This window comes from Sinomonas sp. B1-1, assembly GCF_050474465.1.
Classification (GTDB): domain Bacteria; phylum Actinomycetota; class Actinomycetes; order Actinomycetales; family Micrococcaceae; genus Sinomonas; species Sinomonas flava.
In genome coordinates, this window is sequence record NZ_JBCHVF010000004.1 from 1 (window position 1) to 55,738 (window position 55,738).

Consider the following 55,738-nt stretch of genomic DNA (forward strand, 5'->3'; position numbering starts at 1 on the left):
GCTGGTACAACAACGAACGCACCTCCCAACGACTCCAGGGCCTGAGCCCGGTCCAATACCGCGCCCAGGCCCTGGCAGCCTAGGATCTCAATAAGCCAGTCCAACTATCGGGGACCAGTGCACAACGGGTGGGACGGGACCCCGCAACGGGTGGGACGGGACCCCGCAACGGGTGGGCCTACGGGGCGAGGACGCCCCGCACAAAGTCGGCCGCCGGGCCCGCATGGGCCTGTCGGATCCGCAGGAACAGCGCGATGCATTCGGGCCCTGGCCAATCCTGCGGCAGCAGCTCGGACGGCAGGCCCGGATCGAGGTACGGGATGACCCGCCACGCGTCGATGCATCCGACATACGCCGCGAAGCTCTCGGCGGCACTCCGGCTGTGCTCCGGCACGCCCGACTGCCCTTGGACGAACTCCCGGTGCAGCTGCGCGATCCCCTCGAGGTCCCACCACTGCCCCACCTGCCCGGCCGCGACCGGCCCCGCCGGCAGCCCACGCGCGGTGAACAGCACCACGTGCCCCGACAGGCCAAGCCCCTCCACCGCGTCCTCGACCTCGCCGCGCAGGAAGTCGGGGCAGATCCACACCCCGGCCTCCACGGTGCCACAGCCGATCCACTTCAGCTGCCTGCGGAGCTGGTGCCTGGCGTCCCGCATCGCCTCCGGCACCGAGAACACGATCAGGCACCACTCGCCGTCGGCCGCCATGGCCCGCGGCTCGTGGATGCGCCGGTCGCCGCGGGCGAGCATCGCCTCGGCGCCCGCTGCGAGCGCGAAGCCGGGGACGCCGTCGTGCGCCTGAGCCTGCAGGAGGCCGCGCGCCTTGACGCGGCTCAGCGCCGTGCGCGCCTGCGGCACAGGCACCCCGAGGGCGCCGAGCAGGGCCAGGAACGCGTCGGTGGGCATCCAGCCACCGGCCTCGCGCAAATACAGCCCCACCACCGTGCGCAGGAGGGAGACGGCGCTGCCGGGCCGCGAGACCATGTCGTCCGCGACGCGCGGCTCGCGCCCCGCCTGGAGGCTCTGGGTCATGCGAGCTCGGTCAGGGCGGCCCGGATCGCCTCGATCCCGGCCTCCACCTCGGCGAACGACGTGCTCAGCGGCGACAGCCCGATCCGCAGCCCGTGCGGGGGCCGGAAGTCGGGGATGACGCCCCGCTCCCACAGCAGCGCTGTGACCTCGCGGAAGCGCGGGTGGTTGATGGTGATGTGCGAGCCGCGCACCGATGGGTCGCGCGGGCTCGCGAACTGCACCCCGAGCGGGGCCAGGTCGCGGTCCGCGAGGGCGGTGGCGAACTCGGTCAGGAGCACGGACTTGGCGCGCAGGGCGTCGATCCCGCCCGCCTCCGCGATCAGCTCGACCATGGCGGAGAGCGGCTGCATGGCGAGGATCGGCGGCGTGCCCGTGATGAAGCGGCGCATGCCGGCGGCAGGGAGGTAGGACTCGGTCATGCCGAAAGGGTCGGCGGCGCCCATCCAGCCCCAGATCGGCTGCTGCAGCGTCTCCTGCAGGCCGGCGCGCACGTACCCGAACGCGGGCGAGCCCGGGCCGCCGTTGAGGTACTTGTAGGTGCAGCCCACCGCCAGGTCCACGCCCCACGCGTCCAGCTCGAGGGGCACGGACCCCGCCGAATGGCACAGGTCCCACACCACGAGCGCCCCGCCGCGATGCACGGCGTCGGTGATCGCGGGCGCGTCGGCGACGTACCCGGACCGGTAGGCGATGTGGGAGAGGAGCACGACGGCGGTGCGCGGCGAGAGCGCGGCCTCGACGTCTGCGGTGGTCACCCCGGTGGCGGGGTCAGGCGTGATCCAGCGGAGAGTGGCGCCGCGCTCGGCGGCGATGCCCTCGACGAGGAACCTGTCGGTGGGGAAGTTCTCGCGGTCGATCACGATCTCATCCCGGCCCGGCCCGGCGGCGTCGAGCGCCGCGCGGACCAGCTTGTAGATCATGACCGACGTCGAATCGGCCACGACGGTCTGCCCGGCCGCGGCCCCGAGGACCACCTCGCCGAGGCGGTCGCCGAGACGGAACGGCTCGTCCATCCACTCCTCGTCCCAGGCCCGGATGAGGCGCTGGCCCCAGGGCCCGGCCGTGAACGCGGCGAGCCGGTCGCCGATGTCCGCGAGCGGCCGGCCGAGGGAGTTCCCGTCGAGGTACGCGACCACCGGCTGGCCCTCGGGCTCGAGGAACCGGCCGCGGAATGCCGCGAGCGGGTCGGCGGCGTCGAGCGCTGCTGCGTCCAGCGTCGGGAGGCCGACGACGGCGGGTGCGCGGCCGGCGTCGTGCGCGGCCGGGGCGGGGGTGCTGGGGAGGGTCATGATCAGGCTCCGATCGCCGTGCGGACGGCGTACAGCTCGGGGAAGAAGGTCAGGTCGAGGGCGCGCTTGAGGAAGTCGACGCCGGAGGAGCCCCCGGTGCCGCGCTTGAAGCCGATGGTGCGCTGGACCGTGCGCAGGTGCCGGAAGCGCCACGCCTGGAAGTTGTCCTCGAGGTCCACGAGGCTCTCGCAGGCCTCGTAAAGGCCCCACGGCGTGGAGTCCTCCTCGTAGATCCGCTGGAACACCGGCACGAGGTCCTCGCGGAAGGTCCACGGCTCGCGCACGTCGCGGTCGAGGACGTCCTGCGGCACGTCGTAGCCGCTGCGGGCCACGAGCGCGAGGAACGCGTCGTAGACCGTGGGCTCGCCGAGGATCCGGGACAGGAGCGCGTGCGCCTCGGGCTCGGAGCGGAAGACGTCCAGCATCTTCGCGTGCTTGTTGCCGAGCACGAATTCGATGGCCCGGTACTGGTACGACTGGAAGCCCGAGGAGTTGCCGAGCGAGCCGCGGAACTGGGAGTACTCGCGGGGGGTGAGGGTGCCCAGGACGCTCCACTGCTCGGTCAGCGTCCGCTGGATCGCCTTGACGCGGGCGAGGCACTTGAGGGCCTTGCCGAGGTCGTCGGCGTCCATCAGGCGGCGCGCCTCGAGCAGCTCGTGCAAGACGAGCTTGAGCCACAGCTCGCTCGTCTGGTGCTGGACGATGAAGAGCAGCTCGTCGTGGTGCTCGGGCTGGCTCTGCGGGCGCTGGCTGTGGAGGAGCTCGTCGAGGGCGAGGTAGCGACCGTACGTCATGGCGCCGCGGAAGTCGGTGCGGACGCCGTCTTCGATCCGGCGGACGCCGGCGGGCTCGGCGGAGGTGGTCTGGGGCATATTCCCACGATATCAGCTAGGTGACGAACGTCAAGAGAATGAAATCGAGGCTCCTCCGAGGTGCCGTGTGCCGCACGGCTGAGTGGGCCGGTTGGCGGCTGTCTCCTTCTCGGCGTCTTCCCGTTGATGTACCTTGACCCCCACAGACACAAGCGCGAGATCATCCGCTCCGAAGGAACTCGATGCAGCGCCCGCAGGTTGGATGCGTCTCGATGCCGGCAGCAAGGCGGAGATGATGGAACCCCACGCCCTCGACTTCCCCAAGATCGACGCGGTACTGCGCGCCGACGGCACCGGAGAGGTCACGATCGACGGAACGTCCCACCCTCTTCAGGCGGACGACGAACTTGCTGCCCTGCGAGAGGCCCTGAACCTCATCTCCGGAACGGCGATCCGGCTCGGGCGGCCCGTGAAAGTCACCACGAGGGATGGGGAAGGCCAGAGCCTCGTGGTCGTATCACCGGACGGCACGTTCACAGAGGTCCCGGCCCCCGATGCCGCCGGCGTGGGGCCGCAGGGCCGCCTGCCGGAGCCCGGCCGGCCTCCCGCGGAATCCGCCAGGCCGCACTCGTCGCGCACATCCTTCCTCCCTCAGGAACAGGCGGAGGAGCCCGCGACGCAGGGATGGCGAGGGATCCTCACCCGTGCCGGGTTCCGGATGCCGCCCAGCGCTGCAGAGCGCGCCGAGCGCGCGGACGTTCAGGCCGTCAGCCAGCACTGGCCGGGACCCCGCACGATCGCGGTTGTCAATGGAAAAGGCGGCGCGTCCAAGACCCCCAGCACGATCCTCCTGGCCGCCGTGTTCGCACGCGAGGGCGGCGCCGGCGTCCTGGCCTGGGACAACAACCAGACCCGCGGAACGCTCGGCTGGCGCACCGAGCAGGGGCCGCACGAGGCCACCGTGCTCGACCTCCTGCCCCAGGTCGAACCTCTGCTCGGGATCGCCGCCCAGTCCGCTGACCTCGCGCGATTCGTGCACCATCAGACGCGCGACCGCTTTGATGTCCTCCGAAGCAAGCCGATGGCCCTTGCCCACGAGCAGCGTGTGGAGCCGAACGATGTCGACGTGATCCATGCGGTTGCAGCCAAGTACTACCGCCTGATCCTCATGGACAGCGGCAACGACGAGAGCGATCCCATGTGGCTGCGCATGATTGACCGCACCGACCAGCTGGTCGTCGCCACCACCACCCGGGACGACCACGCCGAGGCCGGCGCCCTCCTCCTGGAAGCCCTGGCGGAGCGGGACGAGCACTCTGCCAGCCTCGCCGAGCAGGCGGTCGCCATTGTCAGCCAAGCCGATCCGAGGGCAACAGCGGACCAGGTCCGCCGGATCGCGGACGGGTACCGCCAGCTCGCACGCGAGGTCGTCACCATCCCCCACGACCCTGCCATGGTCGGCGGCCCGCTCCGCTACGGTTCCCTCCGGCCCGCCACCCAGCGGGCCTGGCTTGCCGCGGCCGCCGCGGTCGCCCGCGGGCTCTAGACCTGTCGGCTTCCCCGGGCCGCCGAGGCTCACCCTCGCGTCTGGGCCATCGCAAGGCCCGCGTCCAGGACCATCTCTGCCGTCGCCTCGTAATGGTGCCGAAGGCGCGCGGCCATCGCCTCGACGTCGTGCGCCAGTGCTGCCTCGAGCAGGCCGCGGTGCTCGCCCTCGACGTCCCGCTGCGACGCGGCAGGCGCGGCGGAGGCCCAGCGCCGGTAGAGCTCGGTGGTGCGGCCGAGCTGGCTGGCCTGCCGGAGGACGGGCGCGCACCCGCAGGCCGACAGGAGCGCCTCGTGGAACGCACGGTGGGCTTCCTGCCACGCAGCAGTGGTGACGGAAGGACCCTCCGGGTCGCGCCGCGGCGTGCGCGTCAGGCGGTGGTAGGCGGCCATCACCGCGCTCTCCCAGGCGACGTCCCCACGCTCGAGGCTCAACCGCGCGGCGTACACCTCGGTCAGACACCGCAGCTCCGTCAGGTCGTGCAGCTCCTGCACATCCAGGTCCCGGACCGCGGACCCACGCTGCGGCCGAAGGGTGACGAGGTCCTCAGCCGCGAGCCGGGTGAGGGCCTCGCGGATCACCGTGGTGCTCGTGCCGAGCCTCGCGCCGAGCGCACCGGGTGCGAGGCGCTCCCCCGGGCGCCACACGCCGTCGAGGATCGCGGCGCGCAGCATGCTGTACGCCTGCCGTCCAGCCGTTCCCATGCCCCCTCCTCAGGCTCTCGGCTGGCTGGTCACGGCTCGGCCCTGCGCACCGGCTCGCCGCGGGCGGGATCGGGCACGTGGTCGACGTGCACGACGCCGTCCGCGAACCCGACCGCTTGGACCTCGCCGGGCGCCGTGATGGGCGCTTCGCCCGCCACGGCCCGCGCGAGCGGATCGCGCCAGACGGCGGCGACGGCGTCGAAGGCCTCGTCCGTGAGGTCCGCGAGCATGGGCGAGTCCCGCCACTGGCCGCGGTCCCCGAACAGGAACGGCACGTCGAAGCAGTGGGGGGCGCCGGCACCGCCGGCCGCCTCGACGTCAAGGCGTGAAACGTGGACAGCCACCCCGGCCGAACGCAGGCGCCCCGCCAGTTCGCGGGCGGCACTGGCGAACTGGTGCTCGGTCATGTCGGCGGTCATCTGCCCCCACGCACCCTCAGCGGCAGGGAGCTCGCCGGGCCGCGCGAAGTGGGCCGCCCGGTACGCGTCCGCTGCCGCCGAGGGCAGGCTGCCGGCCGCGTGTGGCGGAATGAAGGCACGGGCCTCATGGGCCGTCGTCGCCAGCAGGACCTGCTCCACGCCGGCCAGACGCCCCACGGCCGCGTCCCAGTCCTGGACGTCGCCCGAAAGCCGACCGCCGGGAAGCGGCTGGACTCCCAGGCCGCGGCCCGCCCAGGCCCGGTTAACCTCCGCCGAGGCGGCCACGAGGACGCCGGGCGTGGCCGCCGACGGGTCCGCTCCGGCGAGCGCCTCGGCGAACACGCGGCGCCGGGCAGCGGCGCCCTCGGGGCCGGGCGGAGGCTGGTACGGCAGGCTGTAGAAGGCCAGCCGCCTGATCCGCCCTGCGAGCGCGGGATGCTGCGCGGCTGCGAACGCGAGCCACGCCCCGGCCGACTGGCCTGCAAGGGTCACGTCGTCCGGGTCTCCGCCGAAGTGCGCCGCGTGGTCGATGGCCCACTGGACCGCCGCGACGGCGTCCGCCACGGCCGGTGCAGTGCCGTCGGGGCCGGGGATGAAGCAGGCGGCCGCCCCGAGCCGGTAGGCGGGCACGGCGATGACCGCGCCGATCGCCTCGGCCAGGGCTGACGCGTCGTGCCAGCGGACCGATGCACCGCCCGAGACGTACCCGCCACCGGGCAGGAACACGACGAGGGGCGCGCCGGGAGCCGCCTCGGCGGGAGCGTACACGCTGATCTGGAAGGCGTCCTCGTCCTGGCGGGGTTCCCCTGCCGCGGGGCCGAGCAGCCAGTCCAGGCCCCCGGGCTGCTGGGGGAAGACCACGGCGTCCTCCACGGTTCCCACCGCGGCGGGTGCGACGGGCACGGCGGGCGGGAGGACGCCGTCGCCCGCTGGACCGCCGAGCCGCGCCCACCGACAGCGGGTGACGACGACGCCACGCGTCGTGCGGCCGTCGCCCGCCTCCTTCGCGTGCCCGCCGAGCGCGACGCTCATCGGATCGGCTCGTACTGCTCAGGGTCGACGGAGCGCGTGAGGTTCCAGTACTCGAGGACCGGCAGGGGCCAGATCTGGGAGACCCGGCCGAAGCGGTTCTTGTACCAGGTGTGCACGCTGGGATGTCCCCAGGCCTTGGTCGCACTGGCGGCGTCGAGCCGCTCGTAGAACTCGTCCAGGGCCTCCTGCTTGAGGTCGAGCGCGGACCAGCCCTCGGAGAGCTCGCGGCGGATGGCGTCGAGCGCGTACTCGAGGCCGTACTCGATCATCGAGAAGAGGCTGCCGTTGACCACGTGGCCGGTGTTGGGCCCCGAGACGATGAAGAGGTTCGGGAAGCCCGGCACGGTCATGCCGAGGTAGGCCTTCGCGTCGCCGCCCCAGTAGGCGTGGAGATCCCATCCCCCGCGGCCCGTGATGGAGAGCGGCTCGAGGAACTCGCTCGCCTGGAACCCCGTGGCGTAGATGACGGCGTCGAGCTCGTGCAGGACCCCGTCTCCGTCCACGACGCCCTCGGGGACGAAGTGGTCCAGTCCGGAGGTGACGAGCTGCGTCTGGGGCTTGCGGAGGGACGCGGCCCAGACGCCGTTGTCACGCAGCATGCGCTTGCCGCCGAGGAGGTAGTCGGGGGTGACCTTCTCGAGCAGGTCGGGGCGGCCGGCGTACTGCTCGGCCAGAAGCGCGCGGAGGGACTCCTGGACACGGTGGTGGACCTCGGAGATGGAGTCCGGGCGGGTCCACTGCGGGTCGATGACAGTGGTGTGCTGGCGGCCCTCGACGCCGAGCCAGTGCTGCCACAGGCGCAGCCACTGGCCGAAGTGGGGCAGGTGCTCGGAGAGCCACAGGACGGCATCCGGCATGCTGTCGTAGTACATGGGCGTAGGCAGCATCCACGGCGAGCTGCGCTGGAAGACAGTGAGCGATTCGACCCGGTCCACGATCGCCGGGACGATCTGGTAGGCGCTTGCGCCGGTTCCGACCACGGCGACCCGTTTGCCGGTGAGGTCCACCCCGTGGTTCCACTCGGCGGAGTGCATCTGCGCGCCGGTGAACGTCTCGCGTCCCGGGGTGTCAGGGATCTTGGGACGGTCGAGCTGGCCGACCGCGGTGAAGACGGCGTTGACCCGGTGGACGGCCGGCACGCCGTCGACCGCGACGCGCACGTCCCACATGCGGGAGCCCTCGTCCCACGTGATGGCCTGGACATCCGCCCCGTACACGATGTCGTCGAGGAAGCCGCCACGCTCGGCGACTTCCCTCGTGTACGCGTGGATCTCGGCGCCCTCGGAGAACTGCTGGGGCCAGTCGTCCCGCTGGGCGAAGGAGAAGGAATAGGCGTAGTTGGGGGTGTCGAGGCGCACGCCGGGGTAGGTGTTCTTCCACCATGTCCCTCCCACGTCATGGCCCTTCTCGAAGACCCGCACGTCGATCCCCGCCTGCTTGAGCCGGTACGCCGAGGCCATCCCGGCGACTCCGGCGCCGATGACGGCGGCGGTGAAGTTGCGTCCCGGGGCCACCTCGTCGACGCGCCACCGGGGGCGCCCGTTCGACTGGGGCGCAAGGGCCATGTCGTGCTTGAGGAGGGGTCGGTAGGCAGCGTCGGCGCCGTTGGTGATCCAGTCGACGACAGCATCGGCTTCGGCGTCGGAGAGCGCGCGGACCCGGGTGATGCGCTCGTCCCGGACCCTCCTGAGCGCGTCGAGGGCGAGGGCGCGGGCCTCGGCCTGCTGCTCGGCGCTCATGGCACCATGCGGCTTTCCGACGGTGTCCACCGGCGGCTGCGGGGGCCGGAGCCGGTCGCGCAGGAGGCTGAAGTCTCCAGTGGCGGCCGCGAGCGCGACCATGAGCGCCGGCAGCTCCACGCTCTGGACAACACGCATCAAGAACGCATCATCCTCGGTGATGGGGGTGTACTCCTCGCGCGTGTAGAGGTCGTCGATCCCGCTCAGGACATCGGCGGGGGCCAGGGATTCGGTCACAGTGCTCTCCTCGGATCACAGGGCCGCCCGGTGAGCGGCATCACGTCTGCATCCATAGTATCAACTGGAATGCAATAAACAATAGAAAATGCATTATCGCTAAGCGCGGCGGGTCAGCGGACGGTTGTCGCCGCGCCGACCTCGCCCTCGGCCTGAGCCGGGGTGCCCGCTTCGCTCGTCCGCGCAGCCCGGAACCGCGCGGGCCAGACCCCCTGCTTGCCGGGGGCGATGATGCCGCGGGGGTCGACCGCGTCCTTGAGCCGCTCCTGGAAGCGCAGGGCGGCGTGGTCGTTGAAGTCGAAGCCAGCGGCAATCCGGTCCATGTAGTCCACATGGCTGCGGTAGGGCGCATAGCCGTGGGAGCGGGCCGCGTCGAGCAGGCGGGCATAGAGCGCGCGTGCCCTGGCGAGCATCTCCTCGTTGCCGCGCTCGAAGAAGATCATGGTCACGTGCACCATGTGCCGCGGGTACAGGTGGTAGCCGATGTAGAGGTCGAAACCGTACTCTGCGTAGAGCGCCTTGGCCTCCTGGTAGAACGCGTACACCTCCTCGCCGCGCGCAGGGATGATGGGCGCGGCGTCGATGTGGCCGCCGTTCTCGGAGGCCCAGGCGACCGTAGAGAGGGGCTTCAGCGTCGGGACACCGGCCATCTGCGTGCGGTCCGCCTCGGCGATGCGCTCGTGGTCGAGCCGGCGGCCTTCCTCGCCCTCGTACACGCGGGCGTCGACCACCGCCCCTGGGACGGCAGCGGCAACCCGGTCCCGCACGATCTCCAGGCGCCTGCGCACCAGGCCCGGGTCGCCGTACAGGCCGAACTTGGCGTTCCACTGTCCGATCCCGAAGTCCCGCCGCATCTCCTCCAGCCGCCAGTCTGGGATGGAGCCCTCGCCGTCCCAGAAGTCCTTCCGGGACCCGCGCATCGTCGCGGCACGGACAACGTTCCCGCACAGCGCGTTGTTCTGGATGATGTCCTCGCGCCGCAGTTGGGTGAGCACGTCGATGAGGGCGGGGAGGTCCTCCTCCCGCTCGACCATGACGTCCCCGTTCGCGAACGCCTGCGGTGCAGGCATGAGCCACAGGCCACCCGAGACCACGACGCCGAGGTTCGACTGCGTGAAGAGCCCGTCGAGGGTGGGACCGAAGCCGCCCTGGAAGATCGGCCCGAGGTCGGTTCCATCCATGGCGCCCATGCCGGTGCGCAGCAGGTCTCCGTCTGGGAGGACGACCTCGACCCCGCACAGGCTCTTGACGTGGTCCCCCATCGGCGTCATGCCGTAGCCGCGGTCGAGCATGTTCCCGAGAATCGACCCCCAGCCGAGCGCCGGAACGCTCATCCAGAGATTGAGGCCGTGCTCGCGGATGTACTCGAAGAGGTCGAAGAACGTCACCCCCGGTTCCACGACGGCATACCCGAGCCTGTCATCCACGGCGAGGATGCGGTTCATGCGGGACAGGTCGAGCACGACCATCCCGTGGTCACGCGGCTCCGGTCCGCCGTAGCCGAGGTTCTTCCCGCAGGAGAACGTCCACAGGGGAGTCCCGGTCTCGCCCGCGAGCCGGACGAGGGCTTGGACCTCCTCGGTGCTGGCGGGCCGGACTCCCGGCCAGGCGGAGCGTCCGTGGTTGAGCGGGTACGGGTCGAGGTAGCCGTCCTGGACGTCGGGGCGGACCACGTGCTCGGCGCCGATGATCTCGGCTGCGCGGCGGAGGAACTCCTCGCGGGAGTCCGTGGCGGAATCTGCGGACAGGACGGAATGTGCGGACATGTTCATTTCCTTCGTTTTTCTCAAGGCTTGTTCAGCAGCTGGGCCGAGGAAGTCTCCTGCGACCGGCTAGGCTCGGCGCATGATCCCCGAGCAGCAGCCCGCGCTCACCCTCCGGCAGGCCTGGCACTTCGTCCTCGCGGCCGAGTCCGGGACCCTGGCCGAGGCGGCGCGCCGGCTGCACATGGCCCCGTCGGCGATCTCCACGTCGATCGGCGAACTCGAGCGGGCGGTAGGCGCCGAACTGCTCGTCAAACGCCGCGCCAAGGGCGTCGCCCTCACCGCGACGGGCCGTCAGGTGCTCGGGATGGCCCGGGAGCTCCTCAGGCTTGCGGACTCCATCGCGGCGCTCTCCCGGGAGGACCGCTCGCAGCTGCGGGGCCCCCTCACCGTGGGCTGCGACATCACGCTCGGGCCGACCATCATCCCGGCCATGCTCACCGACTTCGCCCGCCAGTGCCCGGGGGTCGAGGTGGACTTCGTCGAGGGCTTCCACGAGGACGTGCAGGCGGGGCTCCTCGCCGGAGCGCTCGACGTCGCCTTCGTGTACGACGCCGGCGTGGACCCTGCGCTGACGACGGTCGCCCTGGCGGACGCGGCCCCGCATGTCCTCGTCCCGGCGGACCACCCGCTCGCGGAAGCGGAGGGGGTGCGGCTGACGGACATCGCGCACGAACCGCTCGTCCTCTTCGACTCCCCTCCCCTGGGGAGCCGGGTGCTGCAGCTCCTCCACGATGCCGGCGCGGTTCCTCAGGTGCGGCACCGCTCCCGCTCGTACGCAACGGTGAGGTCCCTCGTCGCGGTGGGGCGCGGCGTCGCGGTCCTGTACCAGCAGACCGCGCTCGAGGCGCCGTACGCCGAGCTCGGCGTACGGCTCCTCCCGCTGCGCGCACGGGCCGAGCTGTCCCGGCCAGTCCAGGTCGCGCTCGCGAGCCCCCGCAGCACACGCCCCTCGGTCAGGGCACGCGCGTGGATCGACGTGGCGCTCGAGCTGTTCACCGAGCGGGGCGGGGACTGACGGGCTCACGGCGGACGCTCAGGCGAGCGACGACTCGCGCACGGCGGACGGGTACGGGAGGCCGAGGTTCTCGCGCAGGGTGGTGCCCTCGTACTCGTGGCGGAAGTAGCCGCGCTCCGCGAGCGCCGGAACGAGCTTGTCGCAGATGAGGGCGAAGCCGCCCGGGTTGAAGGGGGAGTTGAGGTTGAACCCGTCGCAGGCGCGGGCCTCGAACCACTCGATCATGCGGTCGGCAATGGCGCCCGGCGTCCCAGCCATCCACTGGTGGCCGGTCGAACGGGCCAGGTCCACGATGAGCTCGCGCAAGGTCATGCCCTGGTCCACGCTCTTGCGGCGGTAGATGTGGTATCGCGAGCCCCTCGCCGGATCTTCCGTGAACCACTCGACGGGGATCGCCTCGTCGAGGTCGAGGGAGGACAGGTCCAGCTTGAGGTCCGCGCCGACCTGCCGGCGGCCGTTCTCCATATGGATGTTGCGGGCAAGCTCCTCGGCGAGCTCGTCCGCCTCGGCCTGGGTGTCGCCGATGATCGGGAGGATGCCGGGGATGACCTTGATCAGTTCCGGGTCCCGGCCCTTCGCGGCGGCCTTGGCCTTGAAGTCCGCGTAGAACTCGATCGAGGGCTGAAGGAGGGGCTGGGCCGTGTAGATCCCGTCCGCCACCGAGCTCCCGAGCTCGACGCCGGGGCCGGACGACCCGGCCTGGACGAGCACCGGACGCCCCTGCGGCGACCGGGGGCCGGGAAGAGGACCCTGGACGCGGAAGTACTCGCCGACGTGGTCGATCGCGTGGATCTTCGACGTGTCGGTGTACCAGCCCGAGTCGCGGTCGTTGATGACTGCGCCGTCTTCCCAGCTGTCCCAGAGCTTCTGGACGACCTCGACGAATTCGGTGGCGCGCCGGTAGCGGGTGGGCCCGTCGGGGGCTTCCGTCAGCCCGAAGTTCTGGTAGCCGTCGGAGCTCGTGACGATGTTCCAGCCGGCGCGGCCACCCGACATGTGGTCAAGCCCGGCGAGCAGGCGCGCCACGTTGTAGGGCTCGTAGAAGGAGGTCGAGATGGTGCCGATGAGGCCGATGTTCTTCGTCACCGCGGCGAGCGCGGCGAGCGTCGTCATGGGCTCGTAGAAGCCGTTCATCTTGATGTCCCCGCGCATCACCGTGTTGGCGTGCGCAATGTCGCCGAAGAACACGGCGTCGAGCTTGGCTGCCTCGGCCATGCGGGTGAGGTCGGCGACGAAGTCGAAGTTGCCGAGCTCGTCGGCCCGGCTGCCCGCCATGCGCCAGCTGTCCTTGTGGTAGCCCGCCGGCAGCATGAAGGTGGTGAGCACCATGTGGTGTCCGCGCGAGTTGGTCATGAGAGTTCCTTTCAGCGCACCCGGCCGCATCGCCGCGGTGTGCTTCCATCGTGGCGCCGCCGACTTCATCTGGTAAAGCATCGAAATCAGGTGCCCATGTTCTAAAAATCAGTCTTAAGCGATCACGGCGGAGCCCGGTCCCGAAGGTCCGGGCCCCGTGGATCAGCGAACAGCCGCGGGAGGCTTCCGCGTCCCGGCTACCGGCACGGCATCGGCCCCGAGCCGGGTCCCCTCCCGGCTGAGGAAGACCGCCACCAGGCCAGCGGCCAGGATCAGGGCCCAGGCGACGCCGACGAGGGCGAAGCTGCCGTCGACCATCACGAGCAGGGTTGCGAGCATCGGAGTCAGGCCTGCCCCGAGAGTCGATGCCGTCTGGTAGGACAGGGATGCCCCGGTGTACCGGACCTCCGGCGGGAACTGCTCGGAGATGTAGGCGCCGATGGGCCCGGCGAGCAGGCCCTGGACGAGCCCGTTGCCGACGATCACGGCAACTGAGAAGCCCCACAGGGTGCCGTTGTGGAGGAGGACGAGCGCCGGGTAGACCCAGAGGATCCCGAGCACGCCGCCCACGGCAAGGACAGCGCGGCGGCCGAGCCTGTCGCTGGCGCGCGCTGCGGCGAAGCACCCGACGATCGTCACGACCGCGGCAATGCCCTTGACGTTGAGGATGCCCTCCCGGGACACACCCTCTGCATTGGCCACAGAGACGCCCCACGAGGTGAGGAATCCCTGCATGGTGTAGAAGCCGAGCGACGCCACGAGCGTGAGCACCAGTGGGCGCCAGTGCTTGCGGAACACCGCAACAACCGGGAACCTCTTGCGTTCCCGCACCTCTGCGGCCTGTGCGTCCAGCGCTTGGAAGACGGGGGACTCCGCGACCTTGAGGCGGATGACGAGGCCGATGAGGATCAGGACGGCCGAGAGCAGGAACGGGATGCGCCAGCCCCAGTCGAGGAAGGCGGGTCCCGTCAGCGCGGAGACTCCGGAGACCACGAAGGTGGCGACGAGGCCGCCGGCCGGACCGCCGGCGTTGGCGAACGCGGCGGCGAAGCCGCGTTTGGACGCGGGGGCGTGTTCGAGCGCCATGAGCGTGGCGCCTCCCCATTCCCCGCCCACGGAGAGGCCTTGGACGACCCGGAGGACGACGAGGAGGATCGGGGCGGCGAGGCCGATCACGGACTGGGTCGGAAGGAGGCCGATCGCCACGGTGGCGAAGCCCATCAGGAGCATCGAGACCACGAGCATGCGCTTGCGGCTCACGCGGTCGCCGAAGTGGCCGAAGACCACTCCGCCGAGCGGGCGGGCTATGTAGCCGACAGCCAGCGTGCCGAAGGAGGCGAAGAGCGCGACGCCCGAGGGCAGGTTCGAGAAGAAGACCTTGTCGAAGATCAGTGATGCCGCGGTGGCGTAGAGGATGAAGTCGTAGTACTCGATGATCGAGCCGATCGCGCTCGAGGCAAGGATCCGGCGCAGGTCTTTGGTGTTCAGCGAGTCCGAGGGGTTCCCAGCTCGCGTCGTTGCGTGCGTCATAAGCGGGCCTTCCGGCGGGAGGGGGGTGTGTGGTCCTCACCACAGGATGACACACCCGACGGGAAGGTTTGAACATTTTCGGCAAAAAAAATATTTTCCTGCCGTCGCTGCGCCCATTGCTTCCACGCGCGCGCGAGAGGAGCGGGCGCATGTGAGCTAGATCGCAGAAACGCTTGCGCGCAGGCCGCTTGAGTTTGTAATCTCGACTCAAGATTATATTTTCTGTCCTGCGGGGCACGACGTAAGGAGGTCACCGATGGTGGCACGCACGGGAGAACAGTACCGAGCCGGCCTCGCCGACGGCCGCGAGGTATGGCTGGGCGAGACGCGCATCGACGTCTCGACCCATCCGGCTTTCGAGGGCTCCATTTCCGGGATGGCCGCGTACTTCGACTACCAGCACAAGTACGCGGACGACTGCCTCATGGTGGACCCGGAGACAGGTCAGCAGCACAACGTGTCCCTCCTGCGGCCGCGCAGCGCCGAGGACATCGCGCGCCGGCACCGTGCGTTCGACCGGCTCGCCCGGTACTCGAACGGCATGCTGGGCCGCACCCCGGACTACGTGAACGTGGTCCTGGCCGGGCATGCAAGCCGCAAGGACATCTACGGCCGCTCCGGCGACCCGGTGTACTTCGAGCGGCTGGAAGCCTACTGGCGTCTCGTGCAGGAGCAGGACCTGGCCCTCACGCACACCATCGTGCACGCGGCCATCGACAAGAGCGTCGGTGAGCTGCAGGGCATCAACGAGGAGCTGACCCTGCGCGTCGTCGAGCGCACCGAGCAGGGCCTGGTGGTCCGGGGTGCCAAGATGCTCGCCACACTGGGGCCTATTGCCGACGAGCTCTACGTGTACCCCGCCACCCCCATCCAGAAGGGCTTCGAGGAGTACGCGCTCTCGTTCGCCATCCCGGTGGCGAGCCCAGGCGTCGTGGCGGTCTGCCGGGACCACTACGGCGTGGACATGGAGATCGTCGACCGACCCTTCTCCTCGCGCTTCGACGAGCAGGACGCAGTCATCATCTTCGATGACGTCCTCGTCCCGTGGGAGCGGGTCTTCATCGACGGCGACCTCGATGTGTACAACGCGATCAACGCGGCCACCGCGACCGGCAACACCCAGCAGCAGACGGCAATCCGCGCCTCGGTCAAGCTCGAGTTCGCGTACGATCTGTGCACCCAGATGGCCAAGGTCACGGGCACCGAGGGCAAGCCCGACACGGCCGCGATGCTCGGGGAGATCTACTCCTACCTCCGCATCGCCCGCTCGGTGGTGTCCGACGCCGAGAACCGCGCCTCGGACTGGGGCGGGGGTGCCTTCTTCTGCCACGACGACATCTCGTCGCTGCGCACCGTCCTGCCCGTCTGGATGGCCCGGGTCAACGACATCATCAAGTCCATGGGCTCGCACAACCTGCTCGCGACGCCGACTGCCCGGGCGTTCGAGGACCCGCGGCTCGGGCCCCTCCTGCACAAGTACCTGCCGGGGGCCAACGGGATCACGGCTGAGGAGCGTGCGCGGATCTTCCGCACCGCGTGGGACTTCGCGGGCTCCGCCCTCGGCAGCCGGATCGAGCTGTACGAGCGGTTCTACCTCGGCTCCGTGGCCCGCGCCCGCGCCCTCGACCACCGGAAAGCGCAGGCCAAGGGCGAGACCGGGGCCTACGCTGCCATGTTCACCGAGGCCGGCATCGCGCCCGTCCCACCGGCCGCGGACGAACTCGACGACCTCACCTCGACGTCCACCACGGCCTGACACCGGCCACGACACCACCCAGAGAGGAGGCAAGGATGACGACCGCACCCGCTCAGGCCCGGGCCGGCGCCGGCGATGGCGCACAGCCGGCCCGCGACGAGCTCACCTCCCGACTCGCCCGGCACGTCCTGGCCACCCGCCCCGAGGAGATCCCGCCCGAAGCCCGCCAGCGCGCCGTCGTGCGTCTCGTGGACGCCCTCGGATGTGCCCTCGCCGGCCACCGCGCGCCGGCGGCCACGCAGCTGCTGGCGCTGGCCGCCGGCTGGGGCGGGCGCGCGGAAGCGAGGATCCTAGGAACCGCCACGGCGCTCCCCTCGCGTACCGCAGCGTGGGCGGGCAGCGTCCTCACACGCTCCTTCGACTTCGAGCCCGTCAGTGCCGAGGGCCCCGAGGGGCAGGAGGTCGCAGCCCACATCACGGGGACCACAGTCCCGGTCGCCCTCGCGGAGGCCGAACGCCGTGGCGCGAGCGGTGGCGCGCTCCTCGACGCCCTCGTGCTCGCCGATGACCTCACGGCCCGCCTCGCGGTGGGCAGCGGCTTCGACGTGTACTCCGGCCAGGACAACACCGGTACGGTCAACGGCATCGGCGCTACCGCGCTTGCGGCCAGGCTCGCTGGCATCGGGACGGACGGTCTGATCGATGCGTGGGGCATCGCGGTCCAGCAGTTGGGAGGCTCGGTGGCGCCGATCTTCGATCACGCGCCCGCCTTCTGCCTGCCCATGGCGTTCGCCGCGCAGGCTGGAGTCACCGCCGTCGAGCTCGCCATGATCGGGTATCGCGGGGAGGACGACCCGCTCGGCGGCCGGTTCGGCTTCCTCGACCGCTTCTGCACCGAACCGCGTCCCGACCTCATGCTCGAGCGCCTCGGCGAAGTGTTCTGTGCCGACCGGGTCGTCAAACCGTGGAGCTCCTGCCGTGCCAGCCACCCCAGCCTCGATGCAGCGGCGCGCCTGCACGCCCGCGGCGTCCGCCTCGAGGACGCCTCGCGCATCCGCGTGCACGTCACCCCCCGCACCGCGGCGGGCTTTGTGGGTGCACCCTGGGCGCCGGGCCGCACCCCCGAGGTCGACGCCGCGTTCAGCCTCCGCTTCACCGCCGCCGCGGCCCTCGCGTACGGCACCGTACGCCCCGAGCACCTGCTCGCCGCCACCGACCCGGCGCTGGGCGCGGCGGCTGCGGCCGTCGAGATCGTCCCCTCCCTCGCACCCGGCGAGTACCTCACCGCCGAGGTCGAGGTCCTCACGCACGACGGCGCCATCTTCCGGGAGCGGGTCGAGAACCCCCTCGGGGACCGCCATCACTCCCCCCTCACCGAGACACAGGTCGAGGAGAAGTTCCTCGCCAACGCCGAGTTCGCGGGCCTCACTCCCCGGCGAGCCCGCCACGCACTCGGGCTCGCGCTCGATGTTCCGGCTGCGTCCGGCGTCGGGCCGCTGTTGGACGCACTCACCCTCCCCGAGGGTCCCACATCTGGAGAACAGACCATTCCTGTCCAAAGGAGGACACCATGACCGCCCAGCCCCTGACCACGCACGGCGCCACCGTCGACCCGATTGTCTTCCGCAACGTCGTGGGGCACTTCGCCTCGGGCGTCACGGTCATCACGACCGTTGTCGACGGCAAGCCCTACGGCACGACAGCCTCGGCCGTCTCCTCGCTCTCGATGGAGCCGCCCATGATGCTCGCATGCCTCAACCGCTCCTCCTCCACGCATGACCGGGTCGCAGAAGCGGGGGTGTTCGGCATCAACATCCTCGCCGAGGACCAGGCCGCACTCGCGTTCCAGTTCGGCCGCAAGGGCGGCGACAAGTTCGAGGGCGTGGGCTACACCGTCTCGGAGAACGGGGTCCCGCTCCTCGACGGCGCGCTGGCGACGATCGAGTGCCGAGTGGCCGAGACCGCGACCGGCGGCACGCACACTGTGTTCCTCGGCATCGTGGCTCAGGCGAGCGCCGCGGACAAGCAGCCGCTCGCGTACTACCGCGGGACGATGGGCCGCCTTGAGCGTGTCCTCGAGGTCAAGGCGTACGACGGGGTCCGGGACTGGGTGCTGAAGCGGCGCAGCCCGCTCGGCTCCGTCCTGGACCCCGTCGCGATCGGGGAGGCCATCCGCTCCGAGCCCGAGCAGGTCCAGAACGCGCTCGTGAAGCTCACGGCCGAGGGGCTCGTGATGCGCAACGACGAGGGCCTCCTCGAGCCGCAGCCGATCACCGCGGAGACGACCGACGCCGCCTATGAGGGCCGCGCCACGATCGAGTCTGGCGTCATCGCCTCCCACCTCGGCCGGTTGACGGATCAGGACGTCGCGGAGCTGCGGCGCATTGTGGGCGAGCTCGAGGCCCTGCGCGCTCAGGAGGCGGGCGACCTCGATGCATTCCTCGCCCTCAACGTCGCCTACCACGAGCGCCTCGTCTCGGTGGCCGGCTCGGCAGCGCTGGCCGACGCGTTCCGCCGCCTCGGCATCGGCACGGTGTGGCGCCAGGCGCTCACGGCAGACGAGTGGTCGCGCCAGCTCGAGACCAGCCACGTCCGGGACCTCACAGAGGCCCTCGCGTCCCGCGACGCCGGTGCGGCGCAGGACGCCCTCGCCGCGCACACGGCCTTCGGCAGGAAGCTTGCGCGGGACGTGATCGCGCGCCACGGCGGCACAGTCTGACCCCCAGCGTGGAACGAGGAGGGGCGGGACGCTACAGCGTCCCGCCCCTCCTCTGTCGGTCTGCAGGACCAGAAGGCCTCCCGGTCAGAACGTGACGACGGACCGGGCGACGGCGCCCGTCTCCTGGCGCGCGTACGCGTCATTGATGGCCGCAAGGTCCAGACGCACCGACACGAGGTCGTCGAGGTTGAGGCGGCCCTGGAGGTAGAGGTCGGCATAGAAGGGGATGTCCCGCCGCGGGTCGGTGGAGCCCATGTAGACGCCTCGCATGGTGCGCTGGCCGAGGAGCAGGTCCCGCATGATGTCGATGTCGGGAGGCGTGCCCTGCGGGATGCCGATGAAGTTCACGGATCCGCCGGTGCGGGTCAGGCCGATGGCCTGCCGTTGGGTCGCGCCCAGCCCGATCGCCTCGAACACGTGGTGTGCGCCGCCGTCGGTCGCCGCGCGCACCGCGGCCGCCACGTCCTCCTCTGCGGGGTTCACCACGTGGGTGGCTCCGAAGCGCCGGGCGAGGGCGAGCTTCGGCAGCTGCAGGTCGATGCCGACGACGGCCCGTGCGCCGGCGAGCGCGGCACCCTGCACGACGTTGAGGCCCACCCCGCCGAGGCCGACGACGGCGACCGTCTCGCCCGGTCGGACGCCTGCGCTGTTGAGCACCGCTCCGACGCCGGTGGAGACAGCGCAGCCGAGGACGGCAGCCTGGGCGAACGGGATCTCGCGGGGAACCTTGACGAGCTTGTTGCGGTGCAGGAGCGTTCGTTCGGCGAAGCCTGCAACGCCGAACGCGGTGACGGGGGCGCCATCCCTGGTGAGGCGTGAAGGGGCACCTTCCGGCCGGCGCGCCGCGGCAGGGTTGAGGCAGCGGAACGGGGCACCTGCGCGGCACTCCCGGCAGGAGCCGCAGAAGTCCACCTCGGTGGCGACGACGTGGTCGCCGACCTTGAGATCGGCCACATCAGGTCCGACCTCCGCAACGATGCCGGACATCTCGTGTCCGGCAACCATCGGAAGGGGGCGGCCCCGGTCTACGGAGGCGACGAGGTAGTCCGAGTGGCAGAGTCCGGCCGCTGCCACCTCGACGAGGACCTCGGCGCCCCGCGGGTGGTCGATGCCGAGCTCTTCGATGTCGAACGTCCCGTCGAGCCTGTTGATGACCGCTGCACGTATGTCGCCTCGCTGTCTCCCGCGGGGCTTCCTCCCGAACGGGCTAGATATTGCAGTTCACAGACAATTATATTTTGTTGGCTGTCATCGCATGATGAGTCACGGGACCTCCGAGCGGGCAACAGGTGAGGCCGGGTCATTCCGACCCGGCCTCACCCGCTCTGTTGCCACTCCCGTCAGAGCGTCAGTCCTTGCGCAGGCGATGCATGATCCGTGCCCGGGCCTCGGCAAAGCGCGGGTCCGCCTTCGTCTCGAGCTGGTCGCGGTGGTCCCCGAAGCCGGTCTCGATCACATCCACGACCGTGGCCGGCTTGTTCGCAATCACCACCACCTTGTCGGCAAGGTAGAGCGCCTCGTCGATGTCGTGGGTGACGAGGAGGATCGTGACGCCCAGCTCCTGCTGGAGGTTCAGCACGAGGTCCTCGAGGTCGAACCGGGTCTGCGCGTCCACGGAAGCGAAGGGCTCATCCATGAGCAGCACCTTGGCCTCGTAGGCGAGCGCCCGTGCGATGGCCACCCGCTGCTGCATCCCGCCGGACATCTCCCACGGGAACTTGTGGCCCTGGCCCGCTAGCCCCACGGCGGCGAGGTTCTTCTCCGCTGCCGCGGTGCGCTCGGCCTTGGCCATGCCCTTTCCCTGCAGGGGGAAGGCCACGTTCTCAAGCGTGGTCATCCACGGCATGAGCGAGCGGCTGTAGTCCTGGAAGACCACTGCCAGGTCGGGGTGCGGCCCGTCGATGACATCGCCGGAGACCGTGATCGTCCCGGCGTGGGGGCGGATCAGCCCCGAGAGGCAGCGCAGCAGGGTGGTCTTGCCGACGCCGGAGGGTCCCACGATCGAGACGAACTCGCCGGAGGCGATGTCCAGGTCGAGGTCGGCGAGGATCGGGTTGAGCGCGGCGCCGGCGCCATAGCTCATCGTCAGTCCGCGTACCGTCATCACGTCCTCGGATTGCTCCGAGGCGCTCCGAGGGGGCGCGCCATCGTGAAGGGGCTGGTGCTGGATGGTCATGGTCGCTCCTGACGGCGGTTGTTCCGGTAGGGGGAGGGCGAAGGCGGCCCAGATCATTGGGCACCCGACGCGTGGTACCAACGCAGCATCCGGCGCTCGACAAGGACGAACAGCATCGAGAGCACATAGCCGACGACGCCGACGAGCAGCGCTCCCGCCCATGTCTGGGGTACCTGGAAGGTCGCAGAGGAGTTGAGGATGTAGAACCCGAGCCCCTCAGTGGAAGCGAACATCTCGGACACGACCATGACCGTGATGCCGATGGGCAGGGCCACACGGATGCCTGCCATGATCTGCGGCAGGGCCGCCGGAAGGACGACCCGCCGGAAGTAGAGCGCAGGCGGGATCCGGTACACCCGCGCGAACTTCCGCACGGTCGGCTCGACGCCGAGGACGCCGTCGATCGTGTTGAGCAGGACCGGCCACACGCAGGCGAAGGCGATCGTTCCGACCTTCGGGCCCTGGCCCACGCCGAAGGTGCCGATGATGAGCGGCACGAGGGCAGCCTGCGGTATCGAGCGGAAGAAGTGGATGATCGGGTCGATGACCTCGCGGAGCCACCTCGCCTCGCCGAGGAGGATGCCGAGGAGGACCCCGACGGCGATCGCGATGGCAAGGCCACCGAAGAGATTCCCGAGCGAGTAGGCAGCGCCGGCGGCGATCACGCCGTTGCCGAGGTCCTTGCCCAGGGACGCGATGATGTCGGCGAGCGGGGGCATGAAGAAGTTGCTGCTCTTCGCCGACAGGAACCACCATGCGAGGGCTGCCACCACCACGAGCCACGAGGACTGGGCCACGCGGGCGAGCGTTGACGGGGCAGCTCCGCGCGCCCGCCGCGAAACAGGGCGCGTGACGCGCGGATCGGCTGCCTTGAGCGCTGCACTAGTCATCGGTCTGCCTCTTCCACGTCAGGGCACGGGTTTCGAGCCGCTGGAGGAGGACTGCGAGCGTCCATCCCACGAAGCCCGTGAAGAGCAGGTACGCGAAGGCGAGGTCCCAGCTCGCGTTCTGCTGCATGAGGGTGATCTGACGCCCGATCCCGGGCGCCTGGGAGATGACCTCGACGCCGACGGCGACGAGGATCGAGATGGCCGAGGAGATCCGCACGCCTGTCGCGATGAAGGGCATTGCCCCCGGCAGCAGGACACGGCGGAAGCGCAGCATCGGCGGGATCCGGAACACCGCGACCGTGTCGGCCACGGCCGCCTCCTGGCGACGTGCGCCATAGCTGGTCTGGATCAGGATGGGCCACAGGGCGCTGAGCGCCACCACGACGATCTCCATGCGGGAGTTTGACCCGAGGAGCATGATCACGACCGGCATGAGCGCCAGGACGGGAAACGAGCGGCCGAAGTCGATGAGGATCGACGTCGAGCGGTCCAGGAAGCGGATCGATCCGATGAGCAGGCCGAGCACGACTCCGACGACGGTGGCGATGAGCCACCCCGCGAGGGCCGCGAGGAGCGTCATCCCCAGGGCTTGCCAGAACGCGGGGTTCACGAGGGAGGCGGCGACGGCGGAGGCCACGGCGCCGACTCCAGGGACCATGGACGGCAGGACGCCTGAGGCGACGACTGCCTGCCACAGTCCGAGGAGGACGGCAATGGCGAGGATGCGCTGGACGAGGAGCCAGGCGCCGCGGGCCGAGGCGGTGGTCATCGTCGGCTCACTTGCCAGCCTCGGCACGCTGCGGGGCCTGGTCCCACAGCACGTCCTTCACCGCGACGTCCTTCTGGAGCAGCCCGAAGTGGCGCATGGCGTCGATCCCGTCCTGGGCTTCCTTCACGTTCAGGGTCACATCCGCGGGGACGAACGTCTTGGGCGCCTTGGAGATGTCCGCCTGGTTCACGTCCGCATAGACCTTCTGGACGTCCTGCAGGTGCGCCGGGTCGTTGTAGTACGCGACGGCCTCCGTCATCGCATCCGTGAACTTCTTCGCCGTCGAGGCGTTCTGGGAGGCCCACTGTGCGGTCGTCGTCCAGACCGTCACCGGCATGTTCGCCTGGTACTCCCGGACGGGATTCGAGATCGATGTGTAGCCTGCGGCGACCATCTGATGGTAGAAGCTGTCCGCCGGCACGACGGCGTCGACCGTGTTGCGCTCGAGCGCCGCCTGCATCCCGGAGTAGGGGATCGCGACCTCCTTGACGCCGCTGGTGTCGACACCGGCTCCCTCGAGCGCCTGGAGGACAGGGATGTCCCCGCCGGTCTTGACGCCGTTGACGCCGATGGTCTTGCCGGCAAGGTCCTTCAGGCTCTTGACCGGCGAGTCCTTGGCGACGAGGACACCCGAGTTGTCGGACTTCGAGTCCACCATCCCGTTGCCGCCGATCACCTTCACGGGCACGCCCTTGGCGGCCGAGGTCGCGACGTTGATCCAGGAGCCGATGCCGATGTTCACGTCGCCCGAGACGACCTGCGCCAGGAGGGCGGCGGGATCGGCGCCGCGGACGAGCTCGACGTCGAGGCCGTGCTTGGCAAAGTAGCCCTTCTGCTGGGCGATGTAGGCCGTCTCGAACTGGATGGGCGCCACGGCCACCTTGACCTTGGTGGTGCCCCCGTCCGACTGCGCCGGCGCGTCACCGCCGCACGCTGTGAGGCCGAGGGACGCGGCCGCGGCCAGGGCGAGGGCCGCGGTGCCCTTGACGAGGAAGGAACGTCGAGTGGTCATGGTCTTTCTCCTGCAGTGTCTCGGCGGCGCTGCCGCACTCGGAAAGAATGCATTTCTCATGAAGTAATGTATCTTCGCTACGATGATGTTGCAAGGGTCACATCTCGTGGCCCGCGGAGCACAAGGAGACGACATGACTGCCACGGCCCCCGCGCCCACGCGCCCGGCCCTGCTCGACACGCCCCTGCGGCTCTTCATCGACGGCGAGTTCATCGACGGCCGCGGCGGTGACTTCGCCGTCATGGACCCCTCGACGGGGAAGGAACTGGCGACAACCTCCCTCGCCAGTGCAGCCGACGTCGACCTCGCCGTCCGCGCCGCCCGAGCGGCGTTCGACGACGGACGGTGGTCGCAGCTCGCGCCAGCAGCACGCGCCGCCCGCCTCCAGCGCCTTGCAGACCTGCTGGAGGAGAACCTCGAGGAGCTCGCGCTGCTCGAATCGCTCAACTGCGGCAAGCCGCTCGCGGTCGCCCGCGCGTTCGAGATCCGCCAGGGCATCGAGATCCTGCGGTACCAGGCCGGCTGGGCGACGAAGCTCAGCGGGGAGACCCGGGACGTCTCCCTGCCGGGCGCCTGGCACGCGTACACGCTGCGCCGGCCGATCGGCGTCGCCGGCCTCATCGTCCCCTGGAACGTGCCGTTCACCCTCGCGCTCTCCAAGGTTGCACCGGCACTCGCCGCAGGCTGCACCGCGGTGCTCAAACCGGCCGAGCTCACGCCCCTCACAGCCGTGCGGCTTGCCGAGCTGGTCCGCGAGGCCGGGATTCCGGCCGGGGTGCTCAACGTCGTCCAAGGGCTGGGGGCCGTCGCAGGGCAGGCCCTCGCGGAGCATCCGCTCGTCGACAAGATCTCCTTCACCGGCTCGACCGCAGTCGACCAGCACCTGCTGCGGACCGTCTCGCATACCCTCAAGCGGATCAGCCTCGAGCTGGGCGGCAAGTCCCCCGTCGTGGTGTTCGACGACGCGGACCTCGACCAGGCGATCCCCGGCGCCGCCCAGGCCATCTTCGCCAACGCGGGGCAGGTCTGCGCGGCCGGCTCTCGCCTGTACGTGCACGAGGCGGTCGCCGAGGAGGTCGTGGCGGGCATCGCGCGCATCGCGGAGGGCATGCGGCTCGGCGCCGGGACTGCGGAGGGCACGCAGCTCGGACCCCTCATCTCCGAAGCCCAGCGCAAGCGCGTGCTGGACTACGTCCGCGCGGGAATCGCGGGCGGAGCCGAGCTCGTCACCGGCGGCACCGCGGCCGACGGCGCGGGCTACTTCGTCCGTCCTACCGTCCTGCGCACCGACTCCCCCGAGCTCGCCCTCGTGAGGGAAGAGATCTTCGGGCCGGTCCTCGTCGTGCAGACCTTCTCGGACCGCGCCTCGATCGAGGACGTCCTGGCGATGGCCGACGAGACCGACTACGGCCTCAACGCCATCGTGTGGACGCGGGACATCTCCCGCGCGCTGCTCTTCGCAGACCGGGTCAAGGCCGGCAACGTGCGCGTCAACACGCCGGCAGGCATGGACCCGAACCTTCCCTTCGGCGGGTTCAAGATGTCGGGCTGGGGCCGGGAGAACGGCCGAGAGGGCATCGAGGCCTACACCGAGCTCAAGACGGTGACCGTGCGCCTCGCGTAAGACGCGGCCTCCCCCCGTCTGGGGGTCACCTCCTGGGAGTCACAGGAGGTGACCCCCAGGTGGTGACTCTCAGGAGTTGACTCCCAGGAGGTGACTCCCAGAGGGGACTGCGAACTGGTCCGCGAGCCCCGGAAGGGCGTCCGCAAGCGAGGTGTACGCGCCGCGGCGGGCGCCGATGGGCACGACCGCGGCGATGTACCGGTCGGGCCGGACGAGGAGCTCGTGCCCCACCGCGGCGTCGAGGATCCCGGCGTCCACGGCTCCAGCCACCGTGCGCACCACCACGGGCGCCTGGCCCGGGCAGGTCACCCACAGCTCCCCCGGGCCCGCCACGGCGAGCCAGGCGAAGCCGCTCCCGAGCACGTCGTCGAGCTTCACGACGGCGCCGCCCTCCGCCGGCACCACGTCCGGCTGGGGCAGGGCGCGCCCGAGCAGGTCCGCCGCCGGCCCCGGGACATCGCGTGCCACCGGCACGGCGAGACCCCGGTGGTACCGCGGCTGGCGCAGGAACTTCATGGTCGTGAGCCAGGCCTTGACGCGCGGGGCAACTCCGAGCGCCGGGATCGCGGCGTCGCGCAGTGCGCACACGAGAGGGTTGGTGCTCATGACTACGGCACCGATGCGCTTGGAGAGCCTGACCATCTCGGCCGCGTGCGGCTTGCGCTCTGCCTCGTAGGAGTCCATCAGGCCGTCCCCCGCGCGGCCGTGGACGGCCGCGGCCACGCGCCAGGCGGCGGCTGCCGCGTCCCGCAGCCCGGCGTTGAGGCCCTGGCCGGCGAACGGCGGCATGAGGTGCGCCGCGTCACCGGCGAGCAGGACCCGGCCCTCGCGCCACCGCGAAGCCAGACGCTGCTGGGCCGTGTAGACCGCGGCCCGGCGGACCCTGAGCCTTTCCACACCCTGGTACTCCCCCACGAGAGCGCGGATCGAGGCGGGTGAGACCATCGTCGCCTCATCCTCGCCCGGCAGCAGCATGAACTCGTACCGCCGCCTTCCCTTGACCCCGGGCACGACAACGGCCGGACGGCTCCCGTTGCAGTGGAACGAGGCGTAGGGCTCCCCCTCGCCGGCGTCGAGCAGGTCGACGACGATCCACTTCTCCACCTGGGTCGAGCCCTCGAGCCCGATCCCGAGGGCCTTCCGTGCGAAGCTGCGGCCGCCGTCGCAGGCCACGAGCCACTGCGAACGGAACGTCACCTCGGTCGGCGGAGCGACGGCGTCGGCCGACGCCGTGGTGCCGCCCTGGTGCACGACGTCGCCCGTGCCCGCATCGGCCAGGGCGAAGGCCTCGTCCTGGGCCAGGTCCCCGCGGTAGCCCTGGCTGCGCGGGCCCCGGCGCACTCCGGTGAGCTCGACGCCGTCGTGCGTCTGGGCCAGGCGCGTGGCCTCCGTCCCGAAGTGGAGCTGGATTCCGGGCCGCGCCGTGGCAGCCTCCCAGAGGAGGCCTTCCATGACCGGCTGGTCGAACTGGCTCTTGCCCGGCTGGCCCAGCCGGGGGCGCGGTGGGCGCACGTCGGCGAGGACCTGCCGTCGCCTGCCCGTGTACCGCGCGCCGGTGCCCAGAAGCGTCTCCGGGGCGAGCCCGGGAAGGACGCCCAGCTGCTGCATGATGCGCAGGGCCTCGTCGGTCGCGCTGATCGCGCGCGGCTCGTCGCCGGTGCCTGGATGCTGTTCGACGACGGCGACGCTCAGGCCGGCGTCGGCCATGAGGCAGGCAGCCGTGAGGCCGGTCGGCCCGGCACCGAGGACCACGACGTCGACGTCGACACGCTCGCTCGCAGGTAGTGGCTCGGTCATGGCGGTCAGGCGTCCAGTGCCACCGTGTTGGAGAGCGTGCCCAGGCCGGTGATCTCGACCTCGACCACGTCGCCCGCGGACAGGAATCCCTTGGGCTCCATGAACAGGCCCACGCCACCCGGGGTGCCGGTGACGATCACGTCGCCGGCGGAGAGCTTCGTCCATGCGGTCACGTACTCGATGATCTGCGGGATCGAGAAGTAGAGGTCCGCCACGGAAGCGCTCTGCCGCACCTCTCCATTGACGCGGGTCTCGAGCTTGAGCTGGTCCACGTCCCCCAGGTCGGCGGCAGGGACCAGATAGGGGCCGAAGGCTCCGGTGCCGGGGAAGTTCTTTCCGGGGGTCCACTGGGTTGCGGCGAGCTGCCAGTCGCGGACGGAGAAGTCGTTGTACGCGCCGTAGCCGGCCACGTAGTCCCACGCGTCCTCGGCCTTCACCCGGTAGGCGTCCTTCGAGACGACAAGGGCCATCTCGCCCTCGTAGTCGTACTGGGTCGTCGAGGCCGGCATGAGGGCCGGGGCGAGGTGGCCCATCTGGGTGTCGGCGAAGCGCGTGAAGACGGTGGGCGCCTTCTGGTTCGTCTTGCCGGTCTCCTCCTGGTGGCTCACGTAGTTCACGCCGATGCACAGGATCTTGGCCGGGTCGGTGATGGGCGGCAGGAGGGCGACGTCTGCCTCGTCGTAGGCCGGGGCCCGGGTGACCTGTTCCTCGGACAGCGTGCCGAAGCGTCCATCGGCCACGATGTCCTTCAGGGTCGGGGCGAGGTTCGCGCCGGACGGACCGAGGTCGTGGATGCGGCCCTCGAGGGACACGCCCCAGGAGGCGGCGCCGTCGGGAGTCGTGAAGGAGACGTAGTTCATGGAAGGCCTTTCTGGTCAGGGGTGATGGGACGGGCAGTCCGGGACGGATCAGAACCGGTGGTCCACGGGCGGGATGCCGAAGGTGCGGAAGTCATCGGGCCGGCGGTCGGACCACATGTTGTACCAGTTCTCCTCCTGGCCCCACACGACCGGCTCTCGGTCGTCGTCATAGATCTGCTCGAGGTCGGTGTAGAGCTCGACGACCGCGCCGGAAGACTCGACGTAGTAGGCGGCGATGTTGTGTCCTGCCCCGTGGCGGACCGGCCCCCAGATGAGCTCGCGGCCCTTCAGATGCAGGCGGTCGCCGAGCTTCGCGAGGTCCCCGACCGACTGCGTCTGCCAGGCGTGGTGGTGGAACGTGCCACGGCCCTTGATGAGGGCGATGCCATGGTGGTCGGGGTTGCAGCGCATGAAGTAGGCGAAGTCGTCCCCGATCACGTCCGAGAGCCGGAAGTCGAAGACGCGGGAGAGGAAGAGCATCATCCCGCGGACGTCCTGCGGGTGGAAGTTGAGGTGGCCGTAGCGGTCCGGCCCGAACGAGAGTGCGCTGCGGTCGGCCTTCTGCATTCCCGTGTACACCTCGAAGATCCATCCTTCGGGCCCCGTGAAGGCGAAGCCGTCTGCGACGCCCGCGCTCAGGGGGCGGTCGGAGAGGATCGGGAGGTTCTCGGCCTCCACGCGGCGGCGCACCTCGGCGAGGGCGTCGCCGTCACGCGCGATGAGGCCGAGGGCGTGTATCCCGTTGCGGCTGGATTCGACGTAGACGAGCTCGTGGTGCACGGCGTTGGCGGCGAGGTAGACCCCGTCCTGGGTGCGCTCGGTGACCCGCAGGCCCAGGATGTCGGTGGCATCGGCAACCGACGCCGCGAGGTCGGTGGTCTGGATGGCCACGTGGCCCATCTCGCTGATCAGTCCCCAGGACATGCGTGCTCCTTCGCTCGGCCGTCTACGGCATCCTGAAGAAGACACTACCCGAAAGATTTTGCATTATCTACTGATATTGCAAAGTGCGTGAGGAGTCGCCCCCGGCTTCAGCCCACCTTGAGCCCCACCTCGCCGGCGCTGCGGATCGCGGACATCGTCGTCTGGTAGTGGGCCCGGAGGAGCGCGGCCGTCAGCCGGGGGTCGCGGGCCAGCGCAGCGGCCAGGATGTCCCGGTGCTCCTGCTCGACGTCGCGGTTCGCGTACCGGGTTGCGACGCCGGCCCAGCGCCCGTAGAGCTGGCTGAGATCCGAGAGGACACAGGTGAGGTCGATCAGGACCGGAACCGCGCACGCCTCGATGAGCTTGGCGTGGAAGGCCTGGTGCGCGTCGTTCCACGCCTCCGTGTGGACGTCGGGGTCGGAGGGATCACGGCTCTGCGTGCGCTCCAGCGTGTGATGGGCAGCGATGAGCTCGGACTCCCAGTCGAGGGTGCCGCGTTCGATGGCCAGCCGGGCGGCGAGCTCTTCGTTGACGCACCGCATCTCGGTGATGTCCTCGAGCTCGGCGAGGGAGAGTTCGGGCACGAAGAAGCCGCGGTTGGGCCGAAGCTGAACCAGCCTGTCCCCCACGAGCCGGGTGAGCGCCTCGCGCACCACCGTGCTGCTCGTCTCGTAGTGCTGGGAGAGGGCGATCAGCTGCAGCTTGGCACCGGGGTTCCAGCGTCCCGCGAGGATGTCCCGCCTCAGGGCATCGCGCAGATGCTTCGAGAGGGTCTCGGCGTCCGTCTTCTTGGCCATGCGCGAAGTATACCGAGGCGGATATTAGATAAAAACAGTTGGTCAATGCACAGCGGCGTGTCCCCCGGGCCCAGCCGGGAGCCGTCCGTGGGCCCTATGCTCCCCGCAGCCGGTCCACGACGCCGAGCAGCCCCTCGATCCCCGTGCCGAACGCGGCCTCCGGCCACGCCCCCGCGAGTGTCGAGTAGTGGTACAGGCCCTCCCCCACGAGCATGATCGCCGCGGACACCGCCGGGTCGGCAACCTCGGTCCGGATCAGCGCCAGCCATGCGGCGTCGAGCTCCTCGAGGGCCGCGAGCGCACCGGCGTGCCCGCCCTGGGCGAGGCGCACCGCCGCGACGAAGAGCCGGTCCAGGTCGCTCCCCACGCTCACCGACGTGCGCACGAAGTACCGCGACGGGCCTTCCTCGGCCGCCGCCATCGCGTCCCTGTCCTCGGCCGCGGCCTCGCGCAGCCTCATCAGGAGGCCATCGGCGAGGGCGTCCTTGCTCCCGAAGTGGTAGAGGAGCCCGCCCTTCGATACCCCGGCGGCCGCCGCGACGGCGTCCATGGTGGCCGCCCTCTCGCCGTCGGAGACGAGGAGGTCCCGGTAGGCGTCCAGGATCGCTGCGCGGGCCTTGGGGGGTCTGGGCATACGGCCACTGTACGCGGAGTTGTAGCTATACCGTCCAGCCGGTACAGTTATTCGCGTCCCCACGAATCAGGAGTTCCGATGAACCAGACCGTCCCGGTCCAGGCATCCCCCGCATCCGCCGCTCCGGCCACCCCGGCCCGTCGCTGGCTCGCCCTGACCGCGCTCATGTTCCCCGTGCTGCTCATCGCCGTGGACAACACGGTGCTGAGCTTCGCCGTCCCCGCGATCACCCTCGCCCTCGCCCCCTCCTCCACCGAGCTGCTCTGGATCGTGGACGTCTACGCGCTCGTGCTCGCGGGCCTCCTGGTGCCCATGGGCTCGATCGGGGACCGCGTCGGCCGCCGCCGCATCCTCCTGGTCGGCGCCACCGGCTTCGCCGCAGTCTCCGCCGCGGCGGCCTTCGCCACCACCCCGGGCCAGCTCATCGCAGCGCGCGCCCTCATCGGCGTCTTCGGCTCGATGATCATGCCCGCCACGCTCTCCCTGATCCGGAACATCTTCAGCGACGACCGCGAGCGCCGCCTCGCCGTCGCCATCTGGGCGGCCGTGTTCTCAGGCGGCGCGGCCCTCGGCCCGCTCGCCGGCGGTGCGCTGCTGAGCCATTTCGCGTGGGGCTCGGTGTTCCTCGTCGCGGTTCCCATGCTCATCCCCGCGCTGCTCCTCGCACCCCTCCTCGTGCCCGAGTCCCGGGACCCCGCGCCGTCGCCCGTGGACGCGGCGAGCATCGCGCTCGTGGCGGGCGGCGCCGTCGCCCTCGTGTGGGGGATCAAGGAGCTCGCGCACGACGCCGGCGCGCCGGCCGCCGCCATCCTCCTCGGGCTCGGGCTGGGCGCGCTGTTCGTGCGGCGCCAGCTGGTGCGGGCCGCCCGCGGGAAGGGCCCGATGCTCGACGTGCGGCTCTTCGCCCGGCCCGCCTTCAGCGCGGGCCTCGCGGCGAACCTGCTGAGCATCTTCTCGCTCGTGGGGTTCATGTACTTCCTGTCGCAGCACCTGCAGCTCGTGGCGGGGAAGGCGCCCCTCGAGGCGGGCTTGCTCATGCTGCCGGGAATGGCGCTGTCCGTGGCCGCCGGGCTCGCGGCGGTGCGGCTCGCCCGGCGGTTCTCGCCGGCGTCGGTCATGGTCGCGGGCCTGCTCGTGAACGCATCGGGTTACGCGGTGGTGCTCGCGTTCGGGCGGGACGGGTCGCTGCCGGCGCTGCTGGTGGGGTTCGCCGTGGTCGGTGCCGGCGTTGGCCTGGCCGAGACCCTCTCCAACGACCTGATCCTCGCCTCCGTCCCGCCTGCGAAGGCCGGGGCGGCGTCCGCGATCTCCGAGACGGCGTACGAGCTGGGCGCCGTCCTCGGCACCGCGGTGCTGGGCAGCATCCTCGGCGCGGCGTACCGGCTGGGCGTGCACGTCCCGGCGGGACTGCCGCCGGAAGCTGCGGCCCGCGCCCGGGAGACGCTCGGCGGCGCGGTCGACGCCGCGGCGCACCTTCCCACCGACGCCGCCTCCGCCCTCCTCGACTCGGCGCACCGGGCCTTCGACTCGGGCCTGGCGTACACGTCCGCGATCGGGGCGGCGCTCCTGGTGGCGGCGTCCGTCGTCGTGCACCGTGCGCTGCGGCCGCCGATCCCCGGCCAAAGTCACCGCGAATTGTCGGGTTGACGCTGGTGCCGGCGCTTCCCACCCACGGCAACCCGACAATTCGCGGGGCGAGGCGCCCTGGGGCTCAGCGCACCTTCGCCTTGAGGAACGCCACGGCCCGGGACCAGGCGAGGTCCGCCGCCTCCGGGCGATAGTTGCCCTGGGGGTTGGAATCGTTGGCGAACGCGTGCGGGGCGTCGTAGTAGAAGAACTCCACCTCCGCGCCGGATTCGCGGCGGATCTGCTCCTCCTGCTTGCGCGCGTCCTCGACCGGGTAGCTCGTGTCCTGCTCCCCGTAGTGGCCCTGGACCGCGGCACGGATGCCGGAGAAGTCGTTCGGGACGCCCTGCCCGACGCCGTAGAACGGCACCGCGGCGCTCACGCGCTCCCCCTGCTGCGCCGCGAGCTGCAGCACGAAACCGCCGCCCATGCAGAAGCCGATCGCCCCGACAGTGGAGCTCGTGACCTCGGGGCGGGACAGCAGGTAGTCGACCGCGCCGGCGAGGAGGCGCGCACCTTCCTCCTCGGGCAGCTCCTGCATCATCTGGGCGGCCTCCTCGCCGTCGTGCGCCACGCGACCTCCGTAGAGGTCCGGGGCGAGGGCCACGAAGCCCTGGCTCGCGAGCCTGTCCGCGATGTCCTTGATGTGGTCCACGAGGCCCCACCACTCCTGGATGACGATGACGCCGGGACCCGTGCCGCCGGCGGGCACGGCGAGGTAGCCGTGGGCCTCGCGGCCCGAGGACGGGAAGGTGACGTTCTGGAAGGGATGCTGATCGCTCATGGGCACACCGTACCCACCCGCCGGTCCCCTTACGCCATCAGCGCCGAACCGAGCGCGAGCCCGCCGAACGCCGCCGCGAGGCACAGCGCCATCGTCCCCACCCCGTTCACGACGGCGGCGCCCCACTTCCCGCTCAGCGCGAGGCTCACGCTCTGGTAGCTCGCAGTCGAGAAGGTCGTGTACCCGCCCAGGAACCCCGTCCCGAGCACGGCCTGGAGCGCCGGGTCGGCACCGGCGAGCACCGCGCCCGCAATGACCCCGAGCACCAGGGAGCCGGTGACGTTGATGAGGATCGTCGCGAACGGCAGCGGTCCCTTGAGCCGCCGGCTGAGCGCGGTGTCCAGCACGTAGCGCATGACGGCGCCCAGCCCGCCCGCCGCCCCGAGCAGCAGCGCCTCGCCGGGGGTCACCGCGGGTCCTCCTGGGCCCCGCTCGGCCCCTCGCGTCCGGGATCCGCGTTCCCGGGCCCCTCCCGTCTGGGGGTCGCGTTCTGGGGGTCACCCGATGTGCCCCCCAGAACGTGACCCCCAGACGGATGGGGGGCGTGGGGGTGCGCCGCGACGTGGGCCTCGGCGGCGAGCCCGCGGCGGTCCTCGCGGTGCAGCCACGCCGCCCCCGCAACGCCGGCGAGCGTCGCGGCCGCCCCGCCGAGCAGGCTCAGCGCGAGGTACCACGCGCCGTCGTCCGCGCGGCCCGCCGAGAGCAGCCGCGCGCCGTCGACCGCAAGGGTGGAGTACGTCGTGAACGCGCCGAGGAACCCCGTGCCGACGGTGAGGCGCACGAGCCGGCGCCGGCCGACGTCGGGCCCCCGGCGGGCGAGGGTCTCGAGCAGCGCCCCGAGCGCGAGCGCCCCGGCGAGGTTGACCAGCAGGGTCGCGAGCGGCCACCCACCGGGCGCGGGGATCACATCCCCGAGCGCCCAGCGGGACAGCGCCCCGAGCACCCCGCCGGCGAACACGAGCGCGAGCACGGCCGGGGAGAACGGGTGCGCGAAGCGGGGCGGCGCGGGCAGGCGCGAGGGGACGGCTGCGCGCGACCGCGCAGGGTCGCCGTGCGCAGGGGCAGCGGGCGGGGCGGCAGCGTCTCGGGTGTCTCGGGGCTGGGAGTCGGTCACGGCGCGTCGAGCCTATCGGGTTCGCCTTTGATCCGCCCGAGTGAATCCGTGGCGGCGGGGTAGCGTGAAGACCATGGACGCCTTGTCCTGGTTCACCGACTGGTTCGCTGCCGAGGACTCCGAGGTGGCTCGGTGGGTGCTGCAGCGAGGGGTCGCGGCACTGTTCTTCGTCGCCTTCCTCTCCTCCCTCAACCAGTTCCCGGCCCTCCTCGGCGGGCGCGGCCTGCTGCCGGTGCCGGAGTACCTCGAGGGCTTCCACCGCCTGCGCCGGCCGAGCCTGTTCCGCTTCCGCTACTCCGACCGCCTGTTCCGCCTGTTCTGCGCGGCGGGTCTGGCCGTGTCCGCACTGCTCGTCCTGGGCGTGCCGCAGCTGGGCCCCTGGTGGGTGCCCCTCCTGGCGTTCCTGCTGCTGTGGGGGCTGTACATGTCGATCGTGAACGTGGGCCAGACGTTCTACGGCTTCGGGTGGGAGATGCTCCTGCTCGAGGCCGGGTTCACGGTCGCGTTCCTCGGGTCGGACCAGGTCCCGCCCCCGGCGCCGATCCTGATCCTGACCGTGTGGCTCGTGTTCCGGCTCGAGTTCGGCGCCGGCATGATCAAGATCCGCGGCGGCGACGAGTGGCGCGACCTCACCGCGCTGTTCTACCACCACGAGACGCAGCCGATGCCCGGACCTCTGAGCCGGCAGTTCCACCTCCTGCCGAAGTGGATGCACCGCTGCGAGGCCGCGGGGAACCACTTCGCGCAGCTCGTGGTGCCGTTCTTCCTGTTCGTCCCGCAGCCCATCGGCTCGGTCGCCGCGGCGCTGGTGATCCTGACGCAGCTGTGGCTCGTGCTGTCTGGGAACTTCGCGTGGCTGAACTGGTCCGCGATCGTGCTCGCGTTCGCCGCGGTGGGCGACCGGGCCGTGCACTCCGTCGTCCCCTTCATCCCCGAGGACCTCGGGTGGGACCGGCCCCGCACGACGGCGTGGCCCGCCTCGGGCGACTGGGTCGCCTGGGCGTGGGTCCTCGTCGTGCTCGCCGCATCGGTGCTGCTGCTCGTGCTGTCGTGGTGGCCGCTGCGGAACCTGTTCGCGAAGCGCCAGCTCATGAACGCGGCCTTCAACCGGTGGGCGCTCGTGAACGCGTACGGGGCGTTCGGGTCGGTGACCAAGAACCGCGTGGAGATCGTCGTGGAGGGCACGCTCGACACGGTGCCGGCGGACGACGCCGAGTGGCGCGAGTACCGCTTCAAGGGCAAGCCGGGCGAGCCTGACCGGGTGCCGCGGCAGTGGGCGCCGTACCACCTGCGCCTCGACTGGCTCATGTGGTTCCTCCCCCTGCGCACTGTGCACGAGGAGTGGTTCTACGCCTTCCTCATGAAGCTCCTGGCCGCCGATCCCGCGACGCTGAGGCTGCTGCGCGAGGACCCGTTCGACGGCGAGCGGCCGCGCTGGGTCCGGGCACGCTCAGCCCTGTACGAGTTCTCGACCCGCGAGGAGTTCCGCGAGACGCACCACCGGTGGGTCATCACGCCGCTGCGGGAGGTCATCCGGCCGATCGGGCTGCGGGACGAGTGAGGGGAGCGTCGGGGGCGTGAGGCTTCGCGGGTGGTGAACTGCCTGGAGAACACGAAGGGCCCCGGTCATTGACCGGGGCCCTTCTGCTGTGCGCGAGGCGGGATTTGAACCCGCACGCCCTTTCGGACACTGGCACCTGAAGCCAGCGCGTCTGCCGTTCCGCCACTCGCGCGTGGCACTCCCCGAGACCGTCTCCGAGCCCGTGAAAGCAGCGAGAACCAGCATAGCGGAGCGCTGCGGCGATTGCGAAATCGCCTGCCGGAGGGGAGAGGATGGGCGGGCTGCATCGTTACGGGGACGGTACCTGGCCGTTCAGGCGGGACCCAGAGCCGCCCAGTAGTATCGTCACAGGACTGTGCCCGGGCGACCGACCTTCCGGATGCAGTTCGATGCACCCACCGGCATGATCGTCTACCCCGGAGAGGAGGGGCCATGGGACTGCTCGACAGGCTTGAGCGCGGCATCGAGAAAGCCGTTCACGGCGTCTTCTCCACCGGCTCCAAGGGCCAGGTCCAGCCGGTCGAGATCGCGAGCCGGCTGCGCCGCGAGATGGACCACCAGGCCTTCGCGATCGACCAGGGCCGCACGCTGGCGCCCAACGTCTTCGAGGCGCACCTCTCGGACACCGACTTCGAACGGGCCCGCGGCTGGGGCCAGCCCCTCGCCGAGGAGCTGTGCGACGTCGCGGTCAAGCACGCGCGGTCCCAGGGGTACACGCTCCAGGGACCGGTGCGTTTCACGTTCCGACACGACGCGTCCCTCAAGGGCGGCGAGTTCGAGGTCGTCTCCCGCACCGAGAAGGGCGCCCCGCGCCCCAACATCCCCGCCGCGCCGAGTCGGCAGCCCGTGCAGCTGAGCCCGGTCCTCGAGATCGACGGCCAGCGGTACTCGCTCAACGCCGACTCGGTCGTGCTCGGGCGCTCGTCCGAGGCGGACATCGTCGTCGACGACACCGGGGTCTCGCGCCGCCACATCGAGATCCGCACGGAGTCCGGCACCGCCTACGCGGTGGACCTCGGATCGACCAACGGCAGCTACGTCAACGGCCAGCGCGTCTCCGGCAGCGCGGAGCTCCGCGACGGGTCCACAATCAGCATCGGCCGCACCAAGATCGTCTTCCGCCTGCTTCCGGCACCCCGGGGAGGAAACGCGTGAATGAGCTGACGCTCACCGCTCTGCGGTTGGGCTTCCTTCTGCTGCTCTGGCTCATGGTCTTCAGCGTCGTCGGCGCGATGCGCCGCGACCTGGCCGTGGGCCGGCGCAACAAGACAGGGGCCCCCACCGCGCGGCAGGTCCGCCGCAACCCGGAGCTCGCCGAGCCTCCGGCGAGGCAGCAGGCCCACCGCCTGGTCGTCGTCGAGGGCCCCCTCGCCGGCACGAGCGTCCCGCTGGCCGACAGCCCCATCCTGCTCGGGCGCGCCCAGGAGGCCACGCTGGTCCTCGAGGACGACTATGCCTCCGGCCGGCACGCGCGCCTCTTCCCGCAGGGCAGCCGCTGGTTCATCGAGGACCTCGGGTCGACCAACGGCACCTACCTCGCGGACCAGCAGCTCACCCGTGCCCAGCCGGTCGAGCTCGGTGTGCCGATCCGCATCGGCAAGACCGTGATCGAGCTGAGGCCCTGATCTTGGCTGACGCCCGTCTGGTCCTCCGCTACGCCGCCCGCTCCGATGTGGGCCGGCTCCGCTCCAAGAATGACGACTCCGCGTACGCGGGCCGTCATCTCGCCGTCGTCGCCGACGGCATGGGCGGGCACGCGGGCGGCGACGTGGCGAGCGCCTCGACTGTCCTGGACCTCATCCACCTCGACCACGGCGACTACGCGCCCGGCGAGGCGGCGACCCAGCTCGCCGACGAGATCCAGACGGCCAACTCCCTGCTGTCCGAGCTCGTGAGCGCCAACCCGCTCCTGGCCGGCATGGGCACGACCGTCACGGCGATCCTCCTCTCCGGTGACAGCTTCGCGTTCGCCCACATCGGCGACTCCCGCGCGTACAGGCTGCGCGGGAACGACCTCGAGCAGGTCTCGGTTGACCACACCTTCGTCCAGCGCCTCATCAACGAAGGCCGCCTGCGCCCCGAGGAGGCCGAGACCCACCCGCACAAGAACGTGCTCATGCGCGTCCTGGGCGACGTCGACGCGAGCCCGGAGCTGGACCTCTCCACCTTCCCCGCGGTCGAGGGCGAGCGGTGGCTCCTGTGCTCCGACGGGCTCAACTATGTGCCGCTGCCCCTTGTCGAGCGCACGCTGCGCGAATACGACGACCGCGCCGAGTGCGCGGACCGGCTCATCGAGCTGACCCTCGCCGCCGGCGCCCCGGACAACGTCACGGTGATCGTCGCCGACGTCGAGGCCACCGAGGACGACGACGCGCTGCCGGCTCCCGCCGCTCCCCCGGCTGCCGCGCCGCTCACCGCAGCGGCGGCCGCGCGCACGCCCGTCACCTCCGCCGCCGCACCGGCCGGGGGCACCCCTGCCGGAGCTGCGGGCAAGGCGGCGGCACCCGCCGCCCCGACGGCGTCCCCGGCGTCCAGGGATTCCGAGGAGCAGCCCGCGAAGGCGTCCGACGGGGCGCGGCCGGCGGGGGCAGCGTCCCCCGCGGCGGAGACGCCGTCGGAGGTGGGGCCCGGGGCCCCGCCCGCCGCCGGAGACGAGGACCGGCGCGAAGAGCCCGCCACCGACCCCAACCTCGGCGCGCACCTCTCCGCCGAGGTCCTGCGGCGCGAGCTCGAGAGCCGCCCGCACGAACTCGTCGGCGCCGCGGCCTCGGCCGCGGAGACCGGCTCGCTGCCCTCGGTCGCGAGCCGGACGGCGGCGCGCCGCGCGGCGGCGATCCTCATGCACCGGAGCCCCGAGGCGGAAGTCGAGGCGGAGGGGGAGGACGAGGAGTCCACATCCTCCGACCGGCCCGCTCGGCGCTGGTTCCGGCTCGGCCTGGGAATCCTGGCCGCACTGGCCGTGGTGGTGGGCCTCTGGTTCGGCTACGCCTGGACCCAGACGCGCTACTACGTGGGCGCCTTCGACAACCGTGTGGCGATCTACAACGGGGTCTCGCAGCAGCTGGGACCGATTCCCCTCTCGCACGTGCACACGGTCACGAACATCCCGCTCGATTCGCTGAGCCCGTTCACGCAGCAGCGCCTGCGCTCCGGGGTTCCCGCCGACGGGCTCGAGGGCGCCGAGGAGATTGTGCGCAACATCCAGACCGACCCCCAGGGCTGCCTGCCCGGCTCTGGGGCGACCGCGAGCCCGACGGCCACGCCGAGCGGCAGCGCGCCGCCGCCGTCGTCCGCAGCCGCAGCCGCCCCGAGCGCGGCACCGAGCGCGAGCGCCGCGCCGAGTGCGAGCGCCTCGGGCTCGCCCAGCACCAGCCCGACCCCCGACCCCTGCCTGGGAGGCACCCGATGAGCGGCGTCGACACCGTGCAGAAGCCACGGCGCAACGCAGAACTTGTGCTCCTGATCCTCGCCCTGGCCGTGGGCATCGGGGCGAGCGCGATGACGGGGGTCAAGGAGGGCACGGCCCTGGACCGGGACTTCTGGCTCCAGTCCGCCCTCCTCGCCGGCGCATCCCTCGCGGTTCATACAGTCCTGCGGTTCCGCGCGAAGTATGCCGATCCGATCATCCTTCCGCTGGTCGTGACGCTCAACGGACTCGGCCTCGCGATGATCCACCGCCTCGACACCCCGGAGACGGACTACGGCAACGCCCAGGCGCGCTGGACGATCATCGGCATGGTCCTCGCGGTCGCCGTGATCTGGTTCCTGCGCGACCACCGGTACCTGCGTCGCTACACCTACATCTCGCTCATCCTGAGCGCAGTCCTGCTGCTCCTCCCGCTCGTCCCCGGGATCAGCGCGGGCGAGGTCAATGGCGCCCAGGTGTGGATCCGCTTCGGCTCGGCCTCGTTTCAGCCCGGAGAGGTCGCCAAGATCACCATCGCGATCTTCTTCGCGGGCTACCTCTCCACGAACCGGGACCTCATCCTGCTCGCGGGGCGCCGCATCGGCCGGCTCCAGCTGCCCCGTTTCAGGGACCTCGGGCCCATGGTGGTGACCTGGCTGGGGGCCATCGGGATCCTCATCTTCCAGCACGACCTCGGCATGTCGATCCTCTTCTTCGGCATCTTCATCTCGATGATCTACATCGCCACGAGCCGTGCCAGCTGGGCGCTCCTCGGCGTGCTGCTGATGTTCGGCGGCGCGATGGCAGCGAGCGTCCTCCTGCCGCACATCCGCCTGCGCATCGACGGCTGGCTCAATGCCTTCTCCCCCGAGGTCTACGGCCGCACCTACGGCAGCAGCTACCAGGTCATCCAGGGCCTCTTCGGCATGGCGAACGGCGGACTCCTCGGCACCGGCCTCGGCGAGGGGAGGCCGGACCTCGTGCCCTTCCCGCACTCGGACATGATCATCGCCTCCTTCGGCGAGGAGCTCGGCCTCGTGGGCCTCTTCGCGATCATCATGTGCTACGCGCTGCTCATCACGCGCGGCTTCCGCGCCGCGCTCGGCGCCCGCGACTCGTTCGGCAAGCTCCTCGCCGCCGGACTCTCGGCCGGTATCGCGCTGCAGTGCTTCGTCGTGATCGGCGGCGTCACCCGGCTCATCCCCCTCACCGGACTCACGACGCCGTTCCTCGCCGCGGGCGGCTCGTCGCTCCTGGCGAACTGGATCATCGTGGCGCTCCTCCTCGTGATCTCCAACGCCGCGCGCCGCCCCGTGGACATGACCCCGCTCGACCCGAACGACGCCGCGGGGCCCGCCCCCAGATCGCGGCTGGCCGACCTGACCGACCGGGTGATGCCGCCCCGTCGCCGCAGGACGAGCACACATGACGACACCCAGACCGAGGCGGTGAGGATCCGATGAACCAGGCCATCCGCAACGCCTGGATCGCCGTCGCGGCGCTCTTCGCCCTCATCCTCGGCTCCATCAGCTACGTCCAGGTCATCGGCGCGGACGAGCTGAACAAGAACGCGTGGAACAACCGCGCCATCCTGGCGACCTTCTGCCAGGAGCGGGGCGCGGTCCTCGTCGCCGGGCAGCCGATCGCCCAGTCCGTCGCGAGTGGTTCCGACACGTGCCAGTACCAGCGCACCTATCCGGGGTCCCCCGAGCTGTACGCCGGGCTCACGGGCTACTACTCCAACGTGTTCGGCTCCACGGGCCTCGAGAACTCGATGAACTCGACCCTCACGGGCCAGTCGGACCAGCTCCTCATGGACCGTGTGCGGCAGCTCTTCCTCGGCCAGCAGCCCAAGGGGGCGACGGTCGAGCTCACCATCGACCCGGTGGTCCAGAAGCTCGCCTACGACCTGATCCCCGACGGGCAGCGCGGCTCGATCGTCGTGACCAATCCCAAGACGGGCGCCATCATCGCCATGGTGTCCAAGCCGAGCTACGACCCGAACAAGGTCGCCACCCACGACCAGGCGGCCGCCCAGGCGGCCATGGCGCAGATCCAGGCGCTGCCCGGCATCAACCTCAACCAGGGCGTGAGCGGGCCGACGGGCGCACTCCTGGCCCCGGGCTCGGTGTTCAAGCTCGTCGACACGGCCGCGGCCCTCGCCTCGGGGAAGTACACGAAGGACTCCGTCCTGCCCAACCCCGCCGAGATGACCCTGCCGGGCACGAGCGCCAAGCTTCCGAACTACGCCGGAGGCAACTGCTACACGCGCACCGAGGCGAACTTCTCGTTCGCGCTCGAGCAGTCCTGCAACACCCCGTTCGCCTCGATCGCCCTGGACCTGGGGCAGGACGCGATCGGCAAGCAGGCGGCGGCCTTCGGCTTCGGCCAGGACGCGGGCGACCAGCTGCACCTCGACTACTCCCCGGGCGTCTGGCCGCAGAACCTCAACCAGGCCCAGCTCGCCCAGTCCGCGATCGGGCAGTTCGACGTGAAGGCCTCGCCCCTGCAGATCGCCCTCATGACCAGCGCGATCGCCAACGGCGGTGTCCAGATGAAGCCCTCGCTCGTCAAGAGCATCACCGCCCCGGACCTCCGGGTCGTCTCGGAGCCCAAGCCCGAGGTGCTCCGCACGTCGACCTCACCGGAGATCGCCCGGCAGATCACGGAGTGGATGACCAACGTGGTGTCCCAGGGCATCGCGAACCGCGCGGCGGTCCCCGGCGTCAAGGTGGCCGGCAAGACCGGCACCGCGGAGCTCGGCTCCTCCGGCCTCAACAACTCATGGTTCACCGGGTTCGCCCCGGCGGACAACCCCCAGGTTCAGGTGACCGTCGTCATGGAAGGCGTCGACGTCAAGACGGGAGCCTCGTTGACCAGTCCCACAGCTAGCAAGATCTTTGAGGCGGTGTTGAAGAAGTGAGACCGACGTCGGGCATCACCTTGGGCGGCAGGTACCACCTGCAGAGCCGGATCGCCATCGGCGGCATGGGCGAGGTCTGGAGGGCCCGTGACCAGGTGCTGGGACGGATCGTCGCCATCAAGATCCTCAAGGAGGAGTACGCGGGCGACCCGGGCTTCCTCGAGCGGTTCCGCGCCGAGGCCCGCCACACCGCGCTCCTGAACCACCCCGGGATCGCCAACGTCTTCGACTACGGCGAGGCCGAGGGCTCGGCCTACCTCGTGATGGAGCTCGTGCCGGGCGAGCCGCTCTCGTCGATCCTCGAGCGGGAGCGTGTGCTCTCCCCGGACCGCACCCTCAACATCATGGCGCAGACGGCGCGCGCCCTCGCCGTCGCGCACGGGCAGGGCCTCGTGCACCGCGACGTGAAGCCCGGCAACCTGCTCATCACCCCGGACCACAAGGTCAAGGTCACCGACTTCGGCATCGCCCGCCTCGCCGACCAGGTGCCCCTGACGCAGACCGGGCAGGTCATGGGGACCGCCCAGTACCTCGCCCCGGAGCAGGCCACCGGCCAGCAGGCCACCGGCTCAAGCGACATCTACTCGCTCGGGGTCATCGGGTACGAGTGCCTCACGGGCCACCGCCCGTTCTCCGGCGAGAGCCAGATCGCGATCGCGCTCGCCCAGGTCAACGACGCCCCACCGCCCCTTCCCGAGCAGCTTCCCGCCCCCGTGCGCGCCCTGCTCATGTCCATGCTCGCCAAGGACCCGCGCAGCCGCCCGGCGAACGCGATCAAGCTGGCCGAGGCCGCGGAGGCGATCCGCCGCGGGGACATCGCCGCGGCGCACGCGGCGGTCCCCGCCATGGTCCAGCACGACGACTCGACGGCCGCGATCACGACTCCCGCCACGGGCAGGACCCAGCAGCAGACGGCCCCGACGGCCGTCGTCGGCGGTGCCGGCCTGGCCGCCGCGGCCGGTGCCGCCGCAGCCGCGCACGGCACCCCGCCGACGTCGGCCCTCCCCGTGGTCGGCGACGACGAGGGCTACTCGGCCTCGGAGGCTCCCGCGCGGCCGCTGTACGCCTCGGTGGACGACGACGAGGACGTGGCACCGCAGGAGGAGGCGCGCCGCGAGCGGAAGCGCAGCGCGCTGACCTGGCCGCTGGTCGGGCTCCTGCTGCTGATCCTGTTCGTGCTGATCGGCGTCTGGCTCTCCAACGCCGGCCTGTTCAGCCCGACCCCGCTGCCGAGCTCCCCGGCGACCTCGACGGCGGCGAGCACGCCCCCGCCGTCGAGCGCCACGCCGACCCCCACGCCCACGCCGACCCGGACGACCCCGGTGCAGACGCCAACGGGACCCGCCACGGTCAATGTGGTCCCCGCGGCGTACCTCGGCCGGAACTACACTCAGGTCAAGGCCGAGCTCGAAGCACTCGGGCTCGGTGTAGCGCTCAACCCGGTGGCCTCGCAGACCGGGACGATGGGCCAGGTCACGAACATCGAGCCGAGCGGGCAGGTCACGGTCGGCTCGACCGTCACCGTGACCTACCTCAACGTCCAGCCGCCTGTGACGCCCACCCCCACGCCGACCCCCACGCGGACCAACGGCAACAGCTCACAGACCACGAACCAGACACCGAACCTCACGCTTCCAGCGCTCCCCGGCCAGTGACCACATGACCTCATCCGCCAATCCGCCCGTAGAACGAGAGGACGAGCCCATGCCGCGTCCCCTCGTCCTCTCGGGCCGCTACGAGCTCGGCGAGCTGATCGGCCGGGGCGGGATGGCGGACGTCTACGAGGGGCGCGACCTGCGGCTCGGCCGCACGGTGGCCGTGAAGATGCTGCGGCCGGACATGGCCCGGGACACCCAGTTCCGGGTGCGGTTCGAGCGGGAGGCCAGGGCGGTGGCCGGGCTGAACCACGCCTCCATCGTCGCCGTCTACGACACGGGCGAGCAGCAGCCCGACCCGGCGACGCCGCACGCGGTCGCCGTGCCCTACATCGTGATGGAGCACGTGGGCGGGCAGACGCTCCGCGAGCTCATCCGCGCCAACTCCGTCACGGTCGACGAGGCGGTGGACTACCTGCTCGGCGTGCTGTCCGCGCTCGAGTACAGCCACCGCTCCGGGATCGTGCACCGGGACATCAAGCCCGCGAACGTCATGGTCTGCCGCGACTCCGGCGCGGTCAAGGTCATGGACTTCGGGATCGCGCGCGCCATGGCGGACTCCGCGGCAACCATGACCCAGACCCAGGCCGTGGTCGGCACGGCCCAGTACCTCTCCCCGGAGCAGGCCCGCGGCGAGGTCGTGGACGCCCGCAGCGACCTGTACTCCGCCGGGTGCCTCCTGTACGAGCTGCTCACGGGGCGCCCGCCATTCGTGGGCGAGTCCGCAGTCTCGGTCGCATACCAGCACGTCCAGTCCTCGCCGCCGCCTGCCTCGGACTTCAACCCGAAGGTCACCCCGGCCCTCCAGAGCGTGCTGGACAGGGCGCTCGAGAAGGACCCCGACGCACGTTTCCAGGACGCTGCGGCGTTCCGGCGTGCTCTGCGCGCCGCGCGGGCCGGCGTCGTCGTGCCCCCTCGCCCCCTCACGGGCGGCGGGGCGGCTGCGGCTGCGGCGGCAAGCGTCGGCGCGGCCGGAGCAGGTGCCGCCGCGGCGGCGGAGGCAGGCCCCGAGGATCCCGCGCACGACGCCGGGGTCCCCACCCAGTCGGTCAACGTCGGCGACGGCGGCGGGGCGGAGGACGGCGCCGGACGCCACGCCGCGTCGTCACACCTCGGGGACACGGGCCAGATCCCGCAGGTCCAGGCGGCCCCGGCGGCCGGACTGATCGCGTTCGACGACGCCCGCGACGAGGAACGGGCCCGACGTGGCCGCGGCAAGCGCCGTGCCTGGATCACGGTGCTGATTCTGGCCGCGCTGCTGCTCATCGGAGCGGGCGGCCTCTGGCTGTACCAGTACGTCAACCAGCCTGCGGCCGTGACAACAGTGACCGTGCCCTCCGTGGAGAACATGAGCGAGACGGAGGCCGCGCTGCTGCTGCAGCGGCAGGGCCTCGAACTCGAACCCATCCAGCGGCCCAACCACGCGACGGTGCCCAAGGGCACGGCGATCGACACGATCCCCGGTGCGGGAACGCAGCTCCAGAAGGGCAGCAAGATCACCCTCGAGGTCTCTGCGGGGCCCTCGAGCGCCGAGATACCGAAGGACCTCATCGGGGCCACCGAGGCTGGGGCAAGGGCGACCCTCGAACGGCTGGGGCTCAAGGTCAAGCCCCGGTCGGTGCTGGCCAACGATCCGAAGGCCCCCTACGGGACGGTGATCGCCACGAACCCCGGCGTGGGGCAGATGGTCGCGATCGGTTCCGAGGTGGAGCTGACGGTCTCCACGGGGAAGGTCACCGTTCCCGAGCTGCGCGGCAAGGCCCTCGAGGACGCCCAGGCCATCCTGACCGGCCTCGGTCTCCGCGCCGATCCCCGCGAGGTCGAGAACGCAGTCGTGGCTCCCGGCACGGTCACCGACCAGTCGCCGGCGCCGGACGGGAATGTGGACCAGGGAGGCGTGGTGATCCTCTCGGTCGCGAAGGCTCCGCCCGCTCCGCCTCCCCCGGCTCCGTCGCCCACCCCGACGCCGACCAGCACGCAGTCGTCGAATCCGAAGTCCACGCAGAACCCCGGGCACGGCAACGGCTGAGTCGGACCATCGACTCGGCGTCGGTCCTCAGGCGCCGGCGGTGATGAGCGGGCTCAGCGTGGAGGCGCGGGCTGCCGCGCCCCGGAGTCCCACGGACTCGAGCCACGTTCCGAGCATCTGGTAGCCGCCCTCGGTCAGGACGCTCTCAGGGTGGAACTGGACCCCGCACAGCGGCGCCGTCCTGTGGGCCAGGCCCATGACGACGCCCGAGTGCGTGTGGGCCGTGATCTCGAGGACGTCGGGGATGCTCTCCGCGAGGGCCGCGAGCGAGTGGTAGCGGGTGGCCGTGAAGGGGCTCTTGAGGCCGGCGAAGACGCTCTTGCCTTCATGCTCCACGAGGGATGTCTTCCCGTGCATGAGCTCCGGGGCATGGGTCACGGTGCCGCCGTAGGCCTCCGCCAGCGCCTGGTGGCCGAGGCAGACGCCGAGCATGGGCTTGTTGTTCTCGCCGCACCACCTGATGAGCTCGATGCAGACCCCGGCCTCGGCGGGGTTGCCCGGCCCCGGGGAGATGAGCACGCCGTCGCGCGCCGCGGCGAGCTCGATTGCCTCGTCGAGGGACACATCGTCGTTGCGCACCACGGTGGTCTCAGCGCCGAGCTGCTGCAGGTAGCCGACCAGCGTGTAGACGAACGAATCGTAGTTGTCGATGACGAGGATGCGCGTGCTCATGGGGGTTTCGGCCAATCGTGGAGTGGGCGGGACCGGCAGGCCCGGGCGGCTAGACTTGGCTACCAGAACGAGTCAGACAGCAGCACCGCGGCGCGTCGGCGGTGCTTGCAGGATACCAAGCGTGCCCGCCTGCAGCCGAAGGGCGGCCAAGGAGGACCAGTGCCCGATTCACCGGACAAGCCCGAGACCGAGGCGCGCGCCTCGAAGAGCGCGGACAAGGTCCTGAAGAAGTCCTCGAACCCCAAGCCGCGCAAGAAGAAGCGGACGCCCAAGCCCGCCGGCCCGACCCCGCAGTGGTACAAGTACCTGATGTTCGGGCTTATGGTCGTGGGCCTGCTCTGGATCATCGCCTTCTACATCACCCAGGGCCTGTTCCCCGTCCCGGCGATCGGCAACTGGAACATCCTGATCGGCTTCGGCATCGCGATCATCGGGTTCCTCATGACCCTGCGCTGGCGGGGCTGAGCGCGCCGAGCACCGCCTTGGCGGTCGCGTCCCAGCCGGGCAGGAGGGGCCGCGCGGCCAGGGCGGCTGCCCTCCACCGGGCCCTGACCTCGGCTGAGGACAGCCACTGGCCCATCTCAGAGCACAGCGGGTCCCCACCCGCCGCAGGGTCTTCCTCGCGCACCGCCGTACCGGCGGCCCCGAGTCCGCCCTCGAGGCTCAGCGCGAGCGCCTCTGCCGCGCCCGTTCCCGCAGGGACGAGGGCGGGCACTCCCCTCGCGAGCGACTCCGCCACGACCAGTCCGAACGTCTCGGACTCCGACGCGAGCACCGTCAGGTCCGCACGCGCCCACTCCTGATCGAGCGCGGCCCCGCGCAGTTCCCCGGGCACCTCGATGCGGGCTTCGAGCCCCAGGCCCCGCACCTCCTCGCGGACGGCGCGCGCATAGTCCGGGTCGGCGGCGTCGTGCCCGGCGAGCGTCGCCCTCCATGGCAGGCCGGCCAGCCCGGCCAGTGCCCGCACGATCCTCAGCTGCCGCTTCCCCGGCAGCAGCGCAGCGAGGCACAGCAGGTGCGGCGGCGCCCCCGCCGCCAGGCTCCCCGGCGAGACGGGGGCACGCACGACGCCGGGTCGCGCCACGAGTGCCCGGGTCCCGTAGCGCTCGGCGAGCTGGCGCGCGGCGAAGCTGCTCGGGACGAGGACAGCGTCGGCCACCGCGAGGGAGGCGCGTTCGAGGTCAGCGAGGCGGCGCCTCCCCTCCGGTGTGAGGCCCGGGGCGTCCGGGAGGGACATGTGCACGATGATCCCGAGGCGCGCTGGCCCTGAGGCCGCCGCGGCGCGCACCTCCTCCGGTGCTCCGAGCGCGAGGAGCCCGTCGACGAGCACCGCGTCCGGCGACGCGGCCGCGCGGGCCGGGGACACGCCGTCGTGCGCGGCGGCAGACGGGACGCCGAGCGCGGGGGCAAGGGATGCCCGGTCCGCTGGGGAGCCGACCGGCCAGGCGCCCGGCACCTCGACCGTCTCGACCCGCACGCCGAGCGCGGCGAGCGCGCTGGCGAGCCTCGCGTTGTAGACGTTCCCGCCAGAGGAGTAGCCGAGGCTGCCGGGAACCACCAGGCGCAGGTCCACGGCGGGCCCGCGGGGCTAGGCGCCCGTACCCCGCCGGCGGGCGAGGTCCATCGTGCAGGAGGCCCACGCGTCCGGGTTCTCGCGCAGGGTGACCTCGACGGCGGAGAGGTGGTCGAGGTGGCGCAGGTTCTCGGCGGCGGCGACGGCCACGTGCTGGGCGAGGACCTCGGTGGTGGTGAGCCGGCCGGCGAAGTCGGGGTGCTCGTCGAGGTTGCGGTAGCGGATCCCATCGAGGATCGCGCCGAGCAGCTGGGACGCCTCGCCTATGTCCATGACGGTCGAGTTCGCGTCGAGGGCGTCGGCGCGGACGGTGAGCTCGACGACGAACGTTGCCCCGTGGAGGCCCTGCGCCGGCCCGAACGCCGGGCGCGGCAGGCTGTGGGCGATCATCGCGTGGTCACGGACGGTGAGGCTGAACATGCGGCTCCTTGCGTGGTTATTGTCGCTGCGCCCCGGGGTAGCGGATCACGTGGCACAGCCCCGGCAGGGACCCCTCGGCGAGGCGGTCCATGGTCTGCGGCAGGTCGGAGAAGTCGGAGACCGCGCCGAGGAGCGCGTCGAAGGCGGGATCCTCGAGGAGGCTCAGCGCGAGGGCGAGCCGCTGGGCGCAGGTGCGCCGGTGCCGGCGCGGGAGGGCCACCTGGCCGACCTGGGCGGCCTTCAACGAGAGCCGGCGCGCATGGAAGTCGGCGCCGAGGGGCACCGGCACCGCGTCGTCGCCGTACCACGAGAGCTCGATGACGTCGCCGTCGTCGCCCACGATTTCGAGGCACCGGGCCAGGCCCGCCGGGGAGGCGGATGCGTGGAAGACGATGTCGCAGTCTCCCGAGGCATCCTCGGGAGAGGCGAAGCGCACCTGCAGGGCCTCCGCGATGCCGGCGCGCGCGGGATCGCTGTCCACGGCCTCGAGGCGGGAGAGCGGGAAGCGGCGCAGGAGGGCCGCCGTGGACGCGCCGATGAGCCCGCACCCCACGACAGCGACGCGGTCGCCGATCCGCGGGCCCGCCTCCCAGAGAGCGTTGATCCCGGTCTCCACAGCACCGGCAAGGAGGGCGCGGCGCGGGGGCACGCCGTCGGGCACAGGCACGAGGTCCGCGGCGGGGACCACGTAGCGGTCCTGATGGGGGTAGAGGCAGAAGACGGTGCGGCCCTCGAGCTCGGCCGGGCCCCGTTCCACGACGCCGACGGACAGGTAGCCGTACTTCACCGGCGCCGGGAAGCTGCCCTCCTGGTGGGGTGCCTCCATGAGCCCGGCGACGCGGGCCGGGACGCGGCCGGTGTGCACGAGGTTCTCAGTGCCGCGGGAGTGGCCGGAGTACAGGGTGCGCACGAGCGCTTCCCCCTCCCCCGGCGGCCGGAGCTGCTCGCGTCGGAGCTCGCCGCGGCACGGACCCGTGGTCCAGTAGGCCGTGGCTGTCAGGTCATCGGTCCCGCCGGTCTGCGCCATCGACTCGACCCTACCCATGCCCGGCCGCAGCGAACCAGCGCTGGCGTGCACGGCGCGCCGCCCCGGGACCCTGCCCGCGGCCGGCAATCTAGACTTGAACGGTGACCACCGCCCCGAGCACACGGACCGACGAGGCCCGTCAGACCCACGCGTACTTCGACGACACGTACCTCACCGAGGCGCACGCGACCGTGATCGCGTCCGGCATGGGCGAGGACGGGCCGTGGGCCGCGGTCTCACCCAACATCTTCCACCCCAAGGGCGGCGGCCAGCCGTCCGACGAGGGCACGCTCGACGGCGCCCCCGTCACCCCCGCGCGCGACGAGGACGGGCTCGTCATGCTGCTCGGTGCCCCGTCCGGGCTCGATGCGGGCGCCTCCGTCGCATGCCGGGTCGACGCCGGGCTGCGCCGCCGGCACGCCGCCCTCCACACGGCCGGCCACGTTCTGGGACACCTCGGCGAGGCACGCGGCTGGACGCACTCAGGCCACTCGCACTTCCCGGCCCAGGCGCGGCTCGACTTCGACCCGACCGGTCACGAGGACGAGCTCGCCACCCCCGAGCTCCGCGACGCTGTGCGGGCCGAGCTGCAGGCGCAGATGGACGAGGTGCTCGCCCGCGGCGCGGCCGTCTCGGCGTCCGTGGACGCGGCGGGCCACCGCACCGTGACGATCGAGGGCGTCAACGCCGAGCCGTGCGGCGGGACGCACGTGCGCACCCTGGCAGACCTGGCCGGCGTCCGCATCCTCGAGGTCAAGGTCAAGCGGGGTGCCATCAAGGTCCGCTACGAGGCCGAGCACCGTGACCACGCAGAGGGTGACGCCGCATGAGCCTGTGGGTGAAGATCTGTGGGCTCTCCACGCCCGAGGCGGTCGAGACGGCCGTCGAGGCGGGCGCGGACGCGCTCGGCTTCGTGCTCGCCGCCGGCAGCCCCCGGACGGTCGACGCCGCGCGCGCCGCGTCGCTCGTGGCCGTGGCCCGGGAGGCGGGCCGCCGCGCGGGGCGCGAGGTGGAGACGGTCGCGGTGGTGCGGCACCAGGGCGCGGACCAGGTGGAGCGGCTCGCGCGCGAGGCCGGCGTCGACGCGGTGCAGCTGCACGGCGACGAGCCCGAGGCCGACGCCGACTCCCTGCGCGCCGCGGGTTTCCGCGTGATCCGGGCGCTCTCGGCTGGCGAGTACGCGGCGCGCCGAGCCGCCGGATGGACGAGCTCCGACCGGCTCCTGCTCGACGCGGCGGTCCCGGGGTCCGGGACGCGCATCGGAGCTGAGGAGCTCGCCGAGGCGCCCGCGGGCTTCTGGATCCTGGCCGGCGGGCTGTCCCCGGCCAATGTGGCGGAGGCCGTCGCGGCGCTCGGCCCGGGCGGGGTCGATGTCTCGAGCGGTGTCGAGTCCATGCGCGGGGTCAAGGACCTGGCCCTCATCCGAACCTTCATCGAGGCCGCACGGGGCTGACGCATTCTTTTTGGGTTATATGCACGCCTAGGCACTCATGGTACTTGGCCATGCCACGGCGGCCGGCTCCTTCCGTGGGGAAGGCGCCGGCCGCCGTCGTAGGTGCCGCGAGCGCTCGGGGCGGGCGAGGAACGCGAACTCTGCCCCGAATTGGCTCAGCGGTGGGTGACGTGCACCGGGCGGACCGCCGCGGTGTGGCCGAGGACCACGCCCAGGCCCAGCATGCCCATGCCGAGCACGAGGTGGAGGACGTTGTCCGCGGCGTTCAGGGGCACGAAGTTCGCGGCGGTCTCGCCTCCGAACACGAGCCCGTACACGAACAGGACGAGGTATACCGCGCCGCCCCACGCGAGGTAGCCCTTGGCGCCGGCCACTGAGCGGCCCAGCGCGAGCCCCGCGACGCCGAACAGCAGGTGCACGACGTTGTGGAGCACGGAGACCTGGAACAGGCCCAGGAGGAAGGCCTCGGAATGGTGGCCGGCGAGGCCGATCCCCGGGCCTGCAGTGATGCCGGGAATGAAGCCGAGCACCCCGACGAGGAGGAACACTGCGCCCACCGCGGTCGCGGCGATCTGGACGGCGGTGCGGCGGTTCGAAAGGACTGACGTGGACATGGTGGCTCCTATCGAGTCGGCCGACGCCCTGACTCGAAGCGCCGGTGCGGTGGCCCGCACCCTCACTTCGGAGCCGCCGCACAGGCGGATTGGGGTGGCCGCAGATACGCTTTCGCGTACCAGCCGGTGTTCCGGGTAGTGAGCGCGGGAGATGGACACGCAAAGGAGACACGACGATGAGCGCACCTCCTCGGTACTCATTGCCGGAAAGTGTGCCGGGGCCGGCCCAGCCCGCCAAGCCCCAGAGCGGCCTGACGCGGTGGCTGCTGGAGAAGCGGGTCCATCAGCCCGTGGGCCCCGAGGTCCCTGAGGACCACGGGCAGCAGAGCTGGTGGAAGGTCATGTGCCTGACCGGGGTCGACTACTTCTCGACCCTCTCCTACCTCCCCGGCATCGCTGCCCTGGCGGCAGGCGCCCTCTCCCCCCTGGCGACCCTGCTCATCGTGGCGCTGACCCTCCTCGGCATGCTGCCCATGTACCGCCGGGTGGCCAAGGAGAGCCCACACGGCCAGGGGTCGGTGGCCATGCTCGAGGACCTCCTGCCCTTCTGGCGCGGGAAGGTGTTCGTCCTCGTGCTCCTGGGTTTCGTGGCGACCTCCTGGATCATCACCATCACGCTCTCGGCCGCCGATGCCTCGGTGCACCTGATCGAGAACCCCCTCCTGCCGCATGCCCTCCTGGACGGGAAGGCGGTGCTGATCACCGTTGTGCTCCTCCTGATCCTGGGCGGGGTGTTCCTGCTCGGCTTCTCCGAGGCCGTGGCCGTTGCCATCCCGCTCGTCGCCGTGTTCCTCGGCCTCAACGCCGTGATCATCGGCGTCGGCTTCGCGGACCTGCTCGCCCATCCGGTCACCGTCTCGGACTGGTGGGGTGCCCTGAACGGAGGCGGCGGGCTGTCCGGGATCGCAGGACCCGCCATCCTGGCCTTCCCGCTCCTGGTCCTCGGACTCTCCGGCTTTGAAACCGGGGTGAGCATGATGCCCCTCGTCGCCTCCAGAGGCGATACGGTCGAGGAGAAGATGGCCTCGCGCATCCGCAACACCCGCAAGCTGCTGACCTCCGCGGCCGTGATCATGAGCATCTACCTGATCGGCAGCAGCTTCGTCACGACCCTCCTCATCCCGGCCCAAGAGTTCCAGCCGGGCGGGCAGGCCAACGGCCGGGCCCTCGCGTACCTGGCACACGAGCGGCTGGGCGGGGTGTTCGGATCCGTCTACGACATCAGCAGCGTGCTCATCCTCTGGTTCGCCGGGGCCTCGGCCATGGCAGGCCTCATCAACATCGTGCCCCGCTACCTGCCCTCCTACGGCATGGCCCCCGAGTGGTCCCGGCACATCAGGCCGGTGGTGCTCGTCTACACGGCCATCAGCATCCTCATCACGCTCGGGTTCCGGGCAGACGTGAACGCCCAGGCAGGTGCCTACGCGACGGGGGTCCTGGCCATGATGGTCTCCGGCGCGGTCGCAGTGACCATTTCGGCCATCCGCCGCCGGCAGCGGGGCGCCTCCGTGGCGTTCTCGGTACTGAGCCTGATCCTGCTCTACGCGCTGGCGGACAACGTCGTCGAGAAGCCCGACGGCCTCGCGATCTCCGCGCTGTTCATCGCGGGCATCGTCGTCGTCTCTCTCGTCTCGCGCATCACGCGCACCACGGAGCTGCGCGCGGACCGGATCGTGTTCGACGAGGCCGCCCGGCGCTTCATCGTCGAGTCGCTCGAGTACGACGGGCGCCTCAACCTCATCGCGAACCGCCCGCAGGCACGGGATGAGGCGGAGTATGCCGAGAAGGAGCTGGCGCAGCGAGAGATCAACCCGGTCCCGGGGGCCGCGGACGTGATCTTCCTCGAGGTGGACATCACGGACCCCTCGAAGTTCAGCGGCACCCTCGAGGTCCACGGCGTCGAGGTCGGGGTCTTCAGGGTGCTGCGCGTCCAGAGTCCTGCAGCGCCCAACGCCATCGCCGCGATCCTCCTGGCGCTCCGCGATGCGACGGGGATGCTCCCCCAGGCACACTTCGAATGGTCGGAGGGCAACCCGCTGGCGCACCTCATGCGCTACCTGCTGCTGGGCCGGGGCGACACTCCGCCGGTCGTGCGGGAGATCATCCGCGAGCACGAGCCGGACCCGAAGCGCCGCCCCGGCATCCACGTCAGCTGACCGCGCAGGCCGGCCGTCCGAGCCAGCGCGGCCGTGCCGCGGCACTTCTCAGAAGAACTGCTTGACCAGGATCGGCGGCGTGGTGGGCGCGGGCGAGCCGCCGGCCGGTTCCACGGTGACGCCGATCGCCGTCGAGGATCCGATCCCTCCCGTGAGCTCGTTCCACGTGGTGCCACCGCCCCCGGGCATGAGGCCTGCGGGCTGCATGGTGCCGGAGGTGTCCTCGAGCCAGAGCTCGTAGACGTGGCCGGGCGGGGTCGCGGGCATGCCCACCGTCATGACGCCGCCCACCGACTGCGTCTGCGAGTGCACGATGAGCATCGTCCCGCCGCCGGGCACGGTGACCTCCTGCACCTTCGCGTCGGGCGCGGCGAGGATGCGGCCCATCCCCGCGCTCGGGGCGCTGGCCGCGACCGCGAGCTGGCGGAGAGCGTCGTCCCGCTGCTTCTGGACCTGCAGGCCCCACACACCGGCGCCTCCGGCCGCGACGAGCAGCACGGCAGCCGCCGCAGCGAGCCATTTGCTGCTCGAGGGGAACCGTGACGCACGACGGCGGCGCTCACCGAGGTCGGCGACCGTCGCCCCAGCTCCCCCTCTGGGGGTCACCTCCTGGGAGTCACCTCCCGCGGGTGCCGGGCTTGGGGCAGCGGGACGGGACCCCACAACGTCGGGACGGGACCCCTCGTCGAGGACGTCGAGCTGGGGGGTGACGGCGATCTGCGCCATGAGCCGGGCCTTGAGGTCCGGCGGGGGCACGACGGGGGTCGTGCCGGCGGCGAGCAGCGCTGCGGTCTCGGCGAGCTCGCGCGCCTCCTCCGCCGTCGGGTCCCCGAAGGCGAGGGTGCCCTCGAAGCGGCGGCGCTCGTCGTCGTCGAGCGCGTTGAGAGCATAGGCGCCCGTCAGCAGGTGCAGCTGATCATCCATGGCTCACTCCCAACACGTCTCTCAGGCGGATCATTCCGTCGCGGATCCTGGTCTTCACGGTGCCCAGGGGAAGCCCCAGGGCGTCGGCGACTTCGCCGTAGGTGTAGCCGCCGTAGTAGGCGAGGCGGATCGCCTGCTTCTGTACCTCGGTCAGCGACTCGAGGGCCCTGTTCACCCGCTCGCTCTCGAGCGCCACCTCGACGCGGTGCTCGACGTCGTCGTAGCTCTCGCGGTACTCGCGGATCCCCTGGCGCAGGTCGCGGTCGGTGGCAGCCTGGGCGGCGCGGACGCGGTCGACGGCGCGGCGGTGCGCCATCACCGTGATCCATGCCCGGGCGCGGCCCCGGTCGGCGTCGAACCGCCTGGCCTGCTGCCAGACCTCGAGGAACACCTCCTGGGTGACCTCCTCGGACTGGGCCGGGTCGCGGACCACGCGCAGCACGAGACCGTGGACGAGCGGCGCGAGGGCGTCGTACAGGTCCCCGAACGCTGCCTGGTCGCCGCGGGCGACCCGGGCCATGAGCTCGTCGAGGTCCGGTGCGGGAGCGGCCCCGCCGTCGTGGTCCGGCATGTAGACCACTGTCTCACGTCCGGGCATGCGCCTTCCCCCTCGTCTCGGTGTCCTGATTCCGGCGCCCGCGGGAAAAGCGGCCGGCGGGCCGAGCGCCTCGCGCCCGGCCCGCCGTCGGGCTCTTGTGTCTGGGCTGTGGACTACTTCGCCGGCGGCAGCAGGACCGTGTCAACGAGGTAGACCGTGGCGTTGGCCGTCTTGACGCCGCCGCAGATCACGTTAGCGCCGTTGACCTGGAGCGAGTTCCCGGAGCCGGTGACCTTCACGCTCTGGCCCTCGACCGTGGCGTGGTCGCCCGCGATCGAGGCCGGCTCGATCTGGCCCGGGACCACGTGGTAGGTGAGGATCTTCTTCAGCGTGGCGTCATCGGTCTTGAGGGATTCGATCGTGGCCGCGTCGATCTTGGCGAACGCGCTGTCCACCGGCGCGAAGACGGTGAACTGGCCGCCGTTGAGCGTGTCGACGAGATTGACCTTGGGGTTGAGCTTGCCCGAGACCGCCGCGGTCAGCGTGGTCAGGAGCGGGTTGTTGGAGGCGGCGACAGCGACGGGGTCCGTGCTCATGCCCTGCACCGATGCGGGGCCGGACGGGTTGGCCTTCGCGTAGTCCGCGCACCCGGCGCCGACGAGGTTCGCGGCCGGGTCGGACTTCGACATCGCCGACGCGGATGGGCTCGACGCCATGCTGCTGGAGGAACTGGACATGGCGGACGACGACGAGGGGCTGCTCGCCGTCGTCGTCCCGCCGCACGCGGCGAGGCCGAACGTGCTGAGGGCCGCGAGGCCGACGACGACGGACGTGCGCTTGATGATGTTCATGGCTTCACTCCTGGGTCACGGGGTGGTGGCTGGCACCTG

General features: G+C 71.2%; 50 protein-coding genes and 1 tRNA gene. 20 read left to right on the forward strand and 31 right to left on the reverse strand.

The window, feature by feature from the left end:
- Nucleotides 1–83: IS3 family transposase (locus ACQ5BE_RS08550; RefSeq protein ID WP_430296798.1), on the forward strand; the 83-nt coding region annotated here is incomplete at its 5' end.
- Nucleotides 84–178: 95 nt separating this feature from the next.
- Here the strand turns inward: ACQ5BE_RS08550 and ACQ5BE_RS08555 are convergent.
- Genes ACQ5BE_RS08555 through kynA form a run of 3 tightly spaced genes read right to left on the reverse strand, consistent with a single transcriptional unit; the run spans nt 179 to nt 3,194 of the window.
- Complete coding sequence (locus tag ACQ5BE_RS08555) at nt 179–1,033, reverse strand: PaaX family transcriptional regulator (protein WP_430296619.1); 855 nt, start codon at nt 1,031–1,033, stop codon at nt 179–181.
- A complete protein-coding gene (locus tag ACQ5BE_RS08560; protein WP_430296620.1) occupies nt 1,030–2,322 on the reverse strand; it encodes a kynureninase in 1,293 nt (430 codons plus the stop codon). Before ACQ5BE_RS08560 ends, ACQ5BE_RS08555 begins: the two co-directional genes overlap by 4 nt.
- 2 nt (nt 2,323–2,324) lie before the next feature.
- Nucleotides 2,325–3,194, reverse strand: a complete 870-nt coding sequence (gene kynA / locus ACQ5BE_RS08565) for a tryptophan 2,3-dioxygenase (protein WP_430296621.1) — start codon at nt 3,192–3,194, stop codon at nt 2,325–2,327.
- A gap of 232 nt (nt 3,195–3,426) precedes the next feature.
- Between kynA and ACQ5BE_RS08570 the strand changes: the two genes are divergently transcribed.
- A complete protein-coding gene (locus tag ACQ5BE_RS08570) occupies nt 3,427–4,680 on the forward strand; it encodes a MinD/ParA family ATP-binding protein (RefSeq protein ID WP_430296799.1) in 1,254 nt (417 codons plus the stop codon).
- A gap of 29 nt (nt 4,681–4,709) precedes the next feature.
- Here ACQ5BE_RS08570 and ACQ5BE_RS08575 read toward each other — a convergent pair whose 3' ends face one another.
- From ACQ5BE_RS08575 to ACQ5BE_RS08590, 4 genes are all read right to left on the reverse strand, one after another.
- Complete coding sequence (locus ACQ5BE_RS08575) at nt 4,710–5,384, reverse strand: GntR family transcriptional regulator (RefSeq protein ID WP_430296622.1); 675 nt, start codon at nt 5,382–5,384, stop codon at nt 4,710–4,712.
- Nucleotides 5,385–5,413: 29 nt separating this feature from the next.
- Nucleotides 5,414–6,835 (reverse strand): carboxylesterase family protein, encoded by a 1,422-nt coding sequence (locus ACQ5BE_RS08580; protein WP_430296623.1) that lies wholly within the window; start codon nt 6,833–6,835, stop codon nt 5,414–5,416.
- Nucleotides 6,832–8,811, reverse strand: a complete 1,980-nt coding sequence (locus ACQ5BE_RS08585) for a flavin-containing monooxygenase (protein WP_430296624.1) — start codon at nt 8,809–8,811, stop codon at nt 6,832–6,834. Before ACQ5BE_RS08585 ends, ACQ5BE_RS08580 begins: the two co-directional genes overlap by 4 nt.
- A gap of 113 nt (nt 8,812–8,924) precedes the next feature.
- Entirely contained in the window at nt 8,925–10,577 is a 1,653-nt protein-coding gene (locus ACQ5BE_RS08590) for an FAD-binding oxidoreductase (protein ID WP_430296625.1), read from the reverse strand.
- Nucleotides 10,578–10,656: 79 nt separating this feature from the next.
- Here ACQ5BE_RS08590 and ACQ5BE_RS08595 point away from each other — a divergent pair, with 79 nt between their 5' ends.
- Entirely contained in the window at nt 10,657–11,592 is a 936-nt protein-coding gene (locus tag ACQ5BE_RS08595; RefSeq protein WP_208711119.1) for a LysR family transcriptional regulator, read from the forward strand.
- A gap of 18 nt (nt 11,593–11,610) precedes the next feature.
- Here ACQ5BE_RS08595 and ACQ5BE_RS08600 read toward each other — a convergent pair whose 3' ends face one another.
- On the reverse strand, nt 11,611–12,945 hold the full coding sequence (locus ACQ5BE_RS08600; RefSeq protein WP_430296626.1) for an NtaA/DmoA family FMN-dependent monooxygenase: 1,335 nt from the start codon (nt 12,943–12,945) through the stop codon (nt 11,611–11,613).
- A 162-nt stretch (nt 12,946–13,107) separates the two neighbouring features.
- On the reverse strand, nt 13,108–14,475 hold the full coding sequence (locus tag ACQ5BE_RS08605; RefSeq protein ID WP_430296627.1) for an MFS transporter: 1,368 nt from the start codon (nt 14,473–14,475) through the stop codon (nt 13,108–13,110).
- A 256-nt stretch (nt 14,476–14,731) separates the two neighbouring features.
- Between ACQ5BE_RS08605 and ACQ5BE_RS08610 the strand changes: the two genes are divergently transcribed.
- Genes ACQ5BE_RS08610 through ACQ5BE_RS08620 form a run of 3 tightly spaced genes read left to right on the forward strand, consistent with a single transcriptional unit; the run spans nt 14,732 to nt 18,890 of the window.
- Nucleotides 14,732–16,231 carry a 4-hydroxyphenylacetate 3-hydroxylase N-terminal domain-containing protein gene (locus tag ACQ5BE_RS08610; protein ID WP_430296628.1) on the forward strand — a complete coding sequence of 500 codons (1,500 nt, stop codon included), beginning with the start codon at nt 14,732–14,734 and terminating at the stop codon, nt 16,229–16,231.
- A gap of 35 nt (nt 16,232–16,266) precedes the next feature.
- Nucleotides 16,267–17,745 (forward strand): MmgE/PrpD family protein, encoded by a 1,479-nt coding sequence (locus ACQ5BE_RS08615; protein ID WP_430296629.1) that lies wholly within the window; start codon nt 16,267–16,269, stop codon nt 17,743–17,745.
- Nucleotides 17,742–18,890, forward strand: a complete 1,149-nt coding sequence (locus ACQ5BE_RS08620; protein ID WP_430296630.1) for a flavin reductase — start codon at nt 17,742–17,744, stop codon at nt 18,888–18,890. Before ACQ5BE_RS08615 ends, ACQ5BE_RS08620 begins: the two co-directional genes overlap by 4 nt.
- An 84-nt stretch (nt 18,891–18,974) precedes the next feature.
- On the opposite strand, the gene ACQ5BE_RS08625 is transcribed toward ACQ5BE_RS08620, so the two are convergent.
- The 5 genes from ACQ5BE_RS08625 to ACQ5BE_RS08645 form a co-directional block, all read right to left on the reverse strand.
- Nucleotides 18,975–20,105 (reverse strand): zinc-binding dehydrogenase, encoded by a 1,131-nt coding sequence (locus tag ACQ5BE_RS08625; RefSeq protein WP_430296800.1) that lies wholly within the window; start codon nt 20,103–20,105, stop codon nt 18,975–18,977.
- Between the two features lie 133 nt (nt 20,106–20,238).
- Nucleotides 20,239–20,994 (reverse strand): ABC transporter ATP-binding protein, encoded by a 756-nt coding sequence (locus tag ACQ5BE_RS08630; RefSeq protein WP_430296631.1) that lies wholly within the window; start codon nt 20,992–20,994, stop codon nt 20,239–20,241.
- A gap of 125 nt (nt 20,995–21,119) precedes the next feature.
- On the reverse strand, nt 21,120–21,863 hold the full coding sequence (locus ACQ5BE_RS08635; protein WP_430296632.1) for an ABC transporter permease: 744 nt from the start codon (nt 21,861–21,863) through the stop codon (nt 21,120–21,122).
- An 85-nt stretch (nt 21,864–21,948) separates the two neighbouring features.
- Nucleotides 21,949–22,725, reverse strand: coding sequence for an ABC transporter permease (locus ACQ5BE_RS08640; RefSeq protein WP_430296633.1), 777 nt, complete (start codon nt 22,723–22,725; stop codon nt 21,949–21,951).
- A 7-nt stretch (nt 22,726–22,732) separates the two neighbouring features.
- Nucleotides 22,733–23,737 carry an ABC transporter substrate-binding protein gene (locus ACQ5BE_RS08645; RefSeq protein WP_430296634.1) on the reverse strand — a complete coding sequence of 335 codons (1,005 nt, stop codon included), beginning with the start codon at nt 23,735–23,737 and terminating at the stop codon, nt 22,733–22,735.
- Nucleotides 23,738–23,870: 133 nt separating this feature from the next.
- Here ACQ5BE_RS08645 and ACQ5BE_RS08650 point away from each other — a divergent pair, with 133 nt between their 5' ends.
- On the forward strand, nt 23,871–25,361 hold the full coding sequence (locus ACQ5BE_RS08650) for an aldehyde dehydrogenase family protein (protein ID WP_430296635.1): 1,491 nt from the start codon (nt 23,871–23,873) through the stop codon (nt 25,359–25,361).
- A 69-nt stretch (nt 25,362–25,430) separates the two neighbouring features.
- Here ACQ5BE_RS08650 and ACQ5BE_RS08655 read toward each other — a convergent pair whose 3' ends face one another.
- From ACQ5BE_RS08655 to ACQ5BE_RS08675, 5 genes are all read right to left on the reverse strand, one after another.
- Nucleotides 25,431–27,158 (reverse strand): FAD-dependent monooxygenase, encoded by a 1,728-nt coding sequence (locus ACQ5BE_RS08655; RefSeq protein WP_430296636.1) that lies wholly within the window; start codon nt 27,156–27,158, stop codon nt 25,431–25,433.
- Nucleotides 27,159–27,163: 5 nt separating this feature from the next.
- On the reverse strand, nt 27,164–28,018 hold the full coding sequence (locus tag ACQ5BE_RS08660; protein WP_430296637.1) for a fumarylacetoacetate hydrolase family protein: 855 nt from the start codon (nt 28,016–28,018) through the stop codon (nt 27,164–27,166).
- 48 nt (nt 28,019–28,066) lie between these two features.
- Nucleotides 28,067–28,942, reverse strand: a complete 876-nt coding sequence (locus tag ACQ5BE_RS08665) for a VOC family protein (RefSeq protein WP_430296638.1) — start codon at nt 28,940–28,942, stop codon at nt 28,067–28,069.
- 107 nt (nt 28,943–29,049) lie between these two features.
- Complete coding sequence (locus ACQ5BE_RS08670) at nt 29,050–29,739, reverse strand: GntR family transcriptional regulator (RefSeq protein ID WP_430296639.1); 690 nt, start codon at nt 29,737–29,739, stop codon at nt 29,050–29,052.
- Nucleotides 29,740–29,833: 94 nt separating this feature from the next.
- On the reverse strand, nt 29,834–30,373 hold the full coding sequence (locus ACQ5BE_RS08675) for a TetR/AcrR family transcriptional regulator (protein WP_430296640.1): 540 nt from the start codon (nt 30,371–30,373) through the stop codon (nt 29,834–29,836).
- 78 nt (nt 30,374–30,451) lie between these two features.
- On the opposite strand from ACQ5BE_RS08675, the gene ACQ5BE_RS08680 reads away from it, so the two are divergent.
- On the forward strand, nt 30,452–32,020 hold the full coding sequence (locus ACQ5BE_RS08680) for an MFS transporter (RefSeq protein WP_430296641.1): 1,569 nt from the start codon (nt 30,452–30,454) through the stop codon (nt 32,018–32,020).
- Nucleotides 32,021–32,084: 64 nt separating this feature from the next.
- Here ACQ5BE_RS08680 and ACQ5BE_RS08685 read toward each other — a convergent pair whose 3' ends face one another.
- From ACQ5BE_RS08685 to ACQ5BE_RS08695, 3 genes are read right to left on the reverse strand one after another with little or no spacing between them, the layout of a single operon-like run.
- Nucleotides 32,085–32,783 carry a dienelactone hydrolase family protein gene (locus ACQ5BE_RS08685; protein ID WP_413249466.1) on the reverse strand — a complete coding sequence of 233 codons (699 nt, stop codon included), beginning with the start codon at nt 32,781–32,783 and terminating at the stop codon, nt 32,085–32,087.
- Nucleotides 32,784–32,812: 29 nt separating this feature from the next.
- A complete protein-coding gene (locus ACQ5BE_RS08690) occupies nt 32,813–33,193 on the reverse strand; it encodes a fluoride efflux transporter FluC (RefSeq protein ID WP_430296642.1) in 381 nt (126 codons plus the stop codon).
- Nucleotides 33,190–33,897: a fluoride efflux transporter FluC gene (locus tag ACQ5BE_RS08695; RefSeq protein WP_430296643.1), complete on the reverse strand. Its 708-nt coding sequence runs from the start codon at nt 33,895–33,897 to the stop codon at nt 33,190–33,192. Before ACQ5BE_RS08695 ends, ACQ5BE_RS08690 begins: the two co-directional genes overlap by 4 nt.
- Before the next feature lie 73 nt (nt 33,898–33,970).
- On the opposite strand from ACQ5BE_RS08695, the gene ACQ5BE_RS08700 reads away from it, so the two are divergent.
- Nucleotides 33,971–35,458 carry a lipase maturation factor family protein gene (locus tag ACQ5BE_RS08700; protein WP_430296644.1) on the forward strand — a complete coding sequence of 496 codons (1,488 nt, stop codon included), beginning with the start codon at nt 33,971–33,973 and terminating at the stop codon, nt 35,456–35,458.
- Between the two features lie 89 nt (nt 35,459–35,547).
- Here the strand turns inward: ACQ5BE_RS08700 and ACQ5BE_RS08705 are convergent.
- Nucleotides 35,548–35,630, reverse strand: a tRNA-Leu gene (locus tag ACQ5BE_RS08705).
- Nucleotides 35,631–35,890: 260 nt separating this feature from the next.
- Between ACQ5BE_RS08705 and ACQ5BE_RS08710 the strand changes: the two genes are divergently transcribed.
- Genes ACQ5BE_RS08710 through pknB form a run of 7 tightly spaced genes read left to right on the forward strand, consistent with a single transcriptional unit; the run spans nt 35,891 to nt 45,471 of the window.
- Nucleotides 35,891–36,613 (forward strand): FhaA domain-containing protein, encoded by a 723-nt coding sequence (locus tag ACQ5BE_RS08710; protein WP_208711099.1) that lies wholly within the window; start codon nt 35,891–35,893, stop codon nt 36,611–36,613.
- Nucleotides 36,610–37,083 carry an FHA domain-containing protein FhaB/FipA gene (locus ACQ5BE_RS08715; protein ID WP_430296645.1) on the forward strand — a complete coding sequence of 158 codons (474 nt, stop codon included), beginning with the start codon at nt 36,610–36,612 and terminating at the stop codon, nt 37,081–37,083. Before ACQ5BE_RS08710 ends, ACQ5BE_RS08715 begins: the two co-directional genes overlap by 4 nt.
- Nucleotides 37,084–37,085: 2 nt before the next feature.
- Nucleotides 37,086–38,867 (forward strand): PP2C family protein-serine/threonine phosphatase, encoded by a 1,782-nt coding sequence (locus tag ACQ5BE_RS08720; protein ID WP_430296646.1) that lies wholly within the window; start codon nt 37,086–37,088, stop codon nt 38,865–38,867.
- Nucleotides 38,864–40,327, forward strand: coding sequence for an FtsW/RodA/SpoVE family cell cycle protein (locus tag ACQ5BE_RS08725; RefSeq protein ID WP_208711097.1), 1,464 nt, complete (start codon nt 38,864–38,866; stop codon nt 40,325–40,327). The genes ACQ5BE_RS08720 and ACQ5BE_RS08725 overlap by 4 nt, the downstream gene beginning before the upstream one ends.
- Nucleotides 40,324–41,787 carry a peptidoglycan D,D-transpeptidase FtsI family protein gene (locus tag ACQ5BE_RS08730; protein ID WP_430296647.1) on the forward strand — a complete coding sequence of 488 codons (1,464 nt, stop codon included), beginning with the start codon at nt 40,324–40,326 and terminating at the stop codon, nt 41,785–41,787. The genes ACQ5BE_RS08725 and ACQ5BE_RS08730 overlap by 4 nt, the downstream gene beginning before the upstream one ends.
- Nucleotides 41,784–43,442, forward strand: a complete 1,659-nt coding sequence (locus tag ACQ5BE_RS08735; protein WP_430296649.1) for a serine/threonine-protein kinase — start codon at nt 41,784–41,786, stop codon at nt 43,440–43,442. Before ACQ5BE_RS08730 ends, ACQ5BE_RS08735 begins: the two co-directional genes overlap by 4 nt.
- A 49-nt stretch (nt 43,443–43,491) precedes the next feature.
- Entirely contained in the window at nt 43,492–45,471 is a 1,980-nt protein-coding gene (gene pknB / locus ACQ5BE_RS08740; RefSeq protein WP_430296650.1) for a Stk1 family PASTA domain-containing Ser/Thr kinase, read from the forward strand.
- 27 nt (nt 45,472–45,498) lie between these two features.
- Here pknB and ACQ5BE_RS08745 read toward each other — a convergent pair whose 3' ends face one another.
- Nucleotides 45,499–46,143: an aminodeoxychorismate/anthranilate synthase component II gene (locus tag ACQ5BE_RS08745; RefSeq protein ID WP_430296651.1), complete on the reverse strand. Its 645-nt coding sequence runs from the start codon at nt 46,141–46,143 to the stop codon at nt 45,499–45,501.
- A gap of 159 nt (nt 46,144–46,302) precedes the next feature.
- Here ACQ5BE_RS08745 and ACQ5BE_RS08750 point away from each other — a divergent pair, with 159 nt between their 5' ends.
- Entirely contained in the window at nt 46,303–46,608 is a 306-nt protein-coding gene (locus ACQ5BE_RS08750; RefSeq protein WP_430296652.1) for a cell division protein CrgA, read from the forward strand.
- Here ACQ5BE_RS08750 and ACQ5BE_RS08755 read toward each other — a convergent pair.
- From ACQ5BE_RS08755 to ACQ5BE_RS08765, 3 genes are read right to left on the reverse strand one after another with little or no spacing between them, the layout of a single operon-like run.
- The gene (locus ACQ5BE_RS08755) at nt 46,583–47,716 is read right to left on the reverse strand and encodes a glycosyltransferase family 4 protein (RefSeq protein ID WP_430296654.1); all 1,134 of its coding nucleotides are present in this window, start codon (nt 47,714–47,716) and stop codon (nt 46,583–46,585) included. The genes ACQ5BE_RS08750 and ACQ5BE_RS08755 overlap by 26 nt on opposite strands.
- A gap of 15 nt (nt 47,717–47,731) precedes the next feature.
- A complete protein-coding gene (locus tag ACQ5BE_RS08760) occupies nt 47,732–48,136 on the reverse strand; it encodes a 6-pyruvoyl trahydropterin synthase family protein (RefSeq protein ID WP_430296655.1) in 405 nt (134 codons plus the stop codon).
- 16 nt (nt 48,137–48,152) lie between these two features.
- Complete coding sequence (locus ACQ5BE_RS08765) at nt 48,153–49,163, reverse strand: zinc-dependent alcohol dehydrogenase (RefSeq protein ID WP_430296657.1); 1,011 nt, start codon at nt 49,161–49,163, stop codon at nt 48,153–48,155.
- A 101-nt stretch (nt 49,164–49,264) separates the two neighbouring features.
- Here ACQ5BE_RS08765 and ACQ5BE_RS08770 point away from each other — a divergent pair, with 101 nt between their 5' ends.
- Entirely contained in the window at nt 49,265–49,993 is a 729-nt protein-coding gene (locus ACQ5BE_RS08770) for a hypothetical protein (protein ID WP_430296658.1), read from the forward strand.
- Nucleotides 49,990–50,616, forward strand: a complete 627-nt coding sequence (locus ACQ5BE_RS08775) for a phosphoribosylanthranilate isomerase (protein WP_430296660.1) — start codon at nt 49,990–49,992, stop codon at nt 50,614–50,616. The genes ACQ5BE_RS08770 and ACQ5BE_RS08775 overlap by 4 nt, the downstream gene beginning before the upstream one ends.
- A gap of 155 nt (nt 50,617–50,771) precedes the next feature.
- Here ACQ5BE_RS08775 and ACQ5BE_RS08780 read toward each other — a convergent pair whose 3' ends face one another.
- A complete protein-coding gene (locus tag ACQ5BE_RS08780; RefSeq protein WP_430296662.1) occupies nt 50,772–51,230 on the reverse strand; it encodes a DUF4383 domain-containing protein in 459 nt (152 codons plus the stop codon).
- A 176-nt stretch (nt 51,231–51,406) separates the two neighbouring features.
- Here ACQ5BE_RS08780 and ACQ5BE_RS08785 point away from each other — a divergent pair, with 176 nt between their 5' ends.
- Nucleotides 51,407–53,386 carry an amino acid transporter gene (locus ACQ5BE_RS08785; protein ID WP_430296663.1) on the forward strand — a complete coding sequence of 660 codons (1,980 nt, stop codon included), beginning with the start codon at nt 51,407–51,409 and terminating at the stop codon, nt 53,384–53,386.
- Between the two features lie 48 nt (nt 53,387–53,434).
- On the opposite strand, the gene ACQ5BE_RS08790 is transcribed toward ACQ5BE_RS08785, so the two are convergent.
- The 3 genes from ACQ5BE_RS08790 to ACQ5BE_RS08800 all read right to left on the reverse strand — a co-directional run bounded on the left by ACQ5BE_RS08790 (nt 53,435) and on the right by ACQ5BE_RS08800 (nt 55,699).
- Entirely contained in the window at nt 53,435–54,310 is an 876-nt protein-coding gene (locus ACQ5BE_RS08790) for an anti-sigma factor (RefSeq protein WP_430296664.1), read from the reverse strand.
- Nucleotides 54,303–54,908, reverse strand: coding sequence for an ECF RNA polymerase sigma factor SigK (gene sigK, locus ACQ5BE_RS08795; protein WP_425564402.1), 606 nt, complete (start codon nt 54,906–54,908; stop codon nt 54,303–54,305). The genes ACQ5BE_RS08790 and sigK overlap by 8 nt, the downstream gene beginning before the upstream one ends.
- 113 nt (nt 54,909–55,021) lie before the next feature.
- The gene (locus tag ACQ5BE_RS08800; RefSeq protein ID WP_208711084.1) at nt 55,022–55,699 is read right to left on the reverse strand and encodes a fasciclin domain-containing protein; all 678 of its coding nucleotides are present in this window, start codon (nt 55,697–55,699) and stop codon (nt 55,022–55,024) included.
- Nucleotides 55,700–55,738 lie beyond the last annotated feature (39 nt).

Bases quoted from the DNA above. Each gene is read 5' to 3' on its own strand.
- ACQ5BE_RS08760 (WP_430296655.1), bottom strand. From the start codon at position 48,136: ATGTTCAGCCTCACCGTCCGTGACCACGCGATGATCGCCCACAGCCTG.
- kynA (WP_430296621.1), bottom strand. From the start codon at position 3,194: ATGCCCCAGACCACCTCCGCCGAGCCCGCCGGCGTCCGCCGGATCGAA.
- ACQ5BE_RS08675 (WP_430296640.1), bottom strand. From the start codon at position 30,373: ATGCCCAGACCCCCCAAGGCCCGCGCAGCGATCCTGGACGCCTACCGG.
- ACQ5BE_RS08765 (WP_430296657.1), bottom strand. From the start codon at position 49,163: ATGGCGCAGACCGGCGGGACCGATGACCTGACAGCCACGGCCTACTGG.
- ACQ5BE_RS08670 (WP_430296639.1), bottom strand. From the start codon at position 29,739: ATGGCCAAGAAGACGGACGCCGAGACCCTCTCGAAGCATCTGCGCGAT.
- ACQ5BE_RS08595 (WP_208711119.1), top strand. From the start codon at position 10,657: ATGATCCCCGAGCAGCAGCCCGCGCTCACCCTCCGGCAGGCCTGGCAC.
- ACQ5BE_RS08685 (WP_413249466.1), bottom strand. From the start codon at position 32,783: ATGAGCGATCAGCATCCCTTCCAGAACGTCACCTTCCCGTCCTCGGGC.
- ACQ5BE_RS08600 (WP_430296626.1), bottom strand. From the start codon at position 12,945: ATGACCAACTCGCGCGGACACCACATGGTGCTCACCACCTTCATGCTG.
- ACQ5BE_RS08575 (WP_430296622.1), bottom strand. From the start codon at position 5,384: ATGGGAACGGCTGGACGGCAGGCGTACAGCATGCTGCGCGCCGCGATC.
- ACQ5BE_RS08790 (WP_430296664.1), bottom strand. From the start codon at position 54,310: ATGGATGATCAGCTGCACCTGCTGACGGGCGCCTATGCTCTCAACGCG.
- ACQ5BE_RS08665 (WP_430296638.1), bottom strand. From the start codon at position 28,942: ATGTCCTGGGGACTGATCAGCGAGATGGGCCACGTGGCCATCCAGACC.
- ACQ5BE_RS08590 (WP_430296625.1), bottom strand. From the start codon at position 10,577: ATGTCCGCACATTCCGTCCTGTCCGCAGATTCCGCCACGGACTCCCGC.
- ACQ5BE_RS08680 (WP_430296641.1), top strand. From the start codon at position 30,452: ATGAACCAGACCGTCCCGGTCCAGGCATCCCCCGCATCCGCCGCTCCG.
- ACQ5BE_RS08730 (WP_430296647.1), top strand. From the start codon at position 40,324: ATGAACCAGGCCATCCGCAACGCCTGGATCGCCGTCGCGGCGCTCTTC.
- ACQ5BE_RS08560 (WP_430296620.1), bottom strand. From the start codon at position 2,322: ATGACCCTCCCCAGCACCCCCGCCCCGGCCGCGCACGACGCCGGCCGC.
- ACQ5BE_RS08780 (WP_430296662.1), bottom strand. From the start codon at position 51,230: ATGTCCACGTCAGTCCTTTCGAACCGCCGCACCGCCGTCCAGATCGCC.
- ACQ5BE_RS08555 (WP_430296619.1), bottom strand. From the start codon at position 1,033: ATGACCCAGAGCCTCCAGGCGGGGCGCGAGCCGCGCGTCGCGGACGAC.
- ACQ5BE_RS08630 (WP_430296631.1), bottom strand. From the start codon at position 20,994: ATGACGGTACGCGGACTGACGATGAGCTATGGCGCCGGCGCCGCGCTC.
- ACQ5BE_RS08615 (WP_430296629.1), top strand. From the start codon at position 16,267: ATGACGACCGCACCCGCTCAGGCCCGGGCCGGCGCCGGCGATGGCGCA.
- ACQ5BE_RS08655 (WP_430296636.1), bottom strand. From the start codon at position 27,158: ATGACCGAGCCACTACCTGCGAGCGAGCGTGTCGACGTCGACGTCGTG.
- ACQ5BE_RS08775 (WP_430296660.1), top strand. From the start codon at position 49,990: ATGAGCCTGTGGGTGAAGATCTGTGGGCTCTCCACGCCCGAGGCGGTC.
- ACQ5BE_RS08650 (WP_430296635.1), top strand. From the start codon at position 23,871: ATGACTGCCACGGCCCCCGCGCCCACGCGCCCGGCCCTGCTCGACACG.
- ACQ5BE_RS08725 (WP_208711097.1), top strand. From the start codon at position 38,864: ATGAGCGGCGTCGACACCGTGCAGAAGCCACGGCGCAACGCAGAACTT.
- ACQ5BE_RS08785 (WP_430296663.1), top strand. From the start codon at position 51,407: ATGAGCGCACCTCCTCGGTACTCATTGCCGGAAAGTGTGCCGGGGCCG.
- ACQ5BE_RS08660 (WP_430296637.1), bottom strand. From the start codon at position 28,018: ATGAACTACGTCTCCTTCACGACTCCCGACGGCGCCGCCTCCTGGGGC.
- ACQ5BE_RS08800 (WP_208711084.1), bottom strand. From the start codon at position 55,699: ATGAACATCATCAAGCGCACGTCCGTCGTCGTCGGCCTCGCGGCCCTC.
- pknB (WP_430296650.1), top strand. From the start codon at position 43,492: ATGCCGCGTCCCCTCGTCCTCTCGGGCCGCTACGAGCTCGGCGAGCTG.
- ACQ5BE_RS08700 (WP_430296644.1), top strand. From the start codon at position 33,971: ATGGACGCCTTGTCCTGGTTCACCGACTGGTTCGCTGCCGAGGACTCC.
- ACQ5BE_RS08620 (WP_430296630.1), top strand. From the start codon at position 17,742: ATGACCGCCCAGCCCCTGACCACGCACGGCGCCACCGTCGACCCGATT.
- sigK (WP_425564402.1), bottom strand. From the start codon at position 54,908: ATGCCCGGACGTGAGACAGTGGTCTACATGCCGGACCACGACGGCGGG.
- ACQ5BE_RS08570 (WP_430296799.1), top strand. From the start codon at position 3,427: ATGATGGAACCCCACGCCCTCGACTTCCCCAAGATCGACGCGGTACTG.
- ACQ5BE_RS08710 (WP_208711099.1), top strand. From the start codon at position 35,891: ATGGGACTGCTCGACAGGCTTGAGCGCGGCATCGAGAAAGCCGTTCAC.
- ACQ5BE_RS08580 (WP_430296623.1), bottom strand. From the start codon at position 6,835: ATGAGCGTCGCGCTCGGCGGGCACGCGAAGGAGGCGGGCGACGGCCGC.
- ACQ5BE_RS08605 (WP_430296627.1), bottom strand. From the start codon at position 14,475: ATGACGCACGCAACGACGCGAGCTGGGAACCCCTCGGACTCGCTGAAC.
- ACQ5BE_RS08645 (WP_430296634.1), bottom strand. From the start codon at position 23,737: ATGACCACTCGACGTTCCTTCCTCGTCAAGGGCACCGCGGCCCTCGCC.
- ACQ5BE_RS08640 (WP_430296633.1), bottom strand. From the start codon at position 22,725: ATGACCACCGCCTCGGCCCGCGGCGCCTGGCTCCTCGTCCAGCGCATC.
- ACQ5BE_RS08610 (WP_430296628.1), top strand. From the start codon at position 14,732: ATGGTGGCACGCACGGGAGAACAGTACCGAGCCGGCCTCGCCGACGGC.
- ACQ5BE_RS08745 (WP_430296651.1), bottom strand. From the start codon at position 46,143: ATGAGCACGCGCATCCTCGTCATCGACAACTACGATTCGTTCGTCTAC.